The 41619-nt window shown below is 45.4% G+C and carries 39 protein-coding genes and 1 pseudogene; 7 read left to right on the top strand and 33 right to left on the bottom strand.

Annotated elements, in window-relative coordinates; all coding sequences use genetic code 11:
- Nucleotides 1-349: 349 nt before the first annotated feature.
- Nucleotides 350-1150 carry a zinc transporter ZupT gene (gene zupT, locus HF992_RS09280; protein WP_168549792.1) on the bottom strand — a complete coding sequence of 267 codons (801 nt, stop codon included), beginning with the start codon at nucleotides 1148-1150 and terminating at the stop codon, nucleotides 350-352.
- 439 nt (nucleotides 1151-1589) lie between these two features.
- Between zupT and HF992_RS09285 the strand changes: the two genes are divergently transcribed.
- The gene (locus HF992_RS09285) at nucleotides 1590-2420 is read left to right on the top strand and encodes a formate/nitrite transporter family protein (RefSeq protein ID WP_168549756.1); all 831 of its coding nucleotides are present in this window, start codon (nucleotides 1590-1592) and stop codon (nucleotides 2418-2420) included.
- Nucleotides 2421-2677: 257 nt separating this feature from the next.
- Here the strand turns inward: HF992_RS09285 and radA are convergent, their stop codons facing one another.
- From radA to HF992_RS09320, 7 genes are all read right to left on the bottom strand, one after another.
- Nucleotides 2678-4039 (bottom strand): DNA repair protein RadA, encoded by a 1362-nt coding sequence (gene radA, locus HF992_RS09290; RefSeq protein ID WP_168549793.1) that lies wholly within the window; start codon nucleotides 4037-4039, stop codon nucleotides 2678-2680.
- Nucleotides 4032-4604, bottom strand: a complete 573-nt coding sequence (locus HF992_RS09295; RefSeq protein ID WP_168549794.1) for a histidine phosphatase family protein — start codon at nucleotides 4602-4604, stop codon at nucleotides 4032-4034. The genes radA and HF992_RS09295 overlap by 8 nt, the downstream gene beginning before the upstream one ends.
- Before the next feature lie 7 nt (nucleotides 4605-4611).
- The gene (locus HF992_RS09300) at nucleotides 4612-5055 is read right to left on the bottom strand and encodes a dUTP diphosphatase (RefSeq protein ID WP_168549757.1); all 444 of its coding nucleotides are present in this window, start codon (nucleotides 5053-5055) and stop codon (nucleotides 4612-4614) included.
- 55 nt (nucleotides 5056-5110) lie between these two features.
- Nucleotides 5111-6133, bottom strand: coding sequence for a DNA glycosylase AlkZ-like family protein (locus tag HF992_RS09305; protein WP_168549758.1), 1023 nt, complete (start codon nucleotides 6131-6133; stop codon nucleotides 5111-5113).
- A gap of 70 nt (nucleotides 6134-6203) precedes the next feature.
- Nucleotides 6204-7988 carry an ABC transporter ATP-binding protein gene (locus HF992_RS09310; RefSeq protein ID WP_168549759.1) on the bottom strand — a complete coding sequence of 595 codons (1785 nt, stop codon included), beginning with the start codon at nucleotides 7986-7988 and terminating at the stop codon, nucleotides 6204-6206.
- Nucleotide 7989: 1 nt separating this feature from the next.
- Nucleotides 7990-9696 carry an ABC transporter ATP-binding protein gene (locus HF992_RS09315; RefSeq protein WP_168549760.1) on the bottom strand — a complete coding sequence of 569 codons (1707 nt, stop codon included), beginning with the start codon at nucleotides 9694-9696 and terminating at the stop codon, nucleotides 7990-7992.
- Nucleotides 9689-10138 carry a MarR family winged helix-turn-helix transcriptional regulator gene (locus tag HF992_RS09320; RefSeq protein ID WP_168549761.1) on the bottom strand — a complete coding sequence of 150 codons (450 nt, stop codon included), beginning with the start codon at nucleotides 10136-10138 and terminating at the stop codon, nucleotides 9689-9691. The genes HF992_RS09315 and HF992_RS09320 overlap by 8 nt, the downstream gene beginning before the upstream one ends.
- Nucleotides 10139-10718: 580 nt before the next feature.
- On the opposite strand from HF992_RS09320, the gene HF992_RS09325 reads away from it, so the two are divergent.
- Complete coding sequence (locus tag HF992_RS09325) at nucleotides 10719-11732, top strand: NAD(P)H-dependent glycerol-3-phosphate dehydrogenase (RefSeq protein WP_168549762.1); 1014 nt, start codon at nucleotides 10719-10721, stop codon at nucleotides 11730-11732.
- Nucleotides 11733-11977: 245 nt separating this feature from the next.
- On the top strand, nucleotides 11978-12913 hold the full coding sequence (galU, locus tag HF992_RS09330) for a UTP--glucose-1-phosphate uridylyltransferase GalU (protein ID WP_168549763.1): 936 nt from the start codon (nucleotides 11978-11980) through the stop codon (nucleotides 12911-12913).
- 487 nt (nucleotides 12914-13400) lie between these two features.
- On the opposite strand, the gene HF992_RS09335 is transcribed toward galU, so the two are convergent.
- The 15 genes and pseudogenes from HF992_RS09335 to HF992_RS09400 all read right to left on the bottom strand — a co-directional run bounded on the left by HF992_RS09335 (nucleotide 13401) and on the right by HF992_RS09400 (nucleotide 27282).
- Nucleotides 13401-13802 carry a hypothetical protein gene (locus tag HF992_RS09335; RefSeq protein ID WP_168549764.1) on the bottom strand — a complete coding sequence of 134 codons (402 nt, stop codon included), beginning with the start codon at nucleotides 13800-13802 and terminating at the stop codon, nucleotides 13401-13403.
- Nucleotides 13803-13872: 70 nt separating this feature from the next.
- Nucleotides 13873-15183 carry a ribosome biogenesis GTPase Der gene (gene der, locus HF992_RS09340; RefSeq protein WP_168549765.1) on the bottom strand — a complete coding sequence of 437 codons (1311 nt, stop codon included), beginning with the start codon at nucleotides 15181-15183 and terminating at the stop codon, nucleotides 13873-13875.
- A 48-nt stretch (nucleotides 15184-15231) separates the two neighbouring features.
- A complete protein-coding gene (locus HF992_RS09345; protein ID WP_168549766.1) occupies nucleotides 15232-15945 on the bottom strand; it encodes a nitroreductase family protein in 714 nt (237 codons plus the stop codon).
- On the bottom strand, nucleotides 15942-16844 hold the full coding sequence (dnaI, locus tag HF992_RS09350) for a primosomal protein DnaI (protein ID WP_168549767.1): 903 nt from the start codon (nucleotides 16842-16844) through the stop codon (nucleotides 15942-15944). Before dnaI ends, HF992_RS09345 begins: the two co-directional genes overlap by 4 nt.
- Entirely contained in the window at nucleotides 16844-18010 is a 1167-nt protein-coding gene (locus HF992_RS09355) for a replication initiation and membrane attachment family protein (protein WP_168549768.1), read from the bottom strand. Before HF992_RS09355 ends, dnaI begins: the two co-directional genes overlap by 1 nt.
- A gap of 3 nt (nucleotides 18011-18013) precedes the next feature.
- Nucleotides 18014-18481 carry a transcriptional regulator NrdR gene (gene nrdR / locus HF992_RS09360; RefSeq protein WP_168549769.1) on the bottom strand — a complete coding sequence of 156 codons (468 nt, stop codon included), beginning with the start codon at nucleotides 18479-18481 and terminating at the stop codon, nucleotides 18014-18016.
- A 321-nt stretch (nucleotides 18482-18802) separates the two neighbouring features.
- On the bottom strand, nucleotides 18803-19291 hold the full coding sequence (locus HF992_RS09365) for a prolyl-tRNA synthetase associated domain-containing protein (protein ID WP_168549770.1): 489 nt from the start codon (nucleotides 19289-19291) through the stop codon (nucleotides 18803-18805).
- A 152-nt stretch (nucleotides 19292-19443) separates the two neighbouring features.
- Nucleotides 19444-20154, bottom strand: a complete 711-nt coding sequence (gene serB, locus HF992_RS12075; RefSeq protein WP_246201284.1) for a phosphoserine phosphatase SerB — start codon at nucleotides 20152-20154, stop codon at nucleotides 19444-19446.
- Between the two features lie 63 nt (nucleotides 20155-20217).
- Nucleotides 20218-20958: pseudogene (locus tag HF992_RS12080) on the bottom strand (YihY/virulence factor BrkB family protein); the annotation flags it as partial.
- Between the two features lie 85 nt (nucleotides 20959-21043).
- Nucleotides 21044-21901, bottom strand: a complete 858-nt coding sequence (locus HF992_RS09375) for a methionyl aminopeptidase (protein ID WP_168549772.1) — start codon at nucleotides 21899-21901, stop codon at nucleotides 21044-21046.
- On the bottom strand, nucleotides 21898-22455 hold the full coding sequence (locus tag HF992_RS09380) for a GNAT family N-acetyltransferase (RefSeq protein ID WP_168549773.1): 558 nt from the start codon (nucleotides 22453-22455) through the stop codon (nucleotides 21898-21900). The genes HF992_RS09375 and HF992_RS09380 overlap by 4 nt, the downstream gene beginning before the upstream one ends.
- A gap of 155 nt (nucleotides 22456-22610) precedes the next feature.
- Entirely contained in the window at nucleotides 22611-23873 is a 1263-nt protein-coding gene (locus tag HF992_RS09385; protein WP_168549774.1) for a UDP-N-acetylglucosamine 1-carboxyvinyltransferase, read from the bottom strand.
- 177 nt (nucleotides 23874-24050) lie between these two features.
- Nucleotides 24051-24494 (bottom strand): SprT family protein, encoded by a 444-nt coding sequence (locus HF992_RS09390; RefSeq protein WP_168549775.1) that lies wholly within the window; start codon nucleotides 24492-24494, stop codon nucleotides 24051-24053.
- Between the two features lie 4 nt (nucleotides 24495-24498).
- The gene (locus tag HF992_RS09395) at nucleotides 24499-25113 is read right to left on the bottom strand and encodes a DUF1349 domain-containing protein (RefSeq protein ID WP_168549776.1); all 615 of its coding nucleotides are present in this window, start codon (nucleotides 25111-25113) and stop codon (nucleotides 24499-24501) included.
- Nucleotides 25114-25122: 9 nt separating this feature from the next.
- A complete protein-coding gene (locus HF992_RS09400) occupies nucleotides 25123-27282 on the bottom strand; it encodes a helix-hairpin-helix domain-containing protein (protein WP_168549777.1) in 2160 nt (719 codons plus the stop codon).
- A gap of 382 nt (nucleotides 27283-27664) precedes the next feature.
- Between HF992_RS09400 and HF992_RS09405 the strand changes: the two genes are divergently transcribed.
- Genes HF992_RS09405 through HF992_RS09415 form a run of 3 tightly spaced genes read left to right on the top strand, consistent with a single transcriptional unit; the run spans nucleotide 27665 to nucleotide 29522 of the window.
- Nucleotides 27665-27808 carry an SPJ_0845 family protein gene (locus HF992_RS09405; protein ID WP_168549778.1) on the top strand — a complete coding sequence of 48 codons (144 nt, stop codon included), beginning with the start codon at nucleotides 27665-27667 and terminating at the stop codon, nucleotides 27806-27808.
- A 2-nt stretch (nucleotides 27809-27810) separates the two neighbouring features.
- The gene (locus HF992_RS09410) at nucleotides 27811-28707 is read left to right on the top strand and encodes a permease (RefSeq protein WP_168549779.1); all 897 of its coding nucleotides are present in this window, start codon (nucleotides 27811-27813) and stop codon (nucleotides 28705-28707) included.
- Nucleotides 28707-29522 carry a TIGR03943 family putative permease subunit gene (locus HF992_RS09415; RefSeq protein WP_168549780.1) on the top strand — a complete coding sequence of 272 codons (816 nt, stop codon included), beginning with the start codon at nucleotides 28707-28709 and terminating at the stop codon, nucleotides 29520-29522. The genes HF992_RS09410 and HF992_RS09415 overlap by 1 nt, the downstream gene beginning before the upstream one ends.
- A 505-nt stretch (nucleotides 29523-30027) precedes the next feature.
- Here HF992_RS09415 and HF992_RS09420 read toward each other — a convergent pair.
- From HF992_RS09420 to HF992_RS09435, 4 genes are all read right to left on the bottom strand, one after another.
- On the bottom strand, nucleotides 30028-30780 hold the full coding sequence (locus tag HF992_RS09420; protein ID WP_168549781.1) for a ChbG/HpnK family deacetylase: 753 nt from the start codon (nucleotides 30778-30780) through the stop codon (nucleotides 30028-30030).
- A 534-nt stretch (nucleotides 30781-31314) separates the two neighbouring features.
- Nucleotides 31315-32559 (bottom strand): ABC transporter permease, encoded by a 1245-nt coding sequence (locus tag HF992_RS09425; RefSeq protein WP_168549782.1) that lies wholly within the window; start codon nucleotides 32557-32559, stop codon nucleotides 31315-31317.
- A 1-nt stretch (nucleotide 32560) separates the two neighbouring features.
- Nucleotides 32561-33253, bottom strand: coding sequence for an ABC transporter ATP-binding protein (locus tag HF992_RS09430; RefSeq protein WP_168549783.1), 693 nt, complete (start codon nucleotides 33251-33253; stop codon nucleotides 32561-32563).
- A complete protein-coding gene (locus tag HF992_RS09435; RefSeq protein ID WP_168549784.1) occupies nucleotides 33234-34406 on the bottom strand; it encodes an efflux RND transporter periplasmic adaptor subunit in 1173 nt (390 codons plus the stop codon). The genes HF992_RS09430 and HF992_RS09435 overlap by 20 nt, the downstream gene beginning before the upstream one ends.
- Nucleotides 34407-34782: 376 nt before the next feature.
- Between HF992_RS09435 and gorA the strand changes: the two genes are divergently transcribed.
- A complete protein-coding gene (gorA, locus tag HF992_RS09440; RefSeq protein ID WP_168549785.1) occupies nucleotides 34783-36135 on the top strand; it encodes a glutathione-disulfide reductase in 1353 nt (450 codons plus the stop codon).
- A gap of 120 nt (nucleotides 36136-36255) precedes the next feature.
- Here the strand turns inward: gorA and HF992_RS09445 are convergent, their stop codons facing one another.
- From HF992_RS09445 to serC, 6 genes are all read right to left on the bottom strand, one after another.
- Complete coding sequence (locus HF992_RS09445; protein ID WP_168549786.1) at nucleotides 36256-36612, bottom strand: Spx/MgsR family RNA polymerase-binding regulatory protein; 357 nt, start codon at nucleotides 36610-36612, stop codon at nucleotides 36256-36258.
- Between the two features lie 38 nt (nucleotides 36613-36650).
- Entirely contained in the window at nucleotides 36651-37139 is a 489-nt protein-coding gene (locus HF992_RS09450) for a methylated-DNA--[protein]-cysteine S-methyltransferase (protein ID WP_168549787.1), read from the bottom strand.
- Nucleotides 37140-37389: 250 nt separating this feature from the next.
- On the bottom strand, nucleotides 37390-37851 hold the full coding sequence (locus HF992_RS09455) for a DUF3916 domain-containing protein (RefSeq protein WP_168549788.1): 462 nt from the start codon (nucleotides 37849-37851) through the stop codon (nucleotides 37390-37392).
- Between the two features lie 2 nt (nucleotides 37852-37853).
- Nucleotides 37854-39035, bottom strand: coding sequence for a 3-phosphoglycerate dehydrogenase family protein (locus tag HF992_RS09460; RefSeq protein WP_168549789.1), 1182 nt, complete (start codon nucleotides 39033-39035; stop codon nucleotides 37854-37856).
- Between the two features lie 295 nt (nucleotides 39036-39330).
- Nucleotides 39331-39882, bottom strand: coding sequence for a GNAT family N-acetyltransferase (locus HF992_RS09465; RefSeq protein ID WP_168549790.1), 552 nt, complete (start codon nucleotides 39880-39882; stop codon nucleotides 39331-39333).
- Nucleotides 39872-40969: a 3-phosphoserine/phosphohydroxythreonine transaminase gene (gene serC, locus HF992_RS09470; RefSeq protein ID WP_168549791.1), complete on the bottom strand. Its 1098-nt coding sequence runs from the start codon at nucleotides 40967-40969 to the stop codon at nucleotides 39872-39874. The genes HF992_RS09465 and serC overlap by 11 nt, the downstream gene beginning before the upstream one ends.
- Nucleotides 40970-41619 lie beyond the last annotated feature (650 nt).

Here is a 41619-nt window from a genome sequence, read left to right on the forward strand (position 1 = left end):
GCCTTTTGTAGTATAATGGTTTTGCATCTCAGAGTTCCTTTTAATGTGTTTGTGGTGAACTACATTATATCTCTCTGAGATGTTTTTGCATACTCTCAACTGGCTAACTTCATTTTAGAACTTTCTAAACAAGAGCGATTACAAACAATTAAAGAATCTTAAGGAACTTTAAGATTTCTTTAAGCAAGGACTGTTATACTTTACTTATCCTAAAATTTTTCATATTCTCCCTATAACAAAAACCAGTCCAAGTTGGCTGGTTTTTGTTTTTTTGACAAGTTTAAATATTGCCTTCAAGGGTAAGCCTTCCTTTTAGAGATTGCCTTGAGAATCTTGACGACCACCATTTTCAAATAAACAACATCAAACTAATGGCCATAATAGCCATGCCTGCAATCAGCCCATAGATAGCTAAATGGTGTTCACCATATTTTTCCGCTGCAGGAAGCAATTCATCTAGTGAAATGAAAACCATAATCCCCGCAACTGCCGCAAAGATAAGACCATAAACTACATCATTCATAAAAGGCATGAGTAAAAACCAGCCAACTAAAGCGCCAATTGGCTCAGCTAAACCAGAGAAAAAGGAATAAGCAAAAGCTTTTTTGCGCGAACCAGTCGCCTGATAGATCGGTACAGCAACCGCAATCCCTTCTGGAATATTGTGAATGGCAATCGCAAATACAATAGGAATAGCAACTCTAGGGGACTGAAGAGCTGAAACAAACGTGGCTAGCCCTTCTGGGAAATTGTGCAAGGCCAAAGCGAAAGCCGTAATCAACCCCATCCGCATCAATTCTCCCTTGGCTTTCTTGTCTCGAGACTCTGCTTCTACCAAACGCACTTCATGAGGATTTTTTGAAGTCGGGATAACTCGGTCAATCAAGGCAATCAAACCGATACCTGCAAAGAAGGCCAAAGCCGTTAGCCAGTTGCCAAGAGACTCCCCCAGTTCTCCCGTTAAGAGATGAAGGCTTTCCTGAAATAATTCTACAAAAGAAACGTAAATCATCACACCAGCCGAAAACCCTAGACTCATCGCTAAAAATTTTGTATTGGTTGACTTGGCTAAAAAGGCAATCAAACTGCCAATCCCTGTGCTGAGCCCTGCAATCAGGGTCAACATAAATGCAATAGCTAAATTATTCATGCTCTTATGATACCATTTTTCTCGGTAGATAGGAAGCCTAGCCATCATTTCTCGTGGCACAAGCATGAAGAATTGAAATATCACCTTTATCTTGCATCCATTTGTTCAAAACACTTCTCAGGTGTTACCTTTCCGATGAGCATTTCCTATTTTTTTCAATTGTCCCAAAATCCCATCCCAATCGGCTATAATTTTAAGACTGCCACCATCTACTGGAGGACGATTTCTCCATGAACTTATCTTACATTTTTAAGACTATAGGAGATTTTTAAAACTGTAACCATTTTTCAAAAGTTCCTGAAAATAGCAGAGGCATTTCTGAAACAATTTACCAAACTTAAGGAAAATGTTTTAAAATACAAGAAAAATTCAAGCTTCCGCTAGAAATTTTCGAAAAACGTGGTATAATCATCTATGGATTAAAACTAAGGAGAGTATTATGCCCGTACCAACACCAAGTAGTCATTCCCATTCAGCAACCAATTCCGAGCTGATTGGCAGTCTAGCTAAGTCTATTGAAAAAAAGGACGCTCTATCTCGGCACAGCTTTCTCAAATACGCTGTACGCGCCATGCTGGCAACCCTGTTTTTAGCGCTTGGGACAGGAATCGCGTTTTACATTGCTGGCTATGCTAACGACATTATCCCACACTCAGGGAAATTTTTCTATGCCTTTATGTTTAGTTGGTCCTTGGTTATGATCGTTTACATGAACGCAGAGCTCGGTACTTCCAATATGATGTATATGACTAGCGCTGTCTACAATGGAAAATTACGTTTTTTGACCGCAGGAAAAATTTTAGCAACTTGTATCTTTTTTAACCTGGTTGGGGCGCTTCTTTTTTCTTACCTCTTGTCCTTAACAACTGCCTATAGTCACCTACCAGCTGATCACTACCTGTTTGAAGCGGTTGCTACCAAATTGGCTAAAACACCACTTACACAATTTGTCGAAGGGATTTTTGCCAATATTGTCGTTAATACTTCTTTATTTGTCACTCTTCGCATGAAGGATGATGCGGGCAAAGTATTTGCCATGATCTTTATCATTTTCATCTTTGCCTTCCTAGGATTTGAGCACGTTATCGCTAATTTTGTGTCCTTCCCACTTGCCTTCTTTGCTAATGGAGGTCCTGTTGAAGGCATGACCTTGTGGAATGTTCTTTCCAACTTCTTCTTCTCCGGTCTTGGAAATTACGTCGGAGGAGGTTTGATTATCGGCTTACTATATTCATGGCTCAATAAAAAATCTGACGTCTACGTTGACTAATCGCAAACATCCTCTGAAAATCTTCAGAGGATGTTATTTTTTTCAATCAGGTTTGTTCCAATAAAGAATGAATCACCACCGATGATTAATGTTCAATTTTTTAATAGCCCCGCTGATGGTTGAAAAACGAAAGCACACCTTCTTAATTTTCAACTTTGTTTGCGATCTATTCTACAATTCTTCCATACCAAAGGTCTGTTCAGTAAATGGTTATTTGAGAAGATCCTAAAACGCTAGTCTAAGGCTGGCGTCTTCGTTTAACCAAATACCTTTTTAAGGACTTCTCCCAAAGTCATAACCCCAACGACTTCAATGCCTTTCGGAACTTTGAGACCTGTTAGGGAATTCTTCGGAGCATAAATCTTGGTGAAGCCTAGCTTTGTGGCCTCGTTGATTCGTTGCTCGATGCGGTTGACTCGGCGTATTTCTCCTGTCAAACCGATTTCACCGATAAAGGCTTCTTGAGGATTGGTCGGCTTGTCCTTATAGCTCGATGCAATGGCCACCGCGACAGCCAAATCAATGGCTGGCTCATCCAGCTTCACCCCACCTGCTGATTTGAGATAAGCATCTTGGTTTTGCAGGAGTAAGCCCGCCCGTTTTTCCAAGACCGCCATAATCAGACTAGCTCGATTGAAATCAAGACCTGTTGTCGTCCGCTTGGCATTTCCAAAAACAGTCGGTGTCACCAGGGCCTGCACTTCTGCTAATATCGGCCTCGTTCCTTCCATGGTTACCACAATAGCAGAACCCGTCGCCCCATCCAATCGTTCTTCCAAGAAGACTTGACTCGGGTTGAGGACCTCAACTAATCCTTGGGACTGCATTTCAAAAATCCCAATTTCATTGGTTGAGCCAAAACGGTTCTTGACTGCCCGTAAGATACGGAAGGTATGCTGGCGCTCCCCTTCAAAGTAGAGCACGGTATCAACCATGTGCTCAAGCATGCGTGGTCCAGCTAAGGTTCCTTCCTTGGTCACATGGCCAACGATAAAGGTGGCCATGTTGTTGGTTTTTGCCAGCTGCATGAGCTCGCCCGTCACCTCGCGGACCTGGCTGACAGAGCCTTGGACGCTGGTGATATCTGGGGACATAACGGTCTGGATGGAATCCACAATTAGGAAATCTGGCTGCAATTTTTCAATTTCAGCTCGAATCCGCTGCATGTTGGTCTCAGCAAAGAGGTAAAATTCATTGTTGATGTCACCAAGGCGTTCTGCCCGTAGCTTGATTTGCTCTGCAGATTCCTCCCCGCTGACATAAAGGACCGTCCCAAGATTAGCCAGCTGGGTCGATACCTGAAGAAGCAAGGTCGACTTCCCAATCCCCGGATCTCCCCCGATAAGGACCAGGCTACCTGGCACTACGCCTCCACCAAGCACGCGGTTAAACTCTTCCATATCGGTTTGGGTTCTAGCCACAGAGCTGGATTGGACTTCGTTGAGCTTGACGGGTTTGGCCTGCTCGCCTGTTAGGCTGACGCGGGCGTTTTTAACTTCTGCCACTTCGACTTCTTCGACAAAGGAAGACCAAGCCCCACAATTGGGACAGCGTCCCAAATACTTGGGCGAATGGTAGTCGCAATTTTGGCAGACAAAGGTTGTTTTTTTCTTAGCGATGGCGTTCGTCCTCGATTTCTATAGATTCTAGGTCAATGGTGTAGGGAATCATTTGGCAATAGTCGATGGTGTCCATTGGGACAAATTGGCGAATCAACATGCCATGTGACACGATAGCGACCTTGTCATAGGCCTTATATTTTTGCAATGCCTTTAGAAAACGGGTCTTGACAGCATGAGCCGTCTCGTATCGGACAGGGCTATTTTCGATCAAAGCTCCACTATTTTCCATAAACAGCCGGTAGGCTAGATCCAGCTCAACTTCCGTATAATTGAGGCCTTCTAGGTCTGGGCGCCATTCATGAAAGAAGGGCTCGACCAATAGCTCCAGTTGGCGATTTCGAACCAGATAGGTCGCTGTCTCAAGGGCTCGCGTGATGGAAGACGAAATCACAGCATCAACATCGTCTAGTAAGGTGCTTTGGGCTGCTTGCTGTGCCAAGGTGCGTCCTCTTACCGTTAAGGGGGCTAAATCGCGCCCAAAACCAGCGTAAGCCTCTGGATGGGAAGCCTTGTCAAGCATACTATAATCCGGCTCGCTGTGACGGATAAATAAAATCTCCATACCAGAGTTAATCCCCTGTGCTTCCAAAGCCACCAGTGCGCTCACCTGTCGCCACATCACCGTCTGCTAGTAAAAAGGGCGCAAAAACCGCTTGAACAATGCGCTCGCCTGCTTCAACAGTCACTGCCTCATCGGTAATATTTTTCATCTGGGCGTAGATATGGCCTTCATTCGCTGGATTGCCGTAGTAATCGCCATCGATGACCCCGACCGAATTGATCAGGACCAAGCCTTTCTTGCGTGGATTGGACGAGCGATCATAGAGATAAAGCACCTCGTCTGCCTGCATGTAGGCTTTGACCCCTGTAGGGACCAATACAATTTCCCCTGCCTCAATAACGGTCGTTTCTGCAGCTTTTAGGTCATAACCTGCCGCATGGGCAGTTTCTCGTTTTGGTAAAAGATTTTCGTCAGTATAGGTTGATACGAGTTCAAAGCCTCTGATTTTCATGATGAGTCTCCTTGGTTTTCTTGTTCTATTATACTATATTATTCGGAAATATCGGCTAGTCATCGAAACTAAATGTGATTGAGGAGACAGATTTTTTCATCCATTCAGCATACTTCTTAAACTGTCGCCTGATGGCCGCTTGATGCTTCTGGGTTATTCTTTGCTTGCCTTGAACTTTAAAGGAAATCGTATCCCCTCTTATCTGAAATACCCACGTCGCTTTAAGCTGACCCTTGATAAGAATCAGTGCCGAAATCTGCCCAGCCTTCTTCCAGACGCTGGATTGATCTACAGGATCAATCAACAAATCCTTATACTTATAAGAGACCAATAAGGGATCAAATTTTCCCAAAACCAAAACGTCAGGTATGGTAATATCCTCTTTCCATGTTTTAAAATAGTAGCGACGACCTTCAAAAGTTAGTAGTTTTAGCTGCGCTAAATCTGTTTCAGTAATTTTGGACTGTTTAACTCCAAAGAAATGAGCAGCATCTGCTACAGTAGCAGGTTCGTAGAAGGAAAAGTAGGAGATTACTAGGTCTCTAGACATGTTTGTCTGGATATGATAATTATTGTCCTCCCAAACAATAAGACGGTCATCTGGTAGCCACTTTTGGTAGAGACGCCCTCGTTTGGAATTATAGATAAAGAGAGCAGACCAACGAAACAAATCTGCCCAGGAATCACCATAATAGTTTGGAAGTTGGTTACGTGAAGGATGTTCCGAAACCAGCTGACGTAAGCGATCACTCTCTGCTTCCCCGTCAATCCCTTTCTCAGCAAAATAAGCATCCGGCCACCGTGGAGTATCAGCAAGATAAGCCGTCATGGTAAGCCAAGCATCATGGTCATAAAAATGGTAGGTCTGCCGTTGTCCCCAAGCTAAAATAACATCTCCCTGTATGCTCTCAAAGGGCTTCGAGGATTCCAGTCGTGTAAAAATATTAAAAAGACCATGGTTCAGGTATTGGGATTGAATGCCCAGTGAATCTCCAAGCAGTTTAGTAAGATCTTTATATTGCTCAACAAGCCCTTGGTTCCAAAAACGTTGGGCGATAATCTCTTCTTTTGTCACCATAACCTTATTATATCATAGTTAAGTTGGTTGGTGACAAGAACAAGAGCCTGGGACAATAGTCCCAGGCTCTTTATTCAAACACAAACTGGTTGTGGTAGAGTTCGGCATAAAAGCCATTTTGTCTGAGGAGCTCACGGTGGTTACCCCGCTCCAGCACCTCACCGTCCTTGAGGACGATGATTTCGTCTGCTTTCAAGATGGTCTTGAGACGGTGGGCGATGACAAAGCTGGTCCGCCCCGCTACCACTGCCTCCATGGCCTGCTGAATCTTGCTCTCAGTCACCGTATCGACGTTTGAGGTTGCTTCATCAAGGATGAGCACCTGCGGATCGGTCAAGAGGGTCCGTGCGATAGAAATCAGCTGCTTCTGACCTGTCGAGAAGACATTTTCATCATCGGTCACGTAAGTCTCATAACCATCTGGCAGGCTCATGATAAAGTCATGGATATGGGTGGCACGCGCAGCGGTCTCCACCATCTCCTGACTGACACCTTCTGCCCCAAAGCGGATATTGTCTGCGATGGTGCCTGAGAAGAGCACCGACTCCTGCAAGACGATACCGACCTTGCTGCGGAGGCTATCCAAATCATAGTCTCGGATATCACGCCCATCAAAGCGAATGCTGCCGCTGTCCACATCATAGAAACGGTTCATGAGGTTCATGATGGTGGTCTTGCCAGAGCCTGTCGGTCCAACGACCGCTACCATCTTGCCCTTAGGCGCAGAGATAGACACCCCTTTGAGGACAGGCTTGTCTGGCACATAGCCAAAGTTGATGTTATCGATCTCGACACCTTGGCTCAATTCGGTAAATAGCGGCGCTTTATCAGGACGGACTTCCTCTTCTTGGTCAAACATCTCCTGAATCCGATGAGCTCCTGTAAAGGCCAGCTGCAACTCCGCCCAGCTAGAAGCAATCTGCATCATAGGCTGGTAGTACTGCTGCGAATACTGGACAAAGGTCACCACCAAGCCCAGCGCTGCTGCCGTGGTCAAGCTCGTATCGTCCAAGACCATCGAAGAGCCGATGAAAATCACGATCGCCGTATTGACCAAGCTCATGCCATTCATGACAGGAAAGAGCAAACCACCAAAAAGACGGCCTTTGAAGGTGGTGCGACGCACCTCTTCATTCAAGGTCAAGAAGCCGTCGATGGTCTCTTGCTGAATGCCTTGGACGATGATGGCCTTTTGCCCTGAAATCTTCTCGTCCATATAGGCATTGAGCTTGCTGACAGCCGCCTGCTGGAGATTACTGTACTTGCGGGCTAGGCGAATGATGACAACCAGAAAGAGCAGAGCCACAGGCGTTGACGCCACCGTCAACCAAGCCAAACGTGTATCTTGGCGGAACATCATCCAGACCATCCCCACATAGAGAGCAGCGTTGGACACCACTTGGGTCAAGGACTGGTTAAAGGCATTCTGGATATTGTCCAAATCACTGGTAAAGCGAGATAGAATGTCCCCATCCTTATGGGTATCGAAAAATTGAATGGTCAAGCGTTCTAACTTGCCAAACAGACCCTTGCGCATACGGTTGGTCGAATGCGCCACGATGCGGGTAAAGAGCAGGCTGTAGACCAAGTTGGCCACAACGGTGAAGAGATAGGCTTGAAAGAGCCGGCCCATGACCCCGTTAAAGGTTCCCATATCGGGACTAAAATTAGCAACACCTGTCTGCTTAGCGACCATGTATTGCTGCGCCAACTCCCCCAGAGCGCCTAGCGCCTCACCGATAAGGACAGGCGTTTTGACCTGCAAGTAGGTCGCCAGCACCACTGCCGCAAAAATCACTGCAAAGGAAAGTTTATAGCGTTTGAAATAAAACCAGAAAAAACGTGCTGTCTTCATCTTAGTCCTCCTGTCCTTTCTGCGTCTCGTAGATCTCACGGTAAACCGCATTTGATTGCACCAATTCAGCGTGGGTTCCTTGACCAATCAAGCGCCCCTCATCCAGCACCAAAATCTTGTCCGCGCGAACCACAGAAGAAATCTTCTGGGCGATGATGACTGTGGTCGTGCCTTTGAGGTCATGGTTAAGGGCTTCCTGTACCAGCTTTTCAGACTTGGCGTCAAGAGCTGATGTCGAGTCATCCAAGACCAAGATTTTCGGCTGACCGATCACCCCACGAGCGATGGACATGCGCTGCTTTTGCCCGCCTGAGAAGTTGTTGCCCCGCTCTTCGACTTGGCTTTCATAGCGGTCATCCATACGGTCGATAAATTCCTTGGCTTGGGCAATGCTAGCCGCACGGTTCAGGGCGTCCAGATCGGCACCAGATTTCCCTTGCCGCAGGTTGTCCGCGATAGTGCCTGAGAAGAGAATCGCCTTTTGCAGAACAATCGACACCGTCTCTCTCAGAGTATTTGGGCTAAGCGTCTTGATGTCCTTACCGCCGATGAAGATTGTCCCCTCCTGCGGGTCAAAAAGACGTGGAATCATCTGAGCTAGAGTAGACTTACCAGCTCCAGTCGCTCCAACCACCCCGACCATTTGCCCTGCTTCAATGGTAAAGGAAATATCCTTGAGCATGGGCTCGGTATCATGCGGGTAGGTAAAGCTCACCTTGTCAAAGACGATGCTCCCTGTCAAGTCTTCGTCTGCCCCTTCCACAAAACTCATAGCAGGCTCTGTATCGAGTACCTCGCCAATCCGCTTGATAGAAATAGCTGCCCGACTAGCCTGCATGCCCATAAAGCTCACCATAATGATGGAGAACATGATTTGCATGAGATAACTCATGAAAGAAGCAATTCCACCGACTGCTTCAGGCTCGGTCTCTACCATCCCCGATACCAGATAAATAGACGCAAAGACCGCCATATAAGAAATAAACATTAATAAGGGTTGCATCACTGAGAAACCATACCCGATGAAGAGGTTTAGCCCTAAAAGCTCATTAGAGGTTTCTTTGAATTTGGTGTATTGGTTTTTTTCCTGAACAAAGGATTTGACCACCCGAGCCCCACGCAGATTTTCCTTGGCGATACGGTTAATGGTATCCATCAAGGATTGGAATTTCCCAAAGCGAGGAACCATCTGGCTCATCACAACTGCCATGATTGCCCCAATCAAGATAATCATCACGATGATCATCCACCAGAGGTCAGGCATGGTTTTAACCGCCATGATAAAGGCACCAATAAAGAGTAAAGGCACCCGCATGAGTACTGTGAAAGTCATCATCATCAAGTTCTGGATTTGGTTGATGTCATTGGTCAGACGAACGACCAAATTTCCTGCGTTAAAGGTCTCGATGTTGGCATAGGAAAAGCTCTGAATCTTACGAAAGGCTTCCTCGCGAATGTCCGCAGACACGCCTTGAGCGATTTTAGACGCCAGAGCCGTGTTGATAGCCCCTGCTAAGAGCCCAATCCCTGCAATCGTTAGAAGCCAAACACCGACTTCTGAGATTTTTTCTTGGTCATTCATCAAGACAGCCTCTAGGACATCTTGCAAATAGCTAGGTTGCAAGAGACTACTGATAACCACGGTGGACACCATGAGCACAGAGCCTAGGGCATACCATTTGTAGCGTAAAATAGCGCGTTTAAGCATCTTTTCCTCCTGTATAAGCGGTGATATTTTCTGTCAACTGATGGAGCACCTGATGAAGGACCGCAAAGTCTTGACTGGAAATTCCTTTGAAAATTGACTGCCGCATCTCCTCATGAAAAGTGGCCAAAGGCTGGATTTTTTCGCGTCCTAAGTCGGTCAACAGCACCTGCTTGTAGCGCCGATCAGACACCGACGGTACAATCTCGATAAAGCCATTTTTGACCATACGCTTGACCAGGTTACTAGCTACAGACTTGGAAATCTTCAGCTCCTGCTCGATGTCTTTGACGAAAATTTCCTGCTTGTCCCTGCGACCGAGAAACATGAGCACATGCCCCTGTGGACCAGCCAAATGTTCGATGCCATTTTCTCGCGCCATCTCCTCACAAATGGTCTCTAGTTTGTGTAAAATCAGGCGAATATCTGATAGTGGATGTCCCATATCACCCTCCATTAGTTTTCATAGAAACTATTCTAGTTCTTATGAGGACTATTGTCAAGAGAAAAAACTCGCTTTCTTGTAATTTTCATTGTTTTTTCAAATAAATACTGGCTACCTACGCCAAATGCTTGAAGAAAATATAGCTTTCAGAAAGTGACCGTCATGATGAAAAGATCACTCAAAGTGGTAGGCTAGAGATAAAGATAACTACAATGGTTGCTGTTCTTGTTTCAATAGACTCCAAAAGTGAAGCACTAGTTAAACGAGTTGTTTTCAACTGGAATACCATTCATAAACTATCCCTGTACTTCTTAAACGTTATTCAATTCCTAAAAAGGATCTCAATTATCGGAGAAAACAAGGCTATATTTCTGTTCATGTAGAAAATTATTGAGTCCAATTTTTTGGAGAAAAAGCTACGGAGATGATTGGTTTAAAAGCTTTCTTTTCAACATTAATCTAAAGGCCTAAAAGGATAAGGAGAAAGGTTTCATCCATCGACTTCGAATGAATACCATATGAGATAGGAAAAGTGTTAAACTTATGATATAATGGAAAAAATAGCTTTTTAGGAGGTCGTATGGACAGACAAACCATCGCCGTCTTAGGACCGGGCTCATGGGGAACTGCTCTATCGCAAGTGCTCAATGATAACGGTCACGAAGTCCGCTTGTGGGGAAATATCCCAGAGCAAATTGATGAAATCAATTCCTACCATACCAATACCCGTTATTTTAAAGATATCGTGCTAGACGAGAAAATTGTCGCTTATACCGACTTGGCACAAGCCCTAACAGGTGTTGACGCGGTGCTCTTCGTCGTGCCAACCAAAGTCACGCGCCTAGTTGCCAAACAAGTCGCAGATGTGCTCGACCATAAGGTCGTCGTCATGCACGCTTCAAAAGGTCTCGAGCCAAACACTCATGAGCGCCTATCCACCATTTTGGAGGAAGAAATCCCTACGGCACTCCGCAGCGACATTGTCGTGGTCTCAGGACCTAGCCATGCTGAGGAGACCATTGTCCGAGATCTCACCCTAATTACAGCAGCCTCAAAGGATGAAGAAACTGCTAAATACGTCCAGGGTCTCTTTAGCAATCACTACTTCCGCCTCTATACCAACACCGATGTCATCGGAGTTGAAACAGCTGGCGCTCTTAAAAATATCATTGCTGTCGGAGCTGGTGCCCTTCACGGACTCGGTTATGGCGATAATGCCAAGGCTGCCATTATCGCGCGTGGCCTAGCTGAAATTACCCGCCTCGGTGTTAAAATGGGGGCCAATCCCCTGACCTATAGTGGTCTGTCTGGAGTCGGTGACTTGGTCGTCACTGGTACTTCTATCCATTCTCGCAACTGGCGAGCTGGTGACGCGCTTGGTCGTGGTGAAAAACTCGAAGAGATTGAGGCCAATATGGGCATGGTCATCGAAGGGATTTCCACCACCAAGGCAGCCTACGAATTGGCTCAAGAACTAGAGGTTTATATGCCTATTACTCAGGCCATCTATAGTGTCATCTATGAAGGAAAAGATATTAAAGAAGCCATTCTGTCTACTATGACCGGCCAATTGCGCCATGAAAACGAATGGTAGTGAAATCAACCGCACTAATCTGAAAAAATTAATTCCATCAGCCCTCATTGGAGAGTTCAATTGGAAGACACCAACCGTCTAACTATAATTGACACTAGAAGCATCGCACTTAGCCATTCGGTCAGTTAAATCACAAATTCATCGTCTAACACTTCACTCAGCCTTGTATCTAGTTTAACAACTAATATAGTTCTACCAAGATCAGAACTTTCCTCCAAACCTAGTAGCTTTGAAAGGATTTCAATATGGAAAAAAACGTTAGAAAAGCCGTTATCCCTGCAGCCGGTCTAGGAACTCGCTTCCTGCCTGCCACCAAGGCGCTTGCCAAGGAAATGCTGCCCATCGTAGACAAGCCGACCATCCAATTCATCGTTGAAGAAGCCTTGAAGTCAGGTATCGAAGACATCTTGGTCGTGACCGGTAAGTCAAAGCGCTCTATCGAAGATCACTTTGACTCAAATTTTGAGCTGGAGTACAACCTCAAAGAAAAAGGCAAGCATGACTTGCTTAAATTGGTAGACGAGACAACTGGCATCAATCTCCACTTTATCCGTCAGAGTCACCCACGTGGTCTGGGTGATGCGGTCTTACAAGCCAAAGCCTTTGTCGGCAATGAACCATTTGTTGTCATGCTAGGCGATGATTTGATGAATATCAACGGAGAAGGGGAACTTCTGACCAAGCAATTAATTGAAGATTTCAGCCGTACTCACGCTTCAACGATTGCTGTTATGGAAGTGCCTCATGAAGAAGTCTCTGCTTACGGTGTTATTGCCCCTATCGGTGAAGGGGAAAATGGGCTTTACTCAGTTGAAACCTTTGTGGAAAAACCAAAACCTGAAGAAGCGCCATCTGATTTAGCCATTATCGGCCGTTATCTTTTGACTCCTGAAATCTTTAACATTCTTGAACATCAAGAGCCAGGTGCTGGCAATGAAATCCAGCTAACCGATGCCATTGATACCCTCAATAAAACGCAACGTGTCTTCGCCCGCAAGTTTGAAGGCAATCGTTATGATGTCGGCGACAAATACGGCTACATGAAGACTTCTATTGAGTATGGTCTTCACCATCCTCAGGTCGCTAAAGACCTCCGCCGATACATCATCGAACTTGGGAAACAATTGGATACAGAGCCAACAAGCAATCCTCAGGTAACGCCAACTGAAAATGGTGATTAAAGCAAAACGTGTCTCCTAAATTGAGATACCCAAAAAACACTCCTTGAATCTGGCAAACGAGAATCAAGGAGTGTTTTTACTATATCCAAAAGACCTATTCGCTAAAAGGCAAATTGGCCTGTATTGGTACGTCTTTAAATGCTACATTTGAATATAATAGCCTCTTCAAAGATTTTTGGAGTTGCTGCATTGCGTCAAACTAGTTACTCGTTGGCCACCAAGAACTCATTCAGATTTTGATTTTCATCTAGCATGAGAACCCTAAACAAGCAAATCACTCCGTTCGCCGTGGAACCACTAGGAGGGCTAGGCATTCGATTAAATGTCAATCTGTGTAAAGATGGAACATAGCAGTGGTATCCATTGCTTGTACCAGCTTGTCAAGAAAAATAAAACTGACAAAAAGCAGGGCAGAAAAAATCCACGCATAACCCGTTTTAGCTTAAACCTTGAAGCTAAGGAGTGTGGAAGAATTCCTTTCCACTCTTCAGAGTTCTTTCTCACTTCCATTATTTTTGGGGGATAACTTTTCAACATACGCTAGCTGAATGGTTGCAAAAATGGGGACCAGTGTCACGATTATCGGATAGAAATAAATTCGGTAAGAGGTCCCCTGTAGACCACTATAGACCCACCAAACGTTAGATAGGACAAAGAGAAGAGTTGCCTCCAACCAGACCCAGCGGTTCTGGGTCTTTTTGCCTAAAAAGGAAACAAGAGCCCCTACCAAGAAAATAGGCAAGTGGGGAACAAAGAGCCAGAGATAAGCAAACAATCCCCAGCCTCTCTCAAACAATAAAAGACATACTGCAAGCAAAACATGGAAAATTCCATAGCCAATCAGATAACGAAACAAGAGGTTTTGGTAAAAAGCGTTCGTGTGTCTCATCAGATGCCCCTCCTTCTTCCCCAGAGCGTAGCCTACCTTTGTAAAAAACACTATCTTTACAATGACACTCCTATTTTCTCTTTCTTGCAATCAAATGGATCGGTGTTCCTTCAAACACAAAAGCCTTACGGATTTGGTTTTCTAAAAAGCGCATATAAGAGAAGTGCATCAACTCCTCTTCGTTGACAAAGACAACAAAGGTCGGTGGCTTGGTCGCCACTTGGGTCGCGTAGAAAATCTTGAGGCGTTTGCCCTTATCAGTCGGTGTCGGGTTAATCGCAATAGCATCCATGATGACATCGTTAAGAACAGCTGATGGAATCCTCATGTTTTGATTTTCAGAGATGGTCTTGATCATGTCTGGCAACTTGTGGAGGCGTTGCTTGGTCAAGGCCGACACGAAGATGATCGGGGCGTAGGACAAGTACTGGAACTGGTCCCGTATATCCTCTTCCCAATTTTTCATAGTGTGGTTATCTTTTTCAAGGGTATCCCACTTGTTGACCACGATGATGATCCCTTTACCTGCTTCGTGAGCAAAACCAGCGATCCGCTTGTCGTACTCGCGAATGCCTTCTTCGGCATTTAAGACCATCAAGACCACATCGGAACGGTCGATAGCCCGCATGGCCCGCATAACCGAGTATTTCTCCGTATTTTCGTAGACTTTTCCAGACTTGCGCATCCCAGCGGTATCAATCATGGTAAACTCTTGACCCTCACTATCGGTAAAATGGGTATCAATAGCATCACGGGTCGTTCCCGCCACAGGACTGGCGATGACACGCTCTTCTCCCAAAATAGCGTTAATCAGGCTTGATTTTCCGACATTTGGGCGCCCAATCAGGCTGAATTTGATAATATCTGGGTTTTCAGGTTCCGTCTGTAAAGGGAGATTGTCCACGATAGCATCCAGCACATCCCCTGTCCCCATTCCATGAACAGAAGAAACAGGATAAGGATCACCTAGCCCTAGAGCATAAAAATCATAGATGTCATTGCGCATCTCCGGATTATCAACCTTATTGACAACGAGAATGACAGGCTTATTGGTCTTGTAAAGAATCCTCGCCACATACTCATCTGCATCGGTCATCCCCTCTTTGCCAGACACAACAAAAACAATGACATCTGCTTCAGTCATAGCGATATCCGCTTGGTGCTTAATCTGCTCCATAAAGGGAGCATCAACATCATCAATCCCTCCTGTATCAATGATAGAAAATTGACGGTTGAGCCATTCCGCTGTGGCATAAATTCGGTCACGCGTAACTCCTTCCACGTCTTCGACAATGGAAATTCGCTCACCTGCCAAACGGTTAAAAAAGGTTGATTTTCCGACGTTGGGACGTCCAACAATCGCAACTACTGGTAAAGCCATGAGGCCTCCTTTATTTTTTCAATAAAAATGGTTAACAGAATGATTCGCTTAGAGAAGTTTTTTCCGAATCAAATGTTCTTGAGTCACAGGACTTTCAGGATGGCCAAATTGTTGAGCTATTCGCTCAGACCATAACTCTGTCTGACGGGCACCTGCATAGACTGTTTGTACCTGATCGAAATCCGCAATAACTTCTGCTGTTGCCGGTTGATAAACCTCATCAAATGCTACCGCTGCCAAAGGCAAACGAGGCTTAACAGGATTATGACGCTTAGGCACACCTAGAGCAATCCCAAAAATCGGGTAAGTATGGTCAGGCAATTGTAAGAGTTCTGCCAAACGATCGGCTGATTGACGAATCATACCAATCATCACCCCACCATACCCCAGACTTTCAGCCGCTAAGAGAATATTTTGGCCAGCAAGAGCCGCATCAACCGATGTGATTAAGAGGTTCTCAGCTCCCTGAGGATAGAACGTTTGGCCGTGCCCTTCTGTCGCTAGTTGGGCCCTATGGAGATCTCCTACCATGATGACAAAGGTATCGCAGGTCAGTATCCAAGGTTGTGGTTCCAAGTCGTAAATGGCTTGTTTTTGTTCTTTTGATCTGATTTTAATCATGCTGTAGGACTGAAAATTTTTCCAGCTAGATGCTGCTTGCCCAGCCTCCAAGATAGCTGTCAGCTCTTCATCAGGAATGCTTTCCTCAAGAAAGGAGCGAACAGATACATGGTTTTTCATAAGTTTGATGGTTTCGTTCATCTGCGATTGTCTCCTTTAAGATGCATGGGGGTACTTAAAAACTTAATCCGCTCCATCAGTCGTTTGGCCTGCCAAGTTTCATCGCCTGCTCTGCCATTGGCAAAATGCCGCTCCAAGTCTTCCAAGTTAAAGTTCGAGGTAAAGAAGGTCGGTAATTCTTCTTGCATACGGTGCTGCAAAATAACCTGCAAAACATCGTCACGGATCCAAGCACTGAATTGCTCCGCTCCAATATCATCTAAGACCAAGACAGGAGCAGTCTTGATGTCATCAACCATCGCTTTGACACTGCCTGTACTAATGGCATTCTTAATATCAACGGCAAAGCTTGGAAAATGAAGCAAGGTAGTCGCCACTTGGCATTTCTCAGACAGTTCGCGAGCCAAATAAGCCATAACAAAGGTTTTCCCAACGCCAAAAGAACCATAGAGGTAGAGACCTGAGCGATAAGATTGCCCATATCCATCCACAAAATCAGCCAAGTAGAGGTAAATGGCCTCACGATTGGGATCCCTAAAATCCATGTCCCTTGCAGAAACCTGACGAAGGCTCTTAGGAAGGTTTACCAAATTGATCCGTTGATTAATGCTCTTTTGAGAAACAGCTTCAAGCAGTTCCTCGGTCTCTTCGTAACTGACATCAGCGTAACCCTTATTCATGATTAACTTAGGGCGATACCCCTTCAAAATATAGGCTACTGACTTGGTTAAGTAGTTATCCCGTTCCTTGATAAATTCAAAAAACTTAGAGACCGAGCGAAGGATTTCTGCCTCTGTCATACGATGTGTGGCAATAAAGGCTTGAACTTCCTGGTCGGCAAGGATTTCTGCCTTTAATTCCTCATAAGTCTTAGTTCCTTTGATAGCCCGATTGGCTATTTGACTAGAAATTTCTTGCATTATTCCACCTCCTTATCGCCTAACATTCTGCGCCTAAGCGCTTCTAATCTCTCTAGTTCTTCTGGGGTAGCCTCTGTTCGATAACTTTCCTTACTCCATTCCGGTACATTACTGGAAGCTGCTTTAGGTTTCACCTGATCATTCTTAGCGTCACCACTCTTAGAACGTTCCCCCCGCAAGTAGATGATCGCCGCCTCTGCGCTGGCTATTTTCTGATAGGACAGATCATTAGCTAATTTCAGGGCATATTTTTCATTAAGATTGGCACTATCTAGTTTTTGAAAGGTATAAAAGACAGCAACATTAATCACACCATCCAGGAGACCTAGCTGGGTCAATTGTTTGACCAATTGGCGCTCTGAATTTGTCACCACTGCTTGCCTAGCCTGTTTTATATCGGCCAAAAATCCTATAGGATCTCGGCGATTGGCCCATCGGATTAAGGAGTTTTCGGCTTCTGAAAAGGCTTGATTGGATACCGGCTGAGCCTGCAATGTGCTGAACAACCGCTTCGTCGAAATCACCTGACCAACAGCTGTTTCCTTAGCCAACTGATAGGTCTCATACCACGTTTTTTGGGTTTTTTCTGAAAAGCGAAAAAGTTCCAAAATATCGTCAGATTCTTTGTCAAAGCGTAAATTGTCCCGAGCCATCAACTGCTTAAAATGGTCCAAGTCAAAATCTTCTGGCAAGGCCTTTTTAGGCTTAAAATAGACCGAATCGACCTGTCTAAAGATGGAAGATAAGGGCTGATTCAGTGATTTGGCTGGAACTAGAGGAGCTGGTTTTAAGCGCTCTACCTTAGTTTCGCCCAGTCTTCTAGTCAAAAGATTAGCTAGGACCTGATGCTCAAAGAAGGAGGAAGCCGTCAACGGTGAATGTAACACCAAGCGGTAGTGACCCGTTTCGAGTTGCGAAAAATCCACGAGATACACGGCTGTCAGGGTCGCTAAACTCTTTTCAAAATCGGACATGCCAACATTAAGATAGGACAAGATATCGCTAAATAAGTGCCCCTTTTCCCCATCATCTTGAAAGCTAACAAGGTAAGCGTAAAGGGATAGTCCTAAAGGACCAATCAAAGGAAGATAGTAACGTGTTAAACTCTCCATATCCTGATGAGTACGCCGATTTTTGACGTAGAAAAAGGTCTCATTTGGTCGCATGGCTTATCCTTTTTTCTTATTTCCTTTGATGATTTCTTTGAGCAGGTTTTCTAATTCCCCGACATCTTTGAAGCTTCGATAAACACTCGCAAAACGAACATAAGTAATCTCATCCAGGTCCGCTAACTCTGCCATGACCAGATTTCCGATCACATCACTCTCCACTTCACCATCATGCTGACTCCTGATTTTCTGCTCAATCCGGTTAACCACTTCATCAATGTCACTACTGGATACTGGCCGTTTCTGGGCAGAACGGATTATTCCATTAAAAATCTTATCTCGCGAGAATTGTTCCCGAGTACCATCTTTTTTAACAACCACCAAGGTTTTTTCTTCCACACGTTCATACGTTGTGAAACGGTGATCGCATTCTTCACATTCTCTGCGACGACGGATGGTATTGCCATCTTCTGCCTGACGACTGTCAATAACACTAGATTTCAACCCGTTACATTTTGGACACCGCATAATAGCCCTCACTCATTCATTATCTTCTTATTTTACCACAAATTCCCAGATAACAAAAGCCGAGCGCTGGGCATTTCGCGACATAGGCTTGATGATAAGAGATGTATCTTCAATATGGAGATATGTTTTTAACTTACATCTGTTTTCATGAATTTTATCGTCCTTTCATTCTTGATTAATAGTCTAAGGCAAGGCATGTTTTGATACCATCAGGCACCTTTTTAGGCTACCATTTCAAAAAAACAACGGACAATCAATCATTTTCCTCTGCTGATCCTTTTAGTGGATAGTTAGCCACGATTTTCACTGTGCTTACACTTGTTACACGTCAATCATTTGATAAGCGTAGCCCAGGTCATCAATAAACCGCAACATATCTGCCGTAGACAAAAAAACTGTCTTGGTATTGTCATTGGGATGGAAACTCATTCTGTCTTCGGATAAAATTGCCTTATCTAAAAGCACCTGAACGTCTCGTTCTCGGTTGTTCAGTAATCCAAAGATTGAAACAGAACCTGGTGCTATACCTAATTTTTCCTTGAGGCTATTAGCAGAAGCCATTCGCAGACGGGTGGTTTCAAGAAGCTCCGTGAGTTTTTCCATATCAAGACGTTTCTGATCATCCATGATAATGAGATAATAAGCGGTTTTTTTCTTATTGGTCAAAAACATGGACTTGGTGCGAACTCCAGGAATCCCTTTGATATAACGATCGGCTTCTTCTGTCGTGTAGGCTGGTGGATGTTCCACAAGCTCTATGTCTATCCCAAGCCTCCCTAAACATTCCATCACTATTTGGTATGGGGACATAGGAACCTCCTCTGGTAACGTTCTTTTTTTATACCCTCATTCTACTTTTTTTCTCCTATTTCGTCAAAAAGTCTCCATTTGGGTATTCAAAAAAGATTGAAGAGCCACTCAACGAAATCCGCTCTTCAATCTCTAGTATTTGCAATATGGCTTTAAGTGTCTTTTTCTGGGGAAGTCTGATCCTTTTGATCCATAATTTCGATGACCTGATAAAGGTCTAGCGTGTTGATCTGGTACGGCGCCATAGCCTTTACCATGGGCTTGGCATTAAAAGCGATACCAATTCCTGCATTTTCAATCATGGGCAGATCATTGGCGCCATCCCCCATAGCGATCGTCTGCGATAACTCCAGGTTATTTTCTTTCGCCCAAGCTGTCAGCATGGCCAATTTAGTTGCCTTGGTCACAATATCGCCTTCGATCCGTCCTGTCAACTGTCCATCCTTGACTTCCAGCTTATTGGCCTTGACATAGTCAATTCCCAACTTCTTGGCTAAGGGGTCTACATTTTCATGGAAACCACCCGAAACCAACCCAATCTTGTAGCCTCTGGCATGAAGCTCTTCAACCAGCTGTTCTGCACCTGTATTAAAATGAAGCTTGGTCAAGACCAAGTCAAAAACAGTCTCTGGCAACCCTTTTAGCAGGGCCACACGCGCTTTCAACGCTTCTTCGAAGTCTAGCTCTCCCTGCATAGCCTTTTCTGTAATCGCTGCAACCTGAGGACCAACGCCTGCCAACTCGCCTAAAATGTCAATGGCTTCCTCCTGAATGAGAGTACTATCTACATCCATAACCAGTAGGCCTTGTGTCCCTTTGACGCCCTTTTCTTGTTTACGTTTAAGGTTTTTCAACTTTTCCATAAGTCCCGCTAGTGTTCCACGACGAGCTGTGAAGCTCGGTTCGTCCAGAGCTTGAAAACTAGCGTTGAGAACTGCACCAACAATCAGTAACTGCGCAATCAAGATAAACCAAACCATTACCACCAACAATAACACGTAGGACACCAACTGGAAGCTTTCAAACTTACCCATGTACTGGTCCAGGTAAAGGGAGACAAGGTTGGTTGTTCCTGACAAGACTCCTACCACAAAGAGTGTTCCTGGCAGGACATAGCGCACTTTTTTGATGCGGACATTGGGCAAGAAAGCGTAGAGCATCATAATAATCAATATAAAGCCTAAAAAGATCCACGGTTGCGTCCATGAAAGAACCGTTCTCAGAGCCTTCATATCAAGTGCAACAAAACGGTTGACAAAGGAAATGATGGTCTCCCCAAAAAAACCAACAGATACCAAGAGGAAAAGTCCAACCTGCAGAATCACGCCGACCAGGATGCCAACTAAACGGCCCACAACCATATCGCGGTGATCTTCCATCCCATAAGCCTTGTTAAAGGCCTTTTGCAGAATAATCATAGACTGCGAGAAGGTCCACAGGGTCGTTGCAATTGACAGTCCCAACCAGCCTGAGGAAGGATTGGTCAAAATATTTTTAACCATAGCTCCGAGATACTCGTAAATTTCTCCAGGCAAGGCATTTTTGAGAAAGTCCAAGACATCTTCTACCTGAATCGGCAAATACGGTAGGAGTGAACTGAGGAGGAAAAAAACAGGAAAAATCGCTACTAATAAGTAGTAAGCGACTGCTATACTGGTCAAATCCATCTCAGCCCCTTGGAAAAAACGAAGAAAGTTTTGGACAAAGGGGTGGTTTTGGATTTTTTGGATAAAGGCTTTCACGGTTGACCTCCTAGTAGGTTCCTTCTTCTCCTTGGCTAGTCAAGATCACTGGACCATCCTTGGTGATGACAAATTGGTGTTCGTACTGGCAAGACAGGCCTCCGTCTAACGTCTTATGCGCCCATCCCGTCTTAGAATCGGTATCAATCTCCCAAGTCCCCGTGTTGATCATGGGTTCAATCGTCAGGACCATTCCCTCACGCAGGCGAAGCCCGCGTCCCGCACGTCCATAGTGGGGCACCATCGGCTCTTCGTGCATGGTTGGTCCGACACCGTGACCTACTAAATCACGGACCACTCCGTAACCATGGCTTTCTGCATGGGCCTGAATAGCAGCACCGATGTCTCCAATACGATTGCCTACAACAGCTTGCTCAATCCCTTTATAAAGGCATTCTTTAGTGATTTGCATGAGAGCCTTAACCTCTTCAGATACCTCTCCTACCGCATAGGTCCAGCAAGAATCTGCCACACCTCCTGTGAAGCGTTGAGTCACTTGTTTCATGGCGGGAACATTGTCAAAGTCTAGCTTAGAGACATCTAACTCTGACTTATCTGCCAATCCCAGAACCATATCCACGCTGATCATGTCTCCCTCGACCAATTTGCGATGACGGGGAAAGGCATGGGCAACTTCATCATTGATGGAACAACAAGTGGCATAGGGATAGTCCATCAAATGACCATCCACACCAATTTGTAAGGGGAGTACATTTTCCTCCTTACAGCGTTTTCGCACGTAAAGTTCAATCTCCCACATGTCGATACCTGGTTTGATCAAATCCCTTAGACCGACATGGATACTGGCCAAAACATCTCCTGCTTTGTCCATCAATTCAATTTCTCTAGCTGATTTTATTGTAATCATTTTGTCTCCTTCAACTGGTAATCTTTTCGATCGTAACGGTAATCTTTAAATGTTCTCATGCGATGCGAATAGCGGTCACTCCCCTTATACTGTCGGTAAAATGAAAAACCTACACTCTCAGCCAAGGCTTGGCTTGCCCTATTTTCATCATGGGTTTTAACAATTAAGCGTCTAAGAGGGAATTGGCTAAAACTCAAGAAGACAAGTTGCCTCAACGCTTCCTTACCAAAGCCCTGCCTCCAAAAATCTCTGTGCAGGAAATAGCCGATCTCTGCCTGGCCTGTTCTAACTTGGATTTGCTCCAAGCGAATGGAGCCGATCATACGACCACTAACCTTGTCCTCCAAAGCCCAAATCCCTAAAGGTTGACGTAGGAAAGCCTCAACCAAAAGGGTCTGACACAGCTCAAAACTGTCTAGGCTGGGATGGATAAAGCGCGTGTTATCTGGATCTGATAAAATCGCATAAAGGTCTTGGGCGTCTGTATAACGGAAAGGGCGCAGAATCAAGCGTTCCGTCTCAACCCATGCCCACTTAGCTAAAGCATTCCACATCGCTTCTCCCCCACTTTTAACTTAGCATCTGCACAAAGTCACTTACCGCCTATCCTAAGACTAAATCGCTTGTGCTCGCACGCTTGTTTGTTAACGGTCCGCTCAAGGTCTGCGACAAAACCCCTCAGCTAAGTCAAGAACTGAGGGGGATAGGATTAGGCCTCTTCGACCAGCTCAATCTCTGCGCCTAAAGCCTGCAACTTGGCAATAATGTTTGAATAACCACGTAAAATAAATTCAACGTTGGTGATGGTGGTTTGACCATCTGCCATTAAGCCTGCAATGACTAAGGTAGCGCCCGCCCGAAGATCCGTCGCCTTAACCTGGGCTCCTTCCAAGGGATTAGCTCCCCGATAAGCAATTCTATCCCCTTTTACGCTAATGTCAGCACCCATACGGGCTAATTCTGGAACATGGCCTACCCGTTTTTCATAAATGGTATCATGAACCGTCCCCTGACCTGTAGCCTTCAATAAGAGGGCGGTCAATGGTTGCTGCAAATCAGTCGCAAAACCTGGATAAGGAGCTGTCTTGACACTAACAGACCGTAGGCTTCCTTGAGGTTCCACAAAAACACTATCTTCGGAGACCGTCATACGAACCCCCATTTCTTCTAACTTGGCGATGAAGGATTCTAGGTGTTCGTAGAGGACATTATTTATTTTGATCCCTTGACCAACAGCCGCAGCTAAAGCGATATAAGTCCCCGCCTCAATCCGATCTGGAATAACCTGATGGCGGGTACCTGAAAGGCGTTCTACACCCTCAATGGTAATCACATCAGTCCCCGCCCCACGTATATGAGCTCCCATATTATTGAGGAGAGTCACCACATCAATGATTTCAGGCTCACGTGCGGCATTCTCAATGACGGTTCTTCCTTTAGCTTTAACAGCTGCCAAAATCGTGTTAATGGTCGCACCGACCGATACCGTATCCATGAAGATGGTCGCACCGTGCATTTGTCCATCAACTGCCTTAAGGGTCATGTTCTCGCCCTCATAGCTAATGGTCGCTCCCATGGCTTCAAAAGCCTTGAGGTGAAGATCTATCGGCCGAGGTCCTAAGTCACAGCCTCCTGGCAAGCCAACGGTCGCAATTCCAAAACGCCCCAAAAGGCTTCCATAAAAATAATAAGACGCTCTTAAGCTATTGATTTTACCGTAGGGCATAGGCATATTTTTAAGACCGCGAGGATCAATGGTTAACGTCTCTCCATCCCGCTCAACAGTAACCCCCATGACTTCCAAGATATCAATCAAGCTATCAACATCTGAAATCTGGGGCACACCATCTAAAATGACCAAATCATCTGCTAAAACAGCCGCCGGTATCAGGGCAACCACCGAATTTTTAGCCCCCGAAATAGTAATCTCCCCTTTTAATGGGCGGTTACCAGTAATTTTAATTTTCTTCATTACAACATGTCTCTTTCAGTTCTGATTTCTAAAAATCACAGCAGGGTCTATTATACCATAATCTTAGAAATTTACCAGCAGAATTGACCTCAATCAAAAAAGTAAATCATTACCTAGAATTGACGCCAATCTGACTAGCCAAAGTGGCTGACAAGCTAAGAATTGACCTAAACCAACTCAAATCATCTCTTCTCCTACAAAACTGAGCTTCCCTCGGCAACGGCCACAGCGGTATTTTGTAGTGTCTATCTGGCGTTTACGGCTATAAAGCTGTCCACAACTTTCACAGCGGTAAGTTTTATACAGAGTCTGCTGGGATAGGTGAGGGACGAACCTCAGGCCGTCAACCCGCTGAAGCAGTTCCTTGAAATCCTTGTCCCCGTGCTTGTAGCCCTTTCCAGCATGGTAAAGATGGTAGTGGCACAGTTCGTGGCGGACAACTTTCCTAAACACCTCTAATCCCTGATATTCCAAAACCTTAGGATTAAAATCCAAATGCCCATCTTTTGGAAAGAAACGCCCTCCTGTACTGCGCAAGCGACTATTCCAAATAGCCTCATGCTCAAAGGGTTTCCCAAAATCCTCTAGCGACACCTCGCGAACATAGGTCAGTAAATCCACGGAACTAGACCTCATCTGGCTGTTGGCCATCATGGGCCAACCATTGACACTCCCCTAAGCTCATTTCGCTAAAGATGGCTGTAAAAGAGGACGCTTCTGGCGAGCAGGCATAGAGGCCAAACCGAATGGTTCCAGCCCCCTTATGCAAGTGACAAATCCGCATCTGCTGGAAATGGAGCTCGTCCTCAGAATATTCAATGCAATAATCAGCCCCCCATCTGCTCAAACGGTACCGTATGATTTTGACCGAAGCGGGTATAGCTGTCGTCGCCCAATCCGAATAGCCATGATTGGTCACCACACTTCCCAAGTGCTGGTACTCCTCATTTTCATACTCAATAGAACCCTTGAGCCAATTTTCCGAATCCAGATAAACCACGATTCCGCATTGATCGAATCGGGTATGGCTTTGCGTAAACTCCGTTTTGACCGTGAAAGAGAAATAGGGTTCATCGGTCTCCATCTGCAGAACAGGAGCATTGTCATTGACAAACTGGTAATAGGTCTTTTGCCACAAATCGGTATGGGGCTGGGTCGTGATAGTAACCCGATCCTCTGCAATCTCGTAGACCTCAGGTTCCCGTGTCCACTTCAGATCCTCGGTCGAAAATGATTTCATTGATTCTCCCTATTCTTTAGCTTTAGGTTTTAGAAGACTTAGGCCAATACGGCTTCGCTTGATGTCCACTTCTGTCACCCAGACGGTCACAATGTCCCCAACAGACAAAATTTGACTAGGGTGAGGAAGCTGAGGAAGGCGACCTGTCTTCTTATCACGCTTGCGCTCCTGCATTCGAGACACATGAATGAGACCGTCTTCATGCACCCCGATATCAACAAAAGCACCAAAGTCAACAATGTTGCGCACTACCCCTTCCAATTCTTGCCCAATTTGGAGATCTTTCATGTCAAGGACATCCTGACGAAGCACAGGCGCAGCAAAATCATCCCGCAGGTCACGACCCGGTTTGAGAAGATCCGAGACAATGTCTTTCAGAGTGCTTTGACCGATCCCAATTTCTTGTGCAACCACAGGTAGGTCTACTTTTTCAAGTTTGGCATGTGCTGTCTCATCCAAATCTGTAATGTCCAAGAGTGTTAGCAAACTCTCAACAGCTGCATAAGACTCCGGGTGAACCCCAGTGTTGTCCAGAAAGTTTTCTGCATTCGGTAAACGCAGGAAACCTGCCGCCTGCTCAAACGCCTTATCGCCCAGACGAGGGACTTTTTTGAGCTCCTCACGGCTCTTCAGTTCCCCGTTCTCTTCACGGTATTTGACAATATTCTCAGAAATCGTCTTATTGAGACCAGCCACGTGGGCTAGGAGAGCAGGACTGGCCGTATTGACATTGACCCCGACCTGGTTAACCACCGTGTCCACTACAAAGTCCAGCTCTTCACTGAGTTTTTTCTGACTGACATCATGTTGATACTGACCGACACCGATCGATTTAGGATCAATCTTGACCAGCTCTGCCAGAGGGTCTTGCAGGCGTCTAGCGATGGAAATGGCAGAGCGTTTTTCGACAGTGAGATCTGGGAATTCATGTCGCGCAAGTTCAGAAGCCGAGTAAACAGAAGCGCCACTTTCATTGACAATCACATAACTCACACCATCGTGGGCTGGCAAAAGCTCTGCCACAAAAGCTTCGCTTTCACGACTCGCTGTTCCATTGCCAATAGCGATAATTTCCACACCATGCTGGTCAATCAATTGAGACAGTTCTTGCTTGGCTTCTTCGATTTGACGAGCGGAAGCTGGTTTGACCGGATGAATGACATGGGTTGTCAGGAGTTTGCCTGTGGCATCCACAACGGCCAACTTAGCCCCCGTCCGGAAGGCTGGGTCAAACCCTAAAACGGTCTTGCCCTTAAGCGGTGGCACCAGGAGAAGGTTTCTCAGATTCGTTGAAAAGAGGCGAATCGCACCATCTTCTGCACTCTCGGTCAACTCTGCCCGTACGCGACGTTCCATGGCTGGAACCACTTTTTTCTTAATGGCATCCGTAATGGCTGCTTCAATATAAGGATTTAACACCTTAAACCGCGCTTGGTAAAATCGTTGCATCTTCTCAAAATGGTGCTCAAAGCTAACCTTTAGGATTCCCAAATTTTCACCACGGTTGATGGCCAAAATCTTATAGCCTTGTAACTTCTGCACAGGCTCTGAAAAGGCATAATAAAGCTGAAATACCTGCTTATCGTCCAGACTCTCATCCTTTAGGCTGGAAACCAGGCTAGAGTAAGTCCAGATTTCATTATAAGTCCATGCCCGCAACTTCGCATCCTCAGACAAGCTCTCCGCCAAAATATCAACCGCTCCAGCCAAAGCCTTATCTGCACTAGAAAAGCTCTCTGAGACAAAGTTTACTGCCTGCTCTTGCAAATCTGAAACATTTTGCAAGATTAACCGTGTCAAAGCCAATAAACCTGCTTCACGCGCAACGGTTGCCTTAGTGCGACGCTTCTCCTTATATGGCAGGTAGAGTTCCTCAACATCCGCTAATTTTTCCGCCCCTTCGATCGCTTCCTTCAAACCTTCTGTCAGCTTACCGAGCGATTCAATCTTGGCCAGAACACTAGCCTTACGATCAGCGAGGGCTGTCAAGCTCTTGTCGAGGTCAATCACGGCCTTAATGGCCACTTCGTCCAAATCTCCCGTCGCTTCCTTGCGGTAACGAGCGATGAAGGGAATCGTATTCCCTTCTGCGGTCAGACTAAGCACTGTATCAATCTGTTTGAGACTGAGGCCTAAAGCCTCAGCTATTTGTAAATATTTCTTGTCCATAAGACCTATTATAACACGTTCGAGCCCCCTTTTACCAGCTAAAAAAGAGGGTGACTCTAAAACAAACGAACCCTCTTGTTCTGACACGAGCCACTCTAAAACTGTCTTTCTCTTCCCATTTGTAGTATAATATAGGGTACTGAGAAAGGCATGGGGCAAGGGTTCAAGAAAATCCGTTAAGACTGTTGTTTCTACCCACTCTAGGGGGCTTCCTGAAATGGGACAAGGCAAGAGGCTCTCACCAGCACTTTCCACACGTTGTTGCCGTATTTATAAGGCGATCCCTCTAATAGCCACTCCGGTTTTGCCTTCAGCAAAAATGACTACCGGCCTGGCCTTTAGTCAATCCACTGGACACTCGTAAACATAAGGAGACAATCGTATGCCAGTAACCTACCATAAACAAGACGAATGGGATAAACTCTTTGAAAAATTTGCCAAATTCGATGAGTTAGAAGCGGTTACCTTCCCTGACCCTCAGGCAAAGGCAACTAAGCAAGTTCAGCCAGATGCCAAGGAAGTTTAGCCATGTTTGCCCATCTACCAACCAGCCTGCTTCAAGCAGGCGCCATTTTTTTATCCATCATCATTGAAGCCCTGCCCTTTGTCCTGATCGGAAGCTTGATTTCAGGAGCTATTGAAGTCTATATTACCCCCGACAAGGTGCACCAGCACTTGCCTCAGCACAAGGTCTTACGGATTATCTTTGGTACCTTCATTGGCTTTTTCTTCCCCTCTTGCGAATGCGGCATCGTCCCCATCGTCAACCGCTTTTTGGAGAAAAAGGTCCCAAGTTACACCGCTATTCCCTTCCTGGCGACAGCTCCTGTGATCAACCCCATTGTTTTACTTGCCACCTATACTGCTTTTGGAAATAGCTGGCGCTTTCTAGCCCTTCGCGCTCTGGGAGCTATTTTAGTGGCTCTGGTTCTCGGCCTTCTTCTGGCCTTTGTCCAAAAGGAGCCCATCCTAAAACCTCATCGCAAGGCCGTCCATGACCACGATTTTTCCCATCTAAGCCCTAGCGCAAAATTGTTTCAAGTCTTCATCCAAGCGATTGATGAATTTTTTGATACTGGGCGTTATCTCGTTTTTGGGTGTCTTTTTGCTAGTTTGGTTCAGGTCTACGTTCCCACGCGAATCCTGCTCAGTTTAACCACCAATCCTTTAACAGCCATCTTACTGATGATGACCCTTGCCTTCTTGCTCTCACTCTGTAGTGAAGCAGATGCCTTTATCGGCGCTTCTCTCCTATCCAGCTTTGGCATGGCTCCTGTCATAGCCTTCCTCGTCATCGGCCCTATTATCGATGTTAAAAACCTGCTGATGATGAAAAATTATTTCCAGACCAAGGCCATCATTCAATTTCTGTTCGTCTCTAGCATGGTTGTCATCGCCTACGCACTTGTCCTAGGAGGTCTGTGATGTTGCGTTTTCTGATTTTAATGGGGTACTTTGAAGTGACCATGTACCTCCACTTGTCTGGCAAATTAAACCAGTACATCAACCTACATTATTCTTATCTCGCTTACCTGTCCATGGTGCTCTCGTTTATTCTAGCTGTTGTCCAACTCATCGTCTGGACTAAACAGCTTAAACCGCACAGCCATTTAACCAGCAAAACAGCTAAAATCAGCAGTCTTGCCGTTCTCCTGATCCCTTTAATCGTCGGGATATTTTTCCCAACAGTTACCTTAGACGCCACTACCGTCTCCGCTAAAGGCTATAGCTTTCCGCTGGCAGCCGAAAATGATCGAGGCACTCAGGAACAAGAAGGAACCAGTACCCAATACCTGCGTCCAGATACCTCCTCTTTTTTCACCAAATCTGCCTATACCAAGGAGATGAAAAAAAGTCTAGCCAAATATGAAAAGCTAGACCACATTCAGGTCAACACAGAGAACTACATGGAGGTCATGGAGGTCATCTACGACTATCCCGATCGGTTTGTGGGCAAGACCATCAGCTTCACAGGCTTTGTGTATCAGGACCCAGATAAGTCTGATAACCTTTTTGTCTTTCGTTTTGGTATCATCCACTGCATTGCCGACTCGGGGGTCTTTGGGCTATTGGTAACGGGGAGCCCGACAATTTATCCTAACAATACTTGGGTCACTGCAACAGGAACCATTCAAGTCAGCTACCATCAAGGGTTGAACCAATCCCTACCATCTGTAGTTCTTGATACCATCACCCCTGTTGGTACACCCGACAACCCTTACGTTTATCGAGTCTTTTAACACCGAAATCTCTATTTTTAGCCTTCCTTGATTTTTTCGCGCTCTCAACCATTTAAAATATAGCCAGAACTAGAGCAACACGCCATTGCAACAAGATCAAGCAACCGAAGAATCTCTTGTCTAGGCTAGTTTTTGAGGAAAATACCTCAAAAACCAACTGTTGCATAGCTTAAATAATGGCCTCACGATTATCAATACTTTTGCATCGACTTAGAAAAGAATCTGAAACCAAAACTGCCTATCCAAACGATTAGGGATAGGCAGTTTCTGAAATACTCTACGTTTTTGAGATATTAGCGTTACCTAGTTTTTAGTTAGGTCATCCCTCCAATAAAGCTACAACTGAGGAAGCAGGTGCTCTAAAAAGACTGGTGGCTGAAGGACTTAAAACTCCTGTTAGACATCCGACTTTAAACCAAAATGCCTCTATTATCTTGAATGGCTAAACCAAGCCACCTCTAAAGCAAAAAGGTCTTCGTTCCTTTATTCTGTTTCTGGCCTCCCTCTACAACTGCCGGTAGTCCATCAAGATGACATCTTGCTCAACTAACCACTCTTTAACTCTGGGATCCGTCAGAATCTCAACTTCTAAACACCGTTCGTTTAATAAGGTCGAATGGGTTAGCAAATAGTGATCAAGGTAGCCTGGATGAAAGACTGCCAGTTGAACCACATCATCACCGGCAAGAGCAACTATTTTTTCAAGCATAACTAGCGGATCATAATCTGGGAGCATACTGTCCATCGTAAAGGTTACCTGAGAGTGGCCAATCGTCACAGGTTCTCCACCCATTGAAAAAGGAGAATACTTAAGTCCAAATTTATTGGCAACATGTTCTAATCCCTTGAAAAAGTTTTGCGATGCGACAGCATGCCCTTCAAAATAATCAGGCTTACGACCGAATAGCTCTACAAAACGATGATATTGTGCCTCAATCTCGAGAATAACTTCCTCAAAGACAACAAAATCTTCTTTAGCTTCTCGGTAGGTCCTAGAACTTTTAAAATACCCATTGTCATCAACCAGACTAGGAATCAATCTAGGATCTGTTAGGGGCCTCTCAGCACAAATATTGGTATGAACCCCAAGGGCAATATCACAATCCTTAATTAAATTAACACCATGCTCAGTCGCTGGCATATTAACCATGACACCTAGGCTTCTAATCAGTCCTTCCTTAACAGATTTTTCTATCCCATAATTGACCGCCTCAGAATACCCAAGATCATCAGCACGAAGTAATAGTTTTTTAGACATGTTCTACCCTTTCTTCTATCATACATTAAACGAAAAACTCTTCAGAAGACATACCTCACCCCCTAAATTTAGAGTTTCAAGGTCATGCCTCCCGAAGAGTTACAATCCAAATACATTATACCGTCATTCTACACCAAAATGAAAACGATGTCAACAGTTTTTTTGAATAAATCCCAGCTATATGAGCAAAGAAAATACACTATTTCCCCAAATTTTTTCGAGAGACCTTCCCTACTCGTCACCAAGCTCCTCAGCTAAATGCCTAGTAACACAACTGTTAGCTGAGGAAGCTTTGGTCAGGAAACCAGTTTTTGGCAATCTTCTAAATACCACACTCAACACATTAGGGAAATAACAGGTCTTCCGAAGATAAAAATTAAAAATAGAGTTACTAGAACTCCTCTAAAAGGCCTAGTAGCTCTATTTTATGACTATCACTCTCTGTGGCTCTCAAGGAGCCACACTAACGCCAATCGTATTGGGGCAGAAAACGTTTCGCCGAATAGGGAACAACTGCCTCCAACAAGCCAATCATCATTCATAGCGCAAGGCTTCGATTGGGTTGAGCTTGCTGGCCTTGTTGGCTGGCAAAATTCCAAACAGAATCCCGATAAAAGCGGAGAAAAGCATGGCGCCTAGGCCAACATCCAAGGAAACTCTGACCGGCATAGCCATATCTGGATTAGCCGCAAAAACTCCCTCTAAAATCTTAGTCAGACCAAAGGCGATACCTAGCCCGATGGCACCACCAATCATGGTCAGAACCATGGCCTCGATCAAAAATTGGTTCAAGATTTTAAATCGAGTCGCTCCAAGCGCCTTTCGCAAGCCAATTTCCCGTGTCCGCTCTGTGACGGAAACCAGCATGATGTTCATCACCCCAATTCCTCCGACTAGGAGTGAGATTCCTGCAATGGATCCTATAATCGTTGTCATAATCCCAAACTGACTGTTGATATCTTCCACTAGACCTGACATATCAAAAGTGGTGAATTTCCCACCTTTTTCAGCGACTCCAGAGATTTCAGTCAGCTTAGCCGCAGCTAGATTACCAATGTTGGTTGCCTGTTTCACATCCTTGATATGAATATAGGCACTGCCAACCTCCGGAGTCCCAAACTCTGCTGCCAGCTGAACATTGGTCATCAGGGCACTCCCCCCAGACTTCATCCCATAGATGGATGTCCCCGCATCTGGGTCTTCAAAGACCCCAATAATCAAGAAGCTACGACTCCCCACCGTTACAATCTGATTCAGAGCGGAAGTCATGTCTCCAAATAATTTCTCAGCCAAGGTCTGATCCACCATGATGATACTCGCATAAGTCTGGTAGTCCTCAGCTCTAAACGAACGTCCTGCCAAAACCTTGTAATCCTTCACATCAAAGTAGGTCAGGTTTCCACCTATCAAATTGACCGATTCTGCCTTTTTATTGCCATAGCTGACCGTATCATTAGCCCCGTTAGTGACATAGTAATTTTCAACCCCATCAATTTCCAACAAAGAGGGTAGCCACTCTTCCTTAATCTGCGTGGCATCCTCACCATAGAAGGCTCCGGGGAACATAAAGCCATCTTCTTCAGATTCTTCCGGTTGATAATAGAGTTGGATATCCTGCTGATCTTTAGAGAAGCTACTAATCACCTGCTCTTTCATCCCATTTCCCAATGCCATGATGACAACTACCGCAGCAACACCAATGATGATCCCCAACATAGTCAGAAAAGACCGCATTTTGTGACTCCAGATAGAGGTTAGGGCAAATTTCCAGTTTTCCATTTTACTCCCCCTCTCTCACATCTTCTGTAATCACGCCGTCCCTCAGAACAATTCTTCGGCTAGCATAGGCTGCGATTTCCGGCTCATGGGTAACCATGACAATGGTCCGACCTTCACGGTTAAGTTCTGTCATTAAATCCATGATTTGCGCTCCAGTCTTCGTATCCAAGGCCCCTGTTGGCTCATCGGCAAGGATGATAGCCGGATCATTGACGAGCGCACGGGCAATAGCTACCCGCTGCTTTTGACCGCCCGAAAGTTCCGATGGCAGATGATGCTTACGCGCAGAAAGTTCCACCTTATCAAGATACTGCTCAGCCAAACGCTTGCGCTTGCCTTGGGAAACACCTGCATAAATCAAAGGCAATTCCACATTTTGAACAGCATTGAGTTTGGACAGCAGGAAAAACTGCTGAAAAACAAAACCGATTTGCTTGTTGCGGACCTTGGCCAAATCCTTGTCTCCCAAGTGCTCCACCTCTTGACCTTCCAATTGGTAGTGGCCAGAAGTCGGTTGATCCAGAAGCCCGATGATATTCATCAGAGTAGATTTCCCAGAACCAGACGGGCCCATAATAGCCACAAACTCCCCTTCTTCAATGGTCAGACTGATGTCCTTCAAGACTTGAAGATCCTGATCGCCATTACGATAGCTTTTGTTAATATTTTTGATATCAATTAGTGGCTTGCTCATCAACTGTCACCTCCTGACCATCTGTCAAATCCATGGTCGGATTTTCGATGACCTTATCCCCAGCCTTCAAACCGCTCAAAATCTGCTGATTAGCGCCATCCGCGCTCCCTATTTCAACAACTGTGCGTTTAATTTTGTGACTGGTCTTGTCATAGGTATAGACATAATAGGTGGTCTCATCATCTGTCAGGACTGCTCCGACAGGCACAATTAAGCCCTTTTGATTGTTATTGACTTGAATACTAACCGTGAAACCTTGTTTTAACTCTGCTAAATCACTGGTCAATTGCACCTTAAATGGATACTTCGCATTTGAGCCTCCTGCTGCTGTAGTTGAACTATCACTGCCTCCAGCACTTGACGGATAATCAGAAATATAGCTCACTTTACCTGTCCATGTCTTATCTGGATAGACCTTAGAAGTCATACTGACCTCCTGATCTACCTTGATATTAGCCAAGTTATACTCAGACATTTCTCCGGCAACTACCAGACTACTGTTATTGACGATATGGATAACCGTTTGAGCAGAACCAGTGGTACTCTTAGCAACTGAACGGTTAACTTCGACCACTGTCCCAGCTACGGTGCTCTTAACTTGAGCTTCATCTAAGGCCACTTGAGCCTTGTTGATGCCATCAACAGCATCCGCGCGTGAATCTTGGAGGTCACTCATCTGAGAGTTGACGCTACGCTGTGCTGTCGCTGTAGCCTGTTGATCCGTTTCTTCGTCTCCAGTCTCAGTCACTGTCACCCCGTAAGTATTAAGCTCGTAAATTTGCCGGTCAATTTTATTCAAAGCACGGACAGCTGCGTCGTAGGCCATTTGAGCCTCCTTGCCATCATAAGAGAACAAGACCTGGCCAACTTGAACCTGATCCCCAACCTTGACCGCAATATTAGCAATATCTCCCTTAGCTGCATCGTAGTAAACATATTGTTCTTCGTTGGCCTTAACTGTTCCAGTCAGAAGGGTGGATGACGTGAGCTGACCTTCTTTGGCTTCAGCGATTGTATAGCTCATCTCATCGACCGTTTCTGCCTTATTTCCTCCTAAAAAGCCAAGCCCCAACATAGCTACTAGGGAAACCACCACTAGACTCCCCAGACCGATTACAAGCCCTTTAAATGCCTTGCTTTTTCCTCTAAACATAATAATCTCCTTTGTGTCTTTGTCTTGTTTATATCATACAATAATTTGAACGATTTGGCAAGACTTCTCCAATTTTTTAAACTATTTTCAGAAGATCACCTGACTTCTTGATGCTATTATACCTCAAATTAGCGGTTCCTAACCTTTCATTTGGCATGATTTAGCTTACAATTCTGTAAGTTTTCTATTCAAGGAGTTTCCTTTTGTAGGGGAATAGCAAAGCTTCTGACAGTAATCATTGTTGACCACCATGCGATTTCCTACCATATTCATTGAGCGTTCAGACCACCTCGCTTGCTTGCCCATAGCAGATTTTTGACCTTTCCTTAAAAAAAGGCTACAATACCTCTAAAAGACTAAAAGGAGTTAAAAAACAATGGGCAAACAATTTGATGTGATTGTCATCGGAGGCGGATCAGGTGGATCCGGTTTTGCTAATCGTGCTGCCATGCACGGTGCTAAGGTTGCTGTAATTGAGGGAGGACAGGTCGGTGGGACCTGTGTCAATCTTGGATGCGTTCCTAAAAAAATCATGTGGTACGGTGCCCAAGTCGCTGAGACCTTCAAGCATTATGGACCAGACTATGGCTTCACTCCCACACAAATCCAGTTTGATTTTAAAACCCTACGTCAAAATCGGGAAGCCTATGTTGAGCGTTCCCGTAATGGCTACGCCAATAATTGGGCTCGAAACGGCATTACTCACATTGAGGGCTATGCGCGTTTTATCGACCAGAAAACGGTGGAAGTCAACGGTGAGCAATACTCTGCCGACCATATTCTCATCGCTACTGGCTCTCTCCCAGCCATTCCTAACATTCCAGGAGCAGAACTAGGGGAGACTTCAGATGATTTCTTTGCCTGGGAAAATTTACCCCAATCCGTAGCAGTTATCGGAGCAGGCTACATCGCTGTCGAACTGGCTGGGGTTCTCCACAGCCTAGGTGTCAAAACAGACCTCTTTGTCCGCAAAGAAAGTCCTCTGCGCAACTTTGATCCCTATATTGTAGAAGCTCTCGTTGATGAAATGTCCCGTACCGGCCTTAGTTTGCATACCCATAAGATTCCAATATCGCTTGAAAAACTAGCTAATGGCCAACTAAAATTGCACTTTGAAGATGGAAGTTCCCACACTGCAGACCATGTGATCTGGGCGATTGGGCGTAAGCCAAATGTTGATCAAATCAATCTCGAAGCTGCTGGTGTCACCTTAAACAGCAGAGGCTTTATCGCCGTTGACGCCTTCCAAAACACGGTTGTCCCTCATATCTACGCCCTTGGCGATGTGACGGGCGAGAAGGAATTGACGCCTGTGGCGATCAAGGCTGGACGCACTCTAGCAGAGCGGCTCTTTAATGGCCAAGAACAGGCCAAGATGGATTACGACAATATTCCGACCGTTGTCTTTTCTCACCCTGCCATCGGGACTGTGGGTCTGACCGAACCCCAAGCCATAGCAGAGTACGGACAAGAGGCTGTCAAAGTGTATACCTCTAGCTTTGCATCTATGTATTCGGCTGTTACCCAGCACCGTCAAATGACCAAATTAAAACTTGTAACTGTTGGTGCTGATGAGAAGGTTGTTGGCCTACACGGTATCGGTTACGGCCTCGATGAAATGCTTCAAGGATTTGCTGTTGCGATCAAGATGGGGGCTACCAAGGCAGACTTTGACGCCACAGTTGCCATTCACCCAACCGGTGCCGAAGAATTCGTCACCATGCGATAAGCCAGACGCCTAATCTAGAAAAGGGGAGTTCTTCCCTCATCAACGAAAACTCCCTTCAACTAAACCAAACACTCCCCACCTTAATCAGGTCTCAGCCTGACAAGGTAGGGAGCTTTTTTTCTAGTTTAGGCGATCAGCATATGGTGTCTTGTAACCGATTTGTAGGATTTTACCGTCCTTGATGAGGAGGGGGCGCTTGATCAGCATGCCGTCCGCCGCAAGCAACTCCAAGGCTTCTTCCTCCGTCAGACTGTCAAAACGGTCTTTGAGCCCCAAGGCACGGTAGCTGTTTCCAGAGGTATTAAAGTATTTTTTCAGCTCCAATCCAGTCGCCGCCATCCATTCCTTGAGCTGGCTTGCTGTCGGTGGTGTTTCCTTGATGTCAACAGCTGTGAAGTCTACACCCAGCTGGATCAGCTCTTTCTTAGCAGCCTTACAGGTACTGCACTTAGGGTATTCATAGTAGAGATAGGTCATATTTTTTTCCTTTCGTTTTTGGGAAAATGGCAGAGCGGTCAGTCTGCTCGGTGTTCATTTTCGTGATTGAGCAGCCAGATTTTCTTATCTAGGCCACCAGCATAACCCGTCAAACTCCCATCACTGCCTAATACACGGTGACAGGGAATAAAGATGGACAGCGGATTTTTCCCAACTGCTCCACCAATAGCTTGACTAGAGCGGCATTGCATGCGGTCTGCTAAATCCTTATAAGTACAGGTCTGTCCGTAGGGAATGGTTGCCAACTCCGACCAAACCCGCTGTTGAAAAGCAGTACCTTGAGGAGATAAGGGAACAGCTACTTCGAGCACCTCGCCTGCAAAGTAGCTCTCCAGCCACTCCACTGCCTGCTGAAGGATGACAGAATCTCCCATTTCTACAGGCTCTTTTATCCCTCGCTCAAAATGAGCTTGCCCCAGAAACCAAGCACCGATCAAGCCTGTCTCATCAGCTACCAGAGAAAGTTCGCCGATGGGAGAGCGGTAAATCCTTTTGATAAATACCATACGGTCTCCTTTTCCATCTTTTCAGAAAATGAATACAGGCTCACCCCAGAGAATAATTACTATAAGACAACGCCATCACACCCATCTCAAGCAATACACCTTCCAAAACCAGCATAGTACGGCGTGAACACATCATCAGCCTCTCATTTTTAGATCGTTCAGCCAATTTTCTTGCTCTATCCTTTTATACCATTCTAGCGAAGAAAAGTCCAGCCCCTCAAGGAGGAGCTTAACAAACACCTTTTTATAATTAGCCTAGAGCCAGAAGGTGGGTGGTGGTGTTCCCATTTTTTTCGATAAAGAGCCTGGCTGGCAATACCTTAGGTAAGGCGTACCCCAAAAATAACTTTGGCGAGGCATCAACCTCTAACCACGTTTGGTCTGACCAATTCCGTCGCCAAAAGTTCTCATAGTAGGTCTGGTCAAAAAAGAGCATCGCTCGACTGGATAGCAGATTTTCCTCTCTCAAGAGGAAAATCAAGCGAACGCCCTCTGGCTGATGAGGTAAGTTTCTCGCCATAAAGGCAAAGACAGCAGACAGGTAAGCCTTTCTTGTCCGTGATGACAATTTTTGTCCATCAACCACCAAACGGTCACAGAAGCAAATGTCCTGATACGAGCTACCATCAGTTGTCCAGTCAAGAGGCCGAGCCAAACGTCTGAGCATCCTCCTCACCAAGCGCTTCTGCTCACGGAAGGCTTTCTGCCTCATGTCTACTGATTCCCTTCAATCAACCGCACGCGGACAATCTGCTCGTCTGCTTCAAAAGTAGCCACCAACTGATCAATCTTGCTGCGATCGTCTTCTTCCAAGTCAAGAAGAGTATAGGCAAACTCTCCTTTAGAACGATTGATGATGTTGTCAATGTTGATACCAAGTTCAGAGACAGCAGTTGTGATTTTCGCTACCATATTTGGCACATTTTGGTTGATGAGGGTGATACGGTAAGGAGCGGAAAGCGCCTGATGGACATTAGGAAAGTTGACGGAGTTGGTGATTTCCCCTGTCTCCAAGAATTGGCGAATCGTCTGACTGGCCATGATGGCACAGTTGAGCTCAGCCTCCTCGGTCGAGCCCCCCACATGCGGAAAGACTGTCACTCCGGAGCGATTAAGGAGTTCTTCAGTCCCAAAGTCGGTGATATAACGCTTAATTATCCCTGACTCAATCCCCTCAAAGAGCGCCTCATGATTCACTAACTCAGCACGCGCAAAGTTGATCAGAACCGTTCCTTTTTTCATGAGGGCAATAGCCGAGCGATCAACAAGATTAGCAGTGTCGGGTGTCAGCGGGACGTGAATCGTGATGTAGTCAGACTGGCTAAAAATCTCTTTCAGGTCATTGACCCGCTTGACATGGCTAGAAATATTCCAAGCCGTTTCAATGGATACATAGGGATCGTAACCCAAGACCTCCATCCCCAAACGGCGCGCATCGTTAGCAATCCGTCCTCCAATTGCTCCCAGACCAATGATCCCTAAAGTCTTGCCAGCAATCTCAGTCCCAGCGAACTGGCTCTTCCCAGCCTCAATCTGTTTAGGAATATCACTCCCCTTGAGGCTATTTGCCCACTGGGTAGCTGAAAAGTAATCTCTAGCCGCTAAAAAGAGAGCGGTCAAAACAGCCTCTTTGACCGCATTGGCATTGGCGCCCGGCGTGTTGAAAACTACGATTCCCTGGGCAGTTGCCTCATCAACGGGGATATTATTTGTCCCTGCACCCGCACGAGCAATAGCCTTGAGGTTGCTTGGAAAGTCAACGCCATGCAAATTCTGACTACGGATGATATAGCCATCTGCCTGGTCCGCTCCAACTTGGTCAATGGTAAAGTGGTCGCCCAACTCAGCCAAACCAATTTTGTTGATGTTGTTATAGGTTGTGATGTTAAATACCATGATGATCCTCTTTATATTTTTGCAAAACAGCTTCTTTGATCCTTATGAACGTGAACAAGCCTATGGTTTCGTCGCTAAAATTTGAATCCACGTCCATCTTTGCTTTAAGATTTTCAAGTTCAAAACTTCAATTATCAGAAAACGCCTAACCACTTTTTGGTGCTACAAGGCTATCCCTATCAAGCGATAGCCACTCGTCTGGCCAATCGACACAATTAATTTAGCCGACTATTAGCGGTCATTTGATTCAATAAAAACCGGTCTCATCTCACCAAAAGGGGGAGTGCCCTTCTTTCTAGTCCAAACTACCGAACTCTGCCACTTCTTGGTAGTAAGCTTGTTCTTGCCGAGTTTTGATTTTTTGGTAGGCCAAGCGTTCCCCATCAATCGGTACCTTACCACAATAGACATAGCCTAACTTTTCAAGAATATGTTGCATGATCAGGTTTTTCTCGTGGGTATCGCAACGGAAATCCTGTCCCTTGGTTCCTTCAATCAGCCCCTGCATAAAGGTCTGAGCCACCTTTTGACCACTAGCCTTGGCAGAGACAGCTATTCGATGGAAAACCGTGTAACGTGGGTGATTATGCTTCCATTTGCCATCATAAATCTGCTCATAAGCTTCTTCACGACCAGTAATCACCGCCGCATAAGCCACAATTTCCTGTTCAACCAAGGCAACCCATCCCTGACCAAGTAAAATGTCATCGATAATGTCAATTTCAGTAGGGTAACCGTCTGCTCCTTGCCATTGATCGCTGCCGGAAGCCTTCAGAAAAGCACGGGCATCTTCAATCACAGCCATAATGGCCTTAACTTCATTGGGATGAGCTAGTCTAATCTCCACTGTGTGCCTCCTCAAACTCTTTCATAAAATTCAGCAGAGCCTCAACTCCTTCAAGCGGAAAGGCATTATAAAGACTCGCGCGCATGCCACCAACACTTCGGTGGCCCTTGATGTTTTTAAAGCCCGCAGCTTCAGCCTCTTGGCAGAAAAGCTTGTCCAAATGAGCACTCGATGTCGTAAAGGGAATGTTAGCCACCGAACGGTCTTCTGGATTTTTCACAGGATTTTGGTAAAAGGCTGACGCGTCGATATAGTCATAGAGCAGACCAGACTTGTGTCGGTTAAGCTCTGCCATTTTCGCAACCCCACCCAAGCTCTTGACATGCTCAAAGACTAACTTGCTCATATAGATCCCAAACGTCGGCGGCGTATTGTAAAGGCTCACGTTATCCACCTGCACCTTGTAATCTAGCATAGACGATAAGGCCGGCATCGTGTTAATCAGGTCTTCACGGATGATAACGATGGTCACGCCAGCAGGTCCGATATTTTTCTGAGCGCCAGCATAAATCAAACCAAAATCCTCCACCCGATACTGAGCTGCTAAAATATTGGAACTCATATCGGCTACAATTGGCACACCATTGGTCTCAGGCATCTCGTAAATAGCCGTTCCTTCGATGGTGTTGTTAGTTGTCAGGTGAACATAGGCAGCTTGCGGGTCAATAGCTGAGCTATCAAAACTTGGGACTCGGTCAAAGTTACTATCTTCTGACGAGGCAAGTAAGATTGGTTCAAATGGCAGAGTCTTAGACAACAAGACCGCTTCTGTGTAGGCCTTTTTCCCCCAAGAACCAGCCACATGATAGTAAGCCTTCTTGCCCAGTGCGAGATTGAGAGGAATCATAGAAAATTGGGTTGAGGCTCCTCCCTGTAAGAAAAGAACCTTATAGTTGTCAGGAATGCCCATGAGCTCACGAAGCAGACTCTCAGCCTCTTTTATGATGTGGTCAAATTCCGGAGCCCGGTGGGACAACTCCATAACGCTCATGCCTGAGCCTGCATAATTCAGAAACTCGGCTTGCGCCTTTTTAAGCACCTCTTGAGGCAGGACGGCTGGCCCTGCTGAAAAATTATACACCACCATATCAAACCTCCAAAAAGAATTTTATTCAGTATAGCATAATCTTTCAGAAATCACCATAATTTTTTGAAAATTCCGTGAAAATGTTCCTTTTTTAAAACGCAGCTGATCCTTCAATCTAGCATACTTTACTGGTTCTCAATTCCTTACTGCCCATCCCTCTCGCATCAGCCGATTTAGTCACTTTGCTCACCCATGCTGGAGCAGTAAACCTATCCCTTATTACTAATCAACAAAGATGCCATAGAAATCCTCTCCGAGTAAGTATTAGCCTTAGCCTGCTTTAAGAAAATCAGATGGACTTTGTCTAACCTCACTAAATAACCCTTAGCACTGCTCCTCAACTTGCCCTAATGACTGAAAAGTAGGGGAGAAGGCTACCACACTCACCCTAAATGCACCAACCCCGCTAAGCCAAAAACTCTCCTCAGTAAGGTCTGAGTGAACTGCACCCCAAAAGTTAGACACAAAATCTAACAATTGGGGTGCTTTTTGTATGAAATTAAGTTATGAAGATAAATTAACCATTTATCATTTGAAAAAACAAGGGATGACATGGACAAAGATTGGAAAACTATATGATGTTAATATCTCTAATATAAAATATATGGTTAGACTCATGGATCGATATGGCGTAGAGATTGTTAAGAAAA

Origin of the sequence: Streptococcus ovuberis, from assembly GCF_012396585.1 — a bacterium.
Taxonomy (GTDB): domain Bacteria; phylum Bacillota; class Bacilli; order Lactobacillales; family Streptococcaceae; genus Streptococcus; species Streptococcus ovuberis.

Coding starts and splice junctions, on each gene's coding strand:
- zupT (WP_168549792.1), bottom strand. CDS start 1,150: ATGAATAATTTAGCTATTGCATTTATGTTGACCCTGATTGCAGGGCTC.
- HF992_RS09285 (WP_168549756.1), top strand. CDS start 1,590: ATGCCCGTACCAACACCAAGTAGTCATTCCCATTCAGCAACCAATTCC.
- HF992_RS09295 (WP_168549794.1), bottom strand. CDS start 4,604: ATGGAGATTTTATTTATCCGTCACAGCGAGCCGGATTATAGTATGCTT.
- HF992_RS09300 (WP_168549757.1), bottom strand. CDS start 5,055: ATGAAAATCAGAGGCTTTGAACTCGTATCAACCTATACTGACGAAAAT.
- HF992_RS09305 (WP_168549758.1), bottom strand. CDS start 6,133: ATGGTGACAAAAGAAGAGATTATCGCCCAACGTTTTTGGAACCAAGGG.
- HF992_RS09310 (WP_168549759.1), bottom strand. CDS start 7,988: ATGAAGACAGCACGTTTTTTCTGGTTTTATTTCAAACGCTATAAACTT.
- HF992_RS09315 (WP_168549760.1), bottom strand. CDS start 9,696: ATGCTTAAACGCGCTATTTTACGCTACAAATGGTATGCCCTAGGCTCT.
- HF992_RS09320 (WP_168549761.1), bottom strand. CDS start 10,138: ATGGGACATCCACTATCAGATATTCGCCTGATTTTACACAAACTAGAG.
- HF992_RS09325 (WP_168549762.1), top strand. CDS start 10,719: ATGGACAGACAAACCATCGCCGTCTTAGGACCGGGCTCATGGGGAACT.
- galU (WP_168549763.1), top strand. CDS start 11,978: ATGGAAAAAAACGTTAGAAAAGCCGTTATCCCTGCAGCCGGTCTAGGA.
- HF992_RS09335 (WP_168549764.1), bottom strand. CDS start 13,802: ATGAGACACACGAACGCTTTTTACCAAAACCTCTTGTTTCGTTATCTG.
- der (WP_168549765.1), bottom strand. CDS start 15,183: ATGGCTTTACCAGTAGTTGCGATTGTTGGACGTCCCAACGTCGGAAAA.
- HF992_RS09345 (WP_168549766.1), bottom strand. CDS start 15,945: ATGAACGAAACCATCAAACTTATGAAAAACCATGTATCTGTTCGCTCC.
- dnaI (WP_168549767.1), bottom strand. CDS start 16,844: ATGCAAGAAATTTCTAGTCAAATAGCCAATCGGGCTATCAAAGGAACT.
- HF992_RS09355 (WP_168549768.1), bottom strand. CDS start 18,010: ATGCGACCAAATGAGACCTTTTTCTACGTCAAAAATCGGCGTACTCAT.
- nrdR (WP_168549769.1), bottom strand. CDS start 18,481: ATGCGGTGTCCAAAATGTAACGGGTTGAAATCTAGTGTTATTGACAGT.
- HF992_RS09365 (WP_168549770.1), bottom strand. CDS start 19,291: ATGTCCCCATACCAAATAGTGATGGAATGTTTAGGGAGGCTTGGGATA.
- serB (WP_246201284.1), bottom strand. CDS start 20,154: ATGGAAAAGTTGAAAAACCTTAAACGTAAACAAGAAAAGGGCGTCAAA.
- HF992_RS09375 (WP_168549772.1), bottom strand. CDS start 21,901: ATGATTACAATAAAATCAGCTAGAGAAATTGAATTGATGGACAAAGCA.
- HF992_RS09380 (WP_168549773.1), bottom strand. CDS start 22,455: ATGTGGAATGCTTTAGCTAAGTGGGCATGGGTTGAGACGGAACGCTTG.
- HF992_RS09385 (WP_168549774.1), bottom strand. CDS start 23,873: ATGAAGAAAATTAAAATTACTGGTAACCGCCCATTAAAAGGGGAGATT.
- HF992_RS09395 (WP_168549776.1), bottom strand. CDS start 25,113: ATGAAATCATTTTCGACCGAGGATCTGAAGTGGACACGGGAACCTGAG.
- HF992_RS09400 (WP_168549777.1), bottom strand. CDS start 27,282: ATGGACAAGAAATATTTACAAATAGCTGAGGCTTTAGGCCTCAGTCTC.
- HF992_RS09405 (WP_168549778.1), top strand. CDS start 27,665: ATGCCAGTAACCTACCATAAACAAGACGAATGGGATAAACTCTTTGAA.
- HF992_RS09410 (WP_168549779.1), top strand. CDS start 27,811: ATGTTTGCCCATCTACCAACCAGCCTGCTTCAAGCAGGCGCCATTTTT.
- HF992_RS09415 (WP_168549780.1), top strand. CDS start 28,707: ATGTTGCGTTTTCTGATTTTAATGGGGTACTTTGAAGTGACCATGTAC.
- HF992_RS09420 (WP_168549781.1), bottom strand. CDS start 30,780: ATGTCTAAAAAACTATTACTTCGTGCTGATGATCTTGGGTATTCTGAG.
- HF992_RS09425 (WP_168549782.1), bottom strand. CDS start 32,559: ATGGAAAACTGGAAATTTGCCCTAACCTCTATCTGGAGTCACAAAATG.
- HF992_RS09430 (WP_168549783.1), bottom strand. CDS start 33,253: ATGAGCAAGCCACTAATTGATATCAAAAATATTAACAAAAGCTATCGT.
- HF992_RS09435 (WP_168549784.1), bottom strand. CDS start 34,406: ATGTTTAGAGGAAAAAGCAAGGCATTTAAAGGGCTTGTAATCGGTCTG.
- gorA (WP_168549785.1), top strand. CDS start 34,783: ATGGGCAAACAATTTGATGTGATTGTCATCGGAGGCGGATCAGGTGGA.
- HF992_RS09445 (WP_168549786.1), bottom strand. CDS start 36,612: ATGACCTATCTCTACTATGAATACCCTAAGTGCAGTACCTGTAAGGCT.
- HF992_RS09450 (WP_168549787.1), bottom strand. CDS start 37,139: ATGGTATTTATCAAAAGGATTTACCGCTCTCCCATCGGCGAACTTTCT.
- HF992_RS09455 (WP_168549788.1), bottom strand. CDS start 37,851: ATGAGGCAGAAAGCCTTCCGTGAGCAGAAGCGCTTGGTGAGGAGGATG.
- HF992_RS09460 (WP_168549789.1), bottom strand. CDS start 39,035: ATGGTATTTAACATCACAACCTATAACAACATCAACAAAATTGGTTTG.
- serC (WP_168549791.1), bottom strand. CDS start 40,969: ATGGTGGTGTATAATTTTTCAGCAGGGCCAGCCGTCCTGCCTCAAGAG.